52 protein-coding genes (1 of these 52 running past the window's edge) are annotated in these 56,291 nt (G+C 66.1%); 22 read left to right on the plus strand and 30 right to left on the minus strand.

Translation table 11 applies throughout. From position 1 onward, the window contains the following. Positions 1 to 382 (minus strand): hypothetical protein (locus ACODS4_RS12345; RefSeq protein ID WP_488863997.1); only part of this gene is annotated, 382 nt, incomplete at its 3' end. Between the two features lie 666 nt (positions 383 to 1,048). Further along, complete coding sequence (locus tag ACODS4_RS12350) at positions 1,049 to 1,603, minus strand: GNAT family N-acetyltransferase (RefSeq protein WP_488863999.1); 555 nt, start codon at positions 1,601 to 1,603, stop codon at positions 1,049 to 1,051. A 303-nt stretch (positions 1,604 to 1,906) separates the two neighbouring features. Here ACODS4_RS12350 and ACODS4_RS12355 point away from each other — a divergent pair, with 303 nt between their 5' ends. From ACODS4_RS12355 to glyS, 4 genes are all read left to right on the plus strand, one after another. Beyond that, entirely contained in the window at positions 1,907 to 2,350 is a 444-nt protein-coding gene (locus ACODS4_RS12355) for a hypothetical protein (RefSeq protein WP_488864001.1), read from the plus strand. A gap of 115 nt (positions 2,351 to 2,465) precedes the next feature. Then, the gene (locus tag ACODS4_RS12360; protein WP_488864003.1) at positions 2,466 to 2,735 is read left to right on the plus strand and encodes a hypothetical protein; all 270 of its coding nucleotides are present in this window, start codon (positions 2,466 to 2,468) and stop codon (positions 2,733 to 2,735) included. 98 nt (positions 2,736 to 2,833) lie between these two features. Continuing rightward, positions 2,834 to 3,715 carry a glycine--tRNA ligase subunit alpha gene (locus tag ACODS4_RS12365; RefSeq protein ID WP_488864005.1) on the plus strand — a complete coding sequence of 294 codons (882 nt, stop codon included), beginning with the start codon at positions 2,834 to 2,836 and terminating at the stop codon, positions 3,713 to 3,715. Continuing rightward, complete coding sequence (glyS, locus tag ACODS4_RS12370) at positions 3,716 to 5,803, plus strand: glycine--tRNA ligase subunit beta (protein WP_488864007.1); 2,088 nt, start codon at positions 3,716 to 3,718, stop codon at positions 5,801 to 5,803. Between the two features lie 71 nt (positions 5,804 to 5,874). Here glyS and ACODS4_RS12375 read toward each other — a convergent pair whose 3' ends face one another. Beyond that, positions 5,875 to 7,917 (minus strand): sulfatase-like hydrolase/transferase, encoded by a 2,043-nt coding sequence (locus ACODS4_RS12375; protein ID WP_488864009.1) that lies wholly within the window; start codon positions 7,915 to 7,917, stop codon positions 5,875 to 5,877. Between the two features lie 617 nt (positions 7,918 to 8,534). After that, positions 8,535 to 9,164 carry a uracil-DNA glycosylase gene (locus ACODS4_RS12380; RefSeq protein ID WP_488864011.1) on the minus strand — a complete coding sequence of 210 codons (630 nt, stop codon included), beginning with the start codon at positions 9,162 to 9,164 and terminating at the stop codon, positions 8,535 to 8,537. Between the two features lie 126 nt (positions 9,165 to 9,290). Between ACODS4_RS12380 and ACODS4_RS12385 the strand changes: the two genes are divergently transcribed. Continuing rightward, the gene (locus tag ACODS4_RS12385; RefSeq protein ID WP_488864013.1) at positions 9,291 to 9,653 is read left to right on the plus strand and encodes a 4a-hydroxytetrahydrobiopterin dehydratase; all 363 of its coding nucleotides are present in this window, start codon (positions 9,291 to 9,293) and stop codon (positions 9,651 to 9,653) included. Between the two features lie 164 nt (positions 9,654 to 9,817). Here ACODS4_RS12385 and dgcA read toward each other — a convergent pair whose 3' ends face one another. From dgcA to minC, 8 genes are all read right to left on the minus strand, one after another. Continuing rightward, positions 9,818 to 10,825, minus strand: coding sequence for an N-acetyl-D-Glu racemase DgcA (dgcA, locus tag ACODS4_RS12390; RefSeq protein ID WP_488864015.1), 1,008 nt, complete (start codon positions 10,823 to 10,825; stop codon positions 9,818 to 9,820). 91 nt (positions 10,826 to 10,916) lie between these two features. Continuing rightward, positions 10,917 to 11,960, minus strand: a complete 1,044-nt coding sequence (locus ACODS4_RS12395) for a cache domain-containing protein (RefSeq protein ID WP_488864017.1) — start codon at positions 11,958 to 11,960, stop codon at positions 10,917 to 10,919. Positions 11,961 to 12,306: 346 nt separating this feature from the next. Beyond that, positions 12,307 to 13,617, minus strand: coding sequence for a methyl-accepting chemotaxis protein (locus ACODS4_RS12400; RefSeq protein WP_488864019.1), 1,311 nt, complete (start codon positions 13,615 to 13,617; stop codon positions 12,307 to 12,309). Next, positions 13,592 to 14,116: a PAS domain-containing protein gene (locus ACODS4_RS12405; protein ID WP_298364450.1), complete on the minus strand. Its 525-nt coding sequence runs from the start codon at positions 14,114 to 14,116 to the stop codon at positions 13,592 to 13,594. The genes ACODS4_RS12400 and ACODS4_RS12405 overlap by 26 nt, the downstream gene beginning before the upstream one ends. Positions 14,117 to 14,360: 244 nt before the next feature. After that, complete coding sequence (locus tag ACODS4_RS12410) at positions 14,361 to 15,728, minus strand: CRTAC1 family protein (protein WP_488864020.1); 1,368 nt, start codon at positions 15,726 to 15,728, stop codon at positions 14,361 to 14,363. 260 nt (positions 15,729 to 15,988) lie between these two features. Beyond that, a complete protein-coding gene (gene minE, locus ACODS4_RS12415) occupies positions 15,989 to 16,375 on the minus strand; it encodes a cell division topological specificity factor MinE (RefSeq protein ID WP_488864022.1) in 387 nt (128 codons plus the stop codon). Further along, positions 16,372 to 17,187: a septum site-determining protein MinD gene (gene minD, locus ACODS4_RS12420; RefSeq protein WP_119830847.1), complete on the minus strand. Its 816-nt coding sequence runs from the start codon at positions 17,185 to 17,187 to the stop codon at positions 16,372 to 16,374. The genes minE and minD overlap by 4 nt, the downstream gene beginning before the upstream one ends. Before the next feature lie 84 nt (positions 17,188 to 17,271). Continuing rightward, positions 17,272 to 18,021 carry a septum site-determining protein MinC gene (gene minC, locus ACODS4_RS12425; RefSeq protein ID WP_488864024.1) on the minus strand — a complete coding sequence of 250 codons (750 nt, stop codon included), beginning with the start codon at positions 18,019 to 18,021 and terminating at the stop codon, positions 17,272 to 17,274. 649 nt (positions 18,022 to 18,670) lie between these two features. Here minC and ACODS4_RS12430 point away from each other — a divergent pair. Together ACODS4_RS12430 and ACODS4_RS12435 are read left to right on the plus strand one after the other, a co-directional pair. Further along, positions 18,671 to 19,423 (plus strand): PhoH family protein, encoded by a 753-nt coding sequence (locus tag ACODS4_RS12430; protein WP_488864026.1) that lies wholly within the window; start codon positions 18,671 to 18,673, stop codon positions 19,421 to 19,423. Positions 19,424 to 19,624: 201 nt separating this feature from the next. Next, complete coding sequence (locus ACODS4_RS12435) at positions 19,625 to 21,766, plus strand: bacteriohemerythrin (RefSeq protein ID WP_488864028.1); 2,142 nt, start codon at positions 19,625 to 19,627, stop codon at positions 21,764 to 21,766. A gap of 33 nt (positions 21,767 to 21,799) precedes the next feature. On the opposite strand, the gene ACODS4_RS12440 is transcribed toward ACODS4_RS12435, so the two are convergent. After that, on the minus strand, positions 21,800 to 22,846 hold the full coding sequence (locus ACODS4_RS12440; protein ID WP_488864030.1) for an alpha/beta hydrolase family protein: 1,047 nt from the start codon (positions 22,844 to 22,846) through the stop codon (positions 21,800 to 21,802). Between the two features lie 170 nt (positions 22,847 to 23,016). Between ACODS4_RS12440 and ACODS4_RS12445 the strand changes: the two genes are divergently transcribed. The 8 genes from ACODS4_RS12445 to ACODS4_RS12480 all read left to right on the plus strand — a co-directional run bounded on the left by ACODS4_RS12445 (position 23,017) and on the right by ACODS4_RS12480 (position 29,602). Then, positions 23,017 to 23,634: an SCO family protein gene (locus ACODS4_RS12445; protein WP_488864032.1), complete on the plus strand. Its 618-nt coding sequence runs from the start codon at positions 23,017 to 23,019 to the stop codon at positions 23,632 to 23,634. 251 nt (positions 23,635 to 23,885) lie between these two features. Further along, complete coding sequence (locus ACODS4_RS12450) at positions 23,886 to 24,254, plus strand: AtpZ/AtpI family protein (RefSeq protein WP_488864034.1); 369 nt, start codon at positions 23,886 to 23,888, stop codon at positions 24,252 to 24,254. A gap of 12 nt (positions 24,255 to 24,266) precedes the next feature. Next, the gene (locus ACODS4_RS12455) at positions 24,267 to 25,010 is read left to right on the plus strand and encodes a F0F1 ATP synthase subunit A (protein WP_298364488.1); all 744 of its coding nucleotides are present in this window, start codon (positions 24,267 to 24,269) and stop codon (positions 25,008 to 25,010) included. A 69-nt stretch (positions 25,011 to 25,079) separates the two neighbouring features. Beyond that, positions 25,080 to 25,304, plus strand: a complete 225-nt coding sequence (locus ACODS4_RS12460) for an ATP synthase subunit C family protein (RefSeq protein WP_119830065.1) — start codon at positions 25,080 to 25,082, stop codon at positions 25,302 to 25,304. Positions 25,305 to 25,399: 95 nt separating this feature from the next. After that, positions 25,400 to 26,047, plus strand: coding sequence for a F0F1 ATP synthase subunit B family protein (locus ACODS4_RS12465; RefSeq protein ID WP_488864037.1), 648 nt, complete (start codon positions 25,400 to 25,402; stop codon positions 26,045 to 26,047). Next, entirely contained in the window at positions 26,047 to 26,529 is a 483-nt protein-coding gene (locus ACODS4_RS12470) for a F0F1 ATP synthase subunit B family protein (protein ID WP_488864039.1), read from the plus strand. The genes ACODS4_RS12465 and ACODS4_RS12470 overlap by 1 nt, the downstream gene beginning before the upstream one ends. 169 nt (positions 26,530 to 26,698) lie before the next feature. Then, positions 26,699 to 27,478, plus strand: a complete 780-nt coding sequence (locus tag ACODS4_RS12475; RefSeq protein WP_488864041.1) for a DODA-type extradiol aromatic ring-opening family dioxygenase — start codon at positions 26,699 to 26,701, stop codon at positions 27,476 to 27,478. Positions 27,479 to 27,640: 162 nt separating this feature from the next. Further along, complete coding sequence (locus ACODS4_RS12480; protein ID WP_488864043.1) at positions 27,641 to 29,602, plus strand: ATP-binding protein; 1,962 nt, start codon at positions 27,641 to 27,643, stop codon at positions 29,600 to 29,602. 6 nt (positions 29,603 to 29,608) lie between these two features. Here the strand turns inward: ACODS4_RS12480 and ACODS4_RS12485 are convergent, their stop codons facing one another. From ACODS4_RS12485 to fdhD, 11 genes are all read right to left on the minus strand, one after another. After that, positions 29,609 to 30,304 carry a class II aldolase/adducin family protein gene (locus tag ACODS4_RS12485; RefSeq protein WP_488864045.1) on the minus strand — a complete coding sequence of 232 codons (696 nt, stop codon included), beginning with the start codon at positions 30,302 to 30,304 and terminating at the stop codon, positions 29,609 to 29,611. 182 nt (positions 30,305 to 30,486) lie between these two features. Beyond that, entirely contained in the window at positions 30,487 to 31,497 is a 1,011-nt protein-coding gene (locus ACODS4_RS12490; protein ID WP_488864047.1) for a formate dehydrogenase subunit gamma, read from the minus strand. A gap of 14 nt (positions 31,498 to 31,511) precedes the next feature. Continuing rightward, positions 31,512 to 31,691, minus strand: a complete 180-nt coding sequence (locus tag ACODS4_RS12495; protein WP_488864049.1) for a hypothetical protein — start codon at positions 31,689 to 31,691, stop codon at positions 31,512 to 31,514. A 2-nt stretch (positions 31,692 to 31,693) separates the two neighbouring features. Next, positions 31,694 to 32,326, minus strand: a complete 633-nt coding sequence (gene fdh3B, locus ACODS4_RS12500; protein ID WP_488864051.1) for a formate dehydrogenase FDH3 subunit beta — start codon at positions 32,324 to 32,326, stop codon at positions 31,694 to 31,696. Positions 32,327 to 32,344: 18 nt separating this feature from the next. Continuing rightward, positions 32,345 to 35,248 (minus strand): formate dehydrogenase subunit alpha, encoded by a 2,904-nt coding sequence (locus ACODS4_RS12505; protein ID WP_488864053.1) that lies wholly within the window; start codon positions 35,246 to 35,248, stop codon positions 32,345 to 32,347. A gap of 13 nt (positions 35,249 to 35,261) precedes the next feature. Continuing rightward, positions 35,262 to 35,480, minus strand: coding sequence for a formate dehydrogenase (locus ACODS4_RS12510; protein ID WP_488864055.1), 219 nt, complete (start codon positions 35,478 to 35,480; stop codon positions 35,262 to 35,264). Positions 35,481 to 35,497: 17 nt separating this feature from the next. Continuing rightward, complete coding sequence (locus ACODS4_RS12515) at positions 35,498 to 36,118, minus strand: TorD/DmsD family molecular chaperone (RefSeq protein ID WP_488864057.1); 621 nt, start codon at positions 36,116 to 36,118, stop codon at positions 35,498 to 35,500. 297 nt (positions 36,119 to 36,415) lie between these two features. Beyond that, on the minus strand, positions 36,416 to 37,018 hold the full coding sequence (locus ACODS4_RS12520; protein WP_488864059.1) for a DUF3306 domain-containing protein: 603 nt from the start codon (positions 37,016 to 37,018) through the stop codon (positions 36,416 to 36,418). After that, positions 37,015 to 37,548, minus strand: a complete 534-nt coding sequence (locus ACODS4_RS12525) for a DUF3305 domain-containing protein (RefSeq protein WP_488864061.1) — start codon at positions 37,546 to 37,548, stop codon at positions 37,015 to 37,017. Before ACODS4_RS12525 ends, ACODS4_RS12520 begins: the two co-directional genes overlap by 4 nt. After that, positions 37,545 to 38,165 carry a molybdenum cofactor guanylyltransferase MobA gene (gene mobA / locus ACODS4_RS12530; RefSeq protein WP_488864063.1) on the minus strand — a complete coding sequence of 207 codons (621 nt, stop codon included), beginning with the start codon at positions 38,163 to 38,165 and terminating at the stop codon, positions 37,545 to 37,547. The genes ACODS4_RS12525 and mobA overlap by 4 nt, the downstream gene beginning before the upstream one ends. Next, on the minus strand, positions 38,158 to 39,039 hold the full coding sequence (gene fdhD, locus ACODS4_RS12535; protein WP_488864065.1) for a formate dehydrogenase accessory sulfurtransferase FdhD: 882 nt from the start codon (positions 39,037 to 39,039) through the stop codon (positions 38,158 to 38,160). Before fdhD ends, mobA begins: the two co-directional genes overlap by 8 nt. Before the next feature lie 97 nt (positions 39,040 to 39,136). Here fdhD and ACODS4_RS12540 point away from each other — a divergent pair, with 97 nt between their 5' ends. Together ACODS4_RS12540 and ACODS4_RS12545 are read left to right on the plus strand one after the other, a co-directional pair. Then, on the plus strand, positions 39,137 to 39,832 hold the full coding sequence (locus ACODS4_RS12540; RefSeq protein ID WP_488864067.1) for an ABC transporter permease: 696 nt from the start codon (positions 39,137 to 39,139) through the stop codon (positions 39,830 to 39,832). Between the two features lie 82 nt (positions 39,833 to 39,914). Continuing rightward, positions 39,915 to 40,769 carry an ABC transporter substrate-binding protein gene (locus tag ACODS4_RS12545; protein WP_488864069.1) on the plus strand — a complete coding sequence of 285 codons (855 nt, stop codon included), beginning with the start codon at positions 39,915 to 39,917 and terminating at the stop codon, positions 40,767 to 40,769. 10 nt (positions 40,770 to 40,779) lie between these two features. On the opposite strand, the gene ACODS4_RS12550 is transcribed toward ACODS4_RS12545, so the two are convergent. Further along, positions 40,780 to 42,318, minus strand: a complete 1,539-nt coding sequence (locus ACODS4_RS12550) for a hypothetical protein (protein ID WP_488864071.1) — start codon at positions 42,316 to 42,318, stop codon at positions 40,780 to 40,782. Positions 42,319 to 42,647: 329 nt separating this feature from the next. On the opposite strand from ACODS4_RS12550, the gene ACODS4_RS12555 reads away from it, so the two are divergent. Beyond that, positions 42,648 to 43,700, plus strand: coding sequence for a NotI family restriction endonuclease (locus ACODS4_RS12555; RefSeq protein WP_488864073.1), 1,053 nt, complete (start codon positions 42,648 to 42,650; stop codon positions 43,698 to 43,700). A gap of 52 nt (positions 43,701 to 43,752) precedes the next feature. Here ACODS4_RS12555 and ACODS4_RS12560 read toward each other — a convergent pair whose 3' ends face one another. Continuing rightward, positions 43,753 to 44,898: a DNA cytosine methyltransferase gene (locus tag ACODS4_RS12560; protein WP_488864075.1), complete on the minus strand. Its 1,146-nt coding sequence runs from the start codon at positions 44,896 to 44,898 to the stop codon at positions 43,753 to 43,755. Positions 44,899 to 45,151: 253 nt separating this feature from the next. On the opposite strand from ACODS4_RS12560, the gene ACODS4_RS12565 reads away from it, so the two are divergent. The 3 genes from ACODS4_RS12565 to ACODS4_RS12575 all read left to right on the plus strand — a co-directional run bounded on the left by ACODS4_RS12565 (position 45,152) and on the right by ACODS4_RS12575 (position 49,671). Further along, entirely contained in the window at positions 45,152 to 47,212 is a 2,061-nt protein-coding gene (locus ACODS4_RS12565) for a 4Fe-4S dicluster domain-containing protein (RefSeq protein WP_488864077.1), read from the plus strand. Between the two features lie 136 nt (positions 47,213 to 47,348). Further along, positions 47,349 to 48,365, plus strand: a complete 1,017-nt coding sequence (gene moaA / locus ACODS4_RS12570; RefSeq protein ID WP_488864079.1) for a GTP 3',8-cyclase MoaA — start codon at positions 47,349 to 47,351, stop codon at positions 48,363 to 48,365. Between the two features lie 181 nt (positions 48,366 to 48,546). Continuing rightward, the gene (locus ACODS4_RS12575; protein ID WP_488864081.1) at positions 48,547 to 49,671 is read left to right on the plus strand and encodes a CaiB/BaiF CoA transferase family protein; all 1,125 of its coding nucleotides are present in this window, start codon (positions 48,547 to 48,549) and stop codon (positions 49,669 to 49,671) included. Here ACODS4_RS12575 and ACODS4_RS12580 read toward each other — a convergent pair. From ACODS4_RS12580 to ACODS4_RS12590, 3 genes are all read right to left on the minus strand, one after another. After that, positions 49,668 to 50,969 carry a pentapeptide repeat-containing protein gene (locus tag ACODS4_RS12580; protein ID WP_488864083.1) on the minus strand — a complete coding sequence of 434 codons (1,302 nt, stop codon included), beginning with the start codon at positions 50,967 to 50,969 and terminating at the stop codon, positions 49,668 to 49,670. The two genes, ACODS4_RS12575 and ACODS4_RS12580, sit on opposite strands and share 4 nt — an antisense overlap. Positions 50,970 to 51,114: 145 nt before the next feature. Then, positions 51,115 to 52,272, minus strand: a complete 1,158-nt coding sequence (locus ACODS4_RS12585; protein WP_488864085.1) for a GNAT family N-acetyltransferase — start codon at positions 52,270 to 52,272, stop codon at positions 51,115 to 51,117. A gap of 78 nt (positions 52,273 to 52,350) precedes the next feature. Next, complete coding sequence (locus ACODS4_RS12590) at positions 52,351 to 52,818, minus strand: RidA family protein (protein WP_488864087.1); 468 nt, start codon at positions 52,816 to 52,818, stop codon at positions 52,351 to 52,353. A 348-nt stretch (positions 52,819 to 53,166) separates the two neighbouring features. Between ACODS4_RS12590 and ACODS4_RS12595 the strand changes: the two genes are divergently transcribed. Then, positions 53,167 to 55,029: a flagellin N-terminal helical domain-containing protein gene (locus ACODS4_RS12595; protein ID WP_488864089.1), complete on the plus strand. Its 1,863-nt coding sequence runs from the start codon at positions 53,167 to 53,169 to the stop codon at positions 55,027 to 55,029. 82 nt (positions 55,030 to 55,111) lie between these two features. On the opposite strand, the gene ACODS4_RS12600 is transcribed toward ACODS4_RS12595, so the two are convergent. Then, positions 55,112 to 56,291, minus strand: partial view of a S10 family peptidase gene (locus ACODS4_RS12600; protein ID WP_488864091.1) — the 3' portion only. Its footprint extends 383 nt past the window's final position; only the last 1,180 of its 1,563 coding nucleotides appear in the window; its start codon lies beyond the right edge, outside the window; the stop codon is at positions 55,112 to 55,114.

Here is a 56,291-nt window from a genome sequence, read left to right on the forward strand (position 1 = left end):
CTGCGATCTGGCCTGCCGCAATCGTGCCGCCTGCGATCTGGCCTGCCGCAATCGTGCCGCCTGCGATCTGGCCTGCCGCAATCGTACCGCCAGCGATCTGACCCGCCGCAATCGTGCCGCCTGCGATCTGGCCTGCCGCAATCGAAGCCGCCGTGGCGATCGATTCCGCCGCGACGCCGACGTCAACCCCACCGCTTCCATCCGTCAGGCTGCGGAACGCGTCAGCCGCCGCCGAGCGCACATCCTCCGCCCCGACCCCCTCAAAGCCGCTCTGCTCAAGCAGCGCACGCTTGCCATTGGCGTCCTGAGCGTTCAACCGATCACGAAAATCGCTGTCGGTCGCGAGTCGCTTGATAAGATCGAGTGCCCGTTCGTTCGCCATTCCTGCCCTCTTATTTTGCTTTGCCGGTGGGATAGCGGCAATCAGCGACACTATATAAATTAAAAGCAACCCATCCTAGAAAATTTTCATCTCTAACGCGTATATTCGCCGCCCAATATCCATGGCGATAATCTAGAATCGTCGCCGCAACTTGCTCCGCCCCATCGCTGTTGCAGCATTATTACAAAACACCACAGGAAGGACTGGTCAAATTCGATATGGTTAATTTAATATTGAAAGCATCTTCATCCCGTCCATGAGGAAATTAATGGCGAACCAGAAGGCAAATTTGATCTCTTTGCAACACAAACACGCCAGAAAAAAACAGGAATCCCTCAATTGATTGCAAAAACTGGAGCCGCGCGCGACCTCATCGCGACCACCACAACCAAACCTGACCTTGCTCGACAAATTTTTAATTTAAAGCTGGCGAGTTCATGCTGCTTGACCGCCCCCAGAAACGCTCACCCTGTTCGCCGCCCAAGGGAAGAGCCAAAGCAACGCGCCGACGCGAAACCACCTTGCGAGAACCCGCCGCAACCAAAACAACCGAATCGGCGGCGGCGGCGCCACATGACTGTTTGCGTCAAACGCAGGTTGACCAGGCGAGATCGCCCCAGACGCGGCAGCCTCCGGCGCCGCCGCCGCCCCACCATGCCGATGGGACTATCCCGCCCCTCGGCGCGCGCGCCACTGCTCACGGGTCTGCGACCAGATGTCGATTTCAATCATCTCCATCGGAGCCGGCAGTTGCCCAACTCCCCGCAAACGGGAACCCAACCGGGTGGCGACGGCTTGCGAGGCGGTGTTGTTGGGAGCGATGGAATGGATGACCTCATCCCATCCCAACACGTCGAACACCCAATCAATGGCGGCGGTCGCGGCTTCGACGGCGTAACCACGCCCCCATCGGTCGCGCCGGATGGCCCATCCAACCTCGCTGCCGGGCCACCCCTCGGGCATCCAGGGACCAACGCGCCCAATCCAGTCGCCGGTCTCCTTCTCGATCACCGAAAACATGCCGAAACCCTGAATGGTCCAGGCCCCCGCCATGGTGAGAAAGCCGCGCCACGCCACCGGGCGCTCTTGCAAACCGCCAATGAATTCCGTGTTTTTATCGTCAGCCATCATCGCGGCCCACCCCTCGAAATCCGCCGCCGCCGTCGGGCGCAGAATCAATCGGGACGTTTTCAGCACCACGTCGCGCAAAGCCTTCACCATCCACCCTTCCGGCGCATCATGGCCGACATTCCAAAACCGCGACCGGCGGCCAAAACCGCGACACGCGGTCCACCAACCCGGCGCGCAGCCCGAAAACGGCGCAACCGCTTGGCCCTCACCACTTTCCACAAGCAGCCGATGCCCGTCCAGAGCGAAGAATCCGCAAAAATCGCAACCCTCCACACCGCGCGGCAGCCTTAACCCAGCCACATTCCCTCGATAATATGGGAACAAAACCCCCACTGCCCCCTTTACAGTGGAGGAACGATGGCGCACCGACGCCCTCAACATGGAGAAACCACGATGATCCGTCTTTGCACGTCCGCTCTGACCCTGGCCGCCATTGGCGGCGCGGCGCTGGCGCTGAGCGGGGGCGCCCCGGCTTTCGCGCAGACCATGGCGGCGGCGGCACAACCGGAATGGACCGAACAGGCCAACCAGCGCCCGACCAAGCCGGGGGACGAGGCTTTGACGGCGGGCACGCTGTCCATCCGCACGGCGACCACCATGCCGGGCACCGTCAGCGTCTATGTCCGCAACGGCTACCCCTTCGCCATCGTGCTGACGCGGGTGGACGCGATGGAGTGCGTGAACATCGTCGCCACCGATTGCGGTTTGATCGGTCAGGATCTTCCCGTCGCCTCGGGCGCGGAAATGCTGGTCCGCACGCTGCGGCAGGCCGACCCGACCAAGACCTACGGCGTGACCCCGACCTTCACATGGCGGCCCGCCGTCGCCTCGAAGTGACCATGGCGCTTGACTTCGCCCGTCCGCCGGGCTGAATGCCAGAACACCGACGCCGCGCCGTTCCGGGATCTCCCGTTTCAACGGGCGGCGTCGGCCCACACCGGCGGTTCCCGCGATGCTGTCCTTGCCCAAACTTCTTCTTCTCGTGATCGTCGTCGCGCTGGTCTGGTTCGGCTGGCGCTGGGTCGCCCGCGTCCAGACCATTGGCCGCGCCCGCACGCAGGCGCGCCGCACCGGCGGCGCCCCGACCGGCGCCCCCTTCGCCCCTCGCGCCGCCAGCCCGACCGACGCGGAGGATATGGAAAAATGCCCGGAATGCGGCGCTTACGTCGCCCCGCGCTCCGCCGTGTCCTGCGGACGATCCGCCTGCCCCTACGGTCGTTGACCGCCGCGCCGCGTCCTGCGGATTCGGGTCCGGCTTGATTCCCCCGTCGCGCCCGCCTATCTTGCGGCGCTTTCAACCCTTTTTTTTGTGGACCGTCCATGGCCTCCCAGAGCGGGACTTCCGCCGACAGTCGCGGCCTGTCGTTTCAGGCTCTGATCCTCACGCTTCACCAGTTCTGGTCGGAGCGGGGCTGCGTCATCCTCCAGCCCTACGACATGGAGGTGGGGGCCGGCACCTTCCACCCGGCGACGACGCTGCGCGCGCTCGGCCCCGATCCGTGGAAGGCGGCCTATGTCCAGCCGTCGCGTCGGCCCAAGGATGGCCGCTATGGCGAGAATCCCAACCGGCTTCAGCATTATTACCAGTATCAGGTGATTATGAAGCCGTCGCCCGCCGACCCGCAGGCGCTGTATCTGGACAGCCTGCGCGCCATCGGCATCAACCCGTCGCTGCACGACATCCGTTTCGTCGAGGATGACTGGGAAAGCCCGACGCTCGGCGCCTGGGGCCTGGGCTGGGAAGTCTGGTGCGACGGGATGGAGGTCACGCAATACACCTATTTCCAGCAGGTCGGCGGCATCGAATGCGACCCCGTCGCGGTCGAGCTGACCTATGGGCTGGAGCGTCTGGCCATGTATGTCCAGGGCGTGGAAAACGTCTATGACCTGGATTTCAACGGCCAGGGCGTGAAATACGGCGACGTCTTCAAGCGCGCCGAAATCGAATACTCGAAGCACAATTTCGAGCACGCCAACACCGACATGCTGCTCCAGCATTTCAAGGACGCCGAGGCCGAGTGTCAGGCGCTGGTCGGCCAGAATCTGGCCCTGCCCGCCTATGACCAATGCATCAAGGCGTCCCATCTGTTCAACCTGCTGGACGCGCGCGGCGTCATCAGCGTGGTGGAGCGCGCCGCCTACATCGGCCGCGTCCGCACGCTGGCCAAGGCCTGCTGCGAAGTCTGGACGGGGGCCAAGTAAATGACCGAATTTCTGCTCGAATTCTTCTCCGAAGAAATCCCCGCCCGCATGCAGGCGCGGGCCGCCGACGATCTGAAGCGCCTCGTCATCGACGCGCTGACCGCCAACGGCCTGAGCTTCACCGCCGCCGCCGCCCATTCCACCCCGCGCCGTCTGGCGCTGGTGGTCGATGGCCTGCCCGAGCGCACCGCCGACGTGCGCGAGGAAAAGAAGGGGCCGCGCGTCGGTTCGCCCGAACAGGCGGTCGTCGGCTTCCTGAAATCCGCCGGGTTGACCAGCCTCGACCAGTGCGAGCAGCGCGACACCGGCAAGGGCGTGTTCTATTTCGCCGTCACCGAAAAGGCCGGTCGCGCCACCGCCGAGGTGTTGGCCGAAATCATCCCGACCGTGATGGCCGCCCTGCCCTGGCCGAAATCCATGCGCTGGGGCACCGGCACGGTGCGCTGGGTCCGCCCGCTGCATTCGATCATCGCCCTGTTCGGCGGCAAAATCCTGGACGGCGGTTTCGAGATTGGCGGGGCGCAGCCGCGCGTCGTCTTCGGAAACAGCACGCGCGGCCACCGTTTCCTCGCCCCCGACGCCTTCACGGTCGAGAATTTCGCCGATTATCAGGCGAAGCTGCTGGCCGCCAAGGTCGTGTTGGACCGCGACGCCCGCAAGGCCAAGATCAAGGCCGACGCCGAGGCGCTGGCCGCCCGCGAAGGGCTGACCCTGTCGCCGGACGAGGCGCTGTTGGACGAGGTCGCCGGGCTGGTCGAATGGCCGGTCGCGCTGATCGGCTCCATCGACGAAAGCTTCATGGACGTGCCGTCGGAGGTGCTCATCACCTCGATGCGGACGCACCAGAAATACTTCGCGGCGCTGGATGCGGCGGGCAAGATGGCCCCGCGCTTCATCGTCGTCGCCAACACCGAAACCGTCGATGGCGGCAAGGCCGTCGTCGCCGGGAACGAGCGGGTGCTGCGCGCCCGCCTGTCCGACGCCAAATTCTTCTGGGACCAGGACCGCAAGACCAAGCTGGAGGCCCGCGTCCCGGCGTTGGAAAAAATCACCTTCCACGCCAAGCTGGGCACGGTGGCCGAGAAGGTCACGCGCGTCCAATTGCTGGCCGCCGAGATCGCGCGGGCCATCGGCGCCGACGTGGACGCCGCCAGCCGCGCCGCCCTGCTCTGCAAGGCCGATCTGGTGACGGAAGTCGTCGGCGAATTCCCCGAGGTTCAGGGAATCATGGGCCGCTATTACGCGCTGGGCCAAGGCGAAAGCGCCGAGGTGGCCGACGCCATCGCCGCCCATTACAAGCCGGTCGGCCCGTCGGATTCCTGCCCGACCGCTCCCGTCTCCGTCGCCGTGGCGCTGGCCGACAAGATCGACACGCTGGTCGGCTTCTTCGCCATCGACGAAAAGCCGACGGGATCGAAAGACCCCTACGCGCTGCGCCGGGCGGCGTTGGGCGTGATCCGGCTGGTGCTGGAGAATGGGCTGCGGTTGCCGCTGTCGGCGGTGTTCACCGCCGCGCACGGCGCTTACACCGTCGGCGGTTTCGCCGCGTCGGACAGCGTCAGCGGCGACCTCATCGCCTTCTTCGCCGACCGCCTGAAGGTGGTGTTGCGCGAGCAGGGCGTGCGGCATGATCTGGTGGACGCCGTGTTCGCTCTGGGCGGCGGCGACGATCTGGTCCGGCTGCTGGCGCGGGTCAAGGCGTTGCAGGCCTTCGTCGGCTCCGACGCCGGGGCGAATTTGTTGGCCGCCTACAAGCGCGCGTCGAACATCGTCCGCATCGAAGAGAAGAAGGACGGCGCGTCGTTCGACCAGCCGGTCGAGGCCGCCCGCCTTGATCTGGCCGAAGAACAGGCGCTGTTCGCCGCCCTGAACGCCGCGTCGGCGACCGCCGCCCCGCTGTTGGCGGCGGAGGATTTCACCGGCGCCATGGCGGCGCTCGCCAACCTGCGCGGCCCGGTGGATGATTTCTTCACCAAGGTGACGGTCAACGCCGACGATTCGGCTTTGCGCGCCAACCGCCTGCGCCTGCTGACCCAAATCCGCGCGACGTTGAACGCGGTCGCCGATTTCTCGAAGATCGAAGGCTGACGTCCCGCACCGACCTAGGGGCGACAACCCCTAGGTCGACGCGATCACGCCGCTTTCTTCCGGTCAGACTCTTAAGCCGACACGGACGGTTGCGCGTCCAGCCCAGCCCGCCGCTCCACATCCGCCAGCAGGGCGGCGAGACGGTCGGCTTCGGCCTGGACCGCCGCCGCGTCGTACCAGTCGGGCAGATTCTCCGGGTCGGTCCGCGCCGTCGGGGCCTGCCCCGTCACCTGCACGAGGTTGGTTTCCTCGTTCGGATCCCGGTTCAGATCATACATCTCCCATTCCAGCAGAAGCGGGTTTGACGGGTCGAAATAGCGGGCCAGCTTGGCGTTCTCGGTGCGCACGCACCGGATGTGGTTGGGCTGGCGCACCGGGCCGGAGGACAATTCCGGCACCGGCTTGACGTTGAAGGCGCCGGTGCGGACGGCCTCGACGGTCTGGCAATACACCTCATACGCGCCATAATAGTCGGGCTGGGTGATCCGGCCGTTGTCGGTCGGCTGCGTCACCTCGTCGTCGGTCATGAACAGCACGCCTTCGCGCGGCTGACCGTTGGGGTACGTCACCGGCGTGCCGGGGGTCTTCAGCACCGGGGTCAGATCGACGCCGGGCAACGGCGCCATAGTGTGGCGCTTGGCCAGTTCGGCCTCCGCCTTGTCCAGGGCCTTCCGACCGACGCCGGTCAGGCCCAGAACGGTGGGCACCAGGTCGGCGTGGCTGGTCACGGCGTCCACATGGCGCAGCGTGGTCCCGTCGCCGCCCATCGAGGCCGGGAATCGGACCACCATCGGCACATGCACGGCCTCCTCATAGGCGACGTGCCACTTCTCCAGCATCATGTTGTGGGACGCCCCCAGCTCGCCATGGTCGGCCACGAAGAGCACGATGGTGTTCTCGGCCTGCCCGGAATCCTCCAGGGCCTGGAGCACGCGGTTGATCTGGGGATCGACCTGGGAATGCAGCCAGGCATAGAACTGAAGAAGTTGGACGCTGTACCCCTCCGGGTCTTCGGAGAGCTGGAACGGAATGGTGAATTTCAGGGCCAACGCCACAGCGGCTTCCCAGTCGGCGGACCCGGCCAGGTTCCCGGCGGCGCTGACGGCGCCGTGGCTCGCCTTGGCGGACAGGGCCAGCCCGATCTTGTAGGCGGCGTCGAACTGGCAGGACGGCTTGGTCGACAGATCCTCGTTCCAGGTGGGAATCCGGCCAGCGCAATCCTGCGGGAAGCCCTGCGGGTTGAGCGGCATCGCCATGGTGCCCTCGGTCGGCGGGTGCGACGACTGCCCCTGGAGGGGCACGTCGAGCGGGCCGAACACCGGCTGGGTCTTTGCCGTGCTTCCGTCGGTCGGCGGCAGGGCCTGGGAAATCACCGTGGGGTATGTGGCGATGTCGTGGGGGTTGGTGAAGGACACCACCGCGAACCACGGGCGTTGGGCGGCGTCGGTCGCGGGGGTGTTGGGGCCGGGCCGCGCCTCGTCCGCCGAAACCCCGTAATTGTAGGGCAGCGCCAGACCACGGCGGTGCAGGAACAGGCAAGCGTTGTCGGCGAAACCGGAGTCGCGGTAGATGCCCAGATTGTTGATGGCCGCCCCATGGGGTTCGGGATAGGACAGCTCCCAATCGGAGAAGCCGTAACGGATCAGCGAATGGCCGGCCGGGTTGCTGACATGCCATTTGCCGAAATAATGGGATGAATAGCCGATGGCCTGCATCCAATGACCCAGGGTGGGATGGCCGTCGGCCTCCAGCCATGGGAATTGGACCGCGTTCCCATCCTTGAACATGCCGTCGGTCTGGGTCACGCCGGTGCGGTTGCCGTACTGTCCGGTGAACATCACCGCGCGGCTGGGGGTGCAGGCGCTGGACGCGATGGTGTGGTTGTGCAGCGCCACCGCGTTCCGGCGCAGCCGGGTCAGGCCGGGAAAGAAGCGGGCGTATTCATTCTCGCCCACATCCGCCTCGCCCCGGAATCCCAGGATCCGCTTCAGCGGCTCCGCCAGTCCGCCATTGGGACCATAGGAAAAGCGCGGATAGCGGTATTGATCGACGGAGATCAGCAGAATGTTGGGCTGCGCGCCGTTGGGCTGCGGTCGGTTGGTGTTTTCAGACATGACAATATTATCCTTCGCGATCCATATCGGGGAAGAGCGACGTCAATGGGTGATCGGCCTTCGGAAAAGGAATGAATTTCCGTTGCAGAAGGTGGATTTTGACTGTTTTTCTCTGATTTCCATTGAAAGGTAATTTGATAATATTCAGTATGTCAAATGATATTGGCGTTAAATCTCAATCAATCATCAAAAATAAATATCATTACTATGTATGTATTTTGATTTTTAGAATTTTATGATCGCCTGAACTCACTGTTTCAGCGCCGAAATTGTTTTTCCCCTATCGCTCCGCTTCCAAATCCTTGGGAGAGTCTTCCCCAGCGTCCGGGATGGCGGTTCCCGTCGTCGAAATCGCCGCGCCATGGACACCGGAGCGGCAACCTCCCCGACGGCGAATGGCGAGCAAGCGACCGCGCTGTCAGGCAATGGAAGCCGCTGATGTTCGCTTTTTGTTTCTTTTTAAACCAATCGCTCTCGCCACTCATGACCCGCTGGGCTTTTCGCCGCCCCGGAGGCGCGCGGAGGCGAACAGCGCCGCCCCTGGACAGAGAGCGATGGAATCTATGCGGAGTTCGCAGGGGCCAAGGGAAATGTTTCTCTACAAAGTCCGCAATGACTCACTCAAACGATTGTCCCGCCCGCGACCGCGCCAACCGCAAATCATCGTGGAACAGCGGGACCTCGTGCCAGTTGCCGCGCATCAGATAGCTGGGGTGGAAGGTCGGGACCACCTCCACCCCATCGAGAACGCCGTCCAGAAGGCGGCAGGGCAGCGGCGTTCCGCGCAGGCTGAGAATGCCGTTTTGCCCGGTCAAGGCCCAGGTCGGCGTGCGCCCGACGGCGATGACGACCCGTGGCGCGAAAGCGGCCAGCGCGTCGCGCAACGCCTCGATCTCGCCCGAAAAATCGGCCAGCAGCCGGTCCGAGGTTCCGAACGCCCCCCACCGCTCGTCCAACGCCCGCCCCTCCCGCTTGGCGCGGGCGCGCGACGCGAAGAAATGGCCGACCTTGTTGCCGGGCGGCTGGCGACGGAAGACGTTGGCGACCAGGCACTCCTCCCGCGCGATCCCAGCCGCCGCCAACCCCTCGTCCAACATCCGCCCGCTGCGCCCGACGAAGGGCATGCCCAGCCGCGCCTCTTCCGCGCCGGGGGCCTCGCCGACGATGGCGACGCGGGGGCCGTCGCCCTGTCGCGTCGGAAACTGGTAATCGGCGAACGGCAGGTCGCGCAGAGCGGGGTTGGTCATCGGTGGTCCGGCGGGAAAGTACGGAACGGATTGGGCGGGCTTGCCGACGCGGCGCGGCGTCCCCACTCTTCAGGACCGTCTGTCTACCCCACTCCGCCCCGAGCCGCCACCACAGGAGCGCTCCCCATGACCACGCAAGACTCCCCCCCGAACGCCGATTTGGCCGCCCAACGCTGCGAACCCTGCCGGGGCGGCGTTCCGGCCCTGGACCGCGCCGAAGCCGAAGCCCTGTTGCCGCGCGTGCCGGGCTGGAGCCTGAAGGACGGCCCCAACCGCGTCGAACGGGAGTTCCGCTTCCCCGACTTCGCCCAGGCGCAGAGCTTCGCCGTCCAGGTCGGCGACCTCTGCGAGGCGGAGGGCCATCACGCCGACATCCGCTACGGCTGGGGCTATTGCGGCGTGTCCTTTTGGACGCACAAGATCAACGGCCTGCACGAGAACGACTTCATCATGGCGGCGAAGGTCAACGCGCTGGCGGGAGAGGGATAAGGCGGAAGAGCGTCGCCCCCTCCCTAACCCTCCCCCGCTGTCGCGGGAGAGGGGACTGCCGCTGAACGCTGGCAAAGGAACGCTGACAAAGGTCCGGCTCCCTCTCCCGCGCAGCGGGGGAGGGATGGGGAGGGGGCAAAACCCCGACGCGTCAACGCGTCTCCCTACCCCCACAACTCCGGCGCCGGAGGTTGAACCCGCGCCCCGTCGTAGGTTAGGCCCGGCGCCCGGTCTTCGGCCAGCAGCAGCGGGCCGTCGAGATCGACGTAGCGGGCGCCCTGCCCCACCAGCATCGCCGGGGCCATGGCGAGCGAGGTGGCGACCATGCAGCCGACCATCACGTCAAAGCCCAGCGCGTCCGCCGCACGGCGCATCGCCAGCGCCTCGGTCAGCCCGCCGGTCTTGTCCAGCTTGATGTTGACCACCTGATACAGCCCGCGCAGCCCTTCCAGCGACTCGACGCCGTGGCAGGATTCATCCGCGCCCAACGGGACCGGACAGCGCGCGCCGCGCAACGCCTCATCCTGCCCGGCGGGAAGCGGCTGTTCGATCATCTCCACCCCCAGCGCGGCCAGCGCCGGGCCGAACGCGTGGAGCTGCTCCAGCGTCCAGCCTTCGTTGGCGTCCACCACCAGCCGCGCCGCCGGGGCCGCCGCCCGCACCGCCGCCACCCGTTCCAGATCGCCCGCGCCGGTCAGCTTCATTTTGAACAGGGGATGGCGCGCCGCCCGTTCGCGCGCCGCCGCCGCCATCGCCGCCGGTTCATCGACGCTCAGCGTGTAGCAGGTGGTCAGCGGGCCGGGCCCGGCGGCCAACCCCGCCGCGCGCCAGACCGGCGCGCCCGATTGTTTGGCCTCCAAATCCCACAGGGCGCAATCCAGCGCGTTGCGCGCCGCCCCCGGCGGCAAGGCGGCGGCCAGCCCGGCGCGGTCCAGCCCCGAGGCCACGGCGCCGGCCAACCCCTCCAGCGCCGCGATCACCCCCTCGACGCTCTCGCCGTAGCGGGCGTAGGGGACGCACTCGCCCCAGCCGCGATGGGGGCCGTCCGTCACCTCGGCCACCACCACGGCGGCCTCGGTCTTGGCCCCGCGTGAAATCCGAAAGGCGCCGCGAATCGGAAAGCGCTCGCAACGGACGGTCAGACGGCGCAGGGCGGGAACAGGGGTGGGCATGAGACGACGCTCCAGACCAAAACGCGACAGGGGCCGGGAGTGTATCCCGGCCCCTGTCGGTGATCGACCCATCCGTGAGCCGGAAAGCGCGTCACCGCTCCTGAACGATGACCCCGTACCAACCCAAGCCCTTGTAGGTCTCGTAACCCGGCGTCAGGGCGTAGCCAAGAACCCGGTCGCCATCCACATAATGGCCCATCACCCCGCCGCCCCGGCGCAGGGGCAGGCTTTCCGTCAGGATGCCGCGCCCGTCCGAGGAGGCGATCACCCGATGGCGGGCGTCGAGCAGCAGGCAGCGCGAGCGTTCCCGCTCATGCTCCTCCAGCCGCACGCCCTGGACCACGGCGGCGGCCTGCGGCTCCCAATCGAAGAAGATGCCGAGCACGCCGAGAACCTCGCCGTTCGCCTCGCCGTCGCGGCGGATGGCGGTGGCGTAGGTGGCGACGACGCGGTCGTCCAGCGAGCCGTTGCGGGCGACGTCGCCGACGATGAACTCCCCGCCGTTGCTGGTCGCCATCGCTTGGCGGAACCACGCCTCGTTGGCGACGTTGGCGCCGCGCGCCTGCCGGTAACGGTCGGGGCGGCCGTTGGCGATGACCTCGCCGTTCCGGTCGGCGATCCACAGATCCAGATACACCGTGTAGGATTCCAGGATCACACCCAGCCGATGGGAGGCATGGCGGCGCGCGTCCTCCGTCGGGTCGGCGGCGCAATCGACCACGGCGCTGTCGGTCGCCCACCAACGAACGTCGCAGGAGCGTTCGTACAGATTGCGGTCGATGATCTCGATCATGTTCAAGGACAGGTCGGCCAGCCGCTTGCCGTGCATCTCCTGCACCATGGCGCTGCCGGTGGTGGTCAGATGATCGACGCGGGCGACGATTTCCGACCGCAATTCCTTGGTGATGCTGTTGACCTGGGTCGAGATCTCCGAAACCTCGTTCGCCACCACGGCGAAGCCGCGCCCGGCGTCGCCCGCCCGCGCCGCCTCGATCAGCGCGTTCATCGCCAGCATTTTGGTGCGGCGGGTGATGTCCTCGATCAGCGTCACTTTCTTCGACGCCACATCCAGCACGCCGCGCGACAGCTCGAACAAATCGGTGCCCGCCATGCTCATTTTTTCGTCCCCCGCCATGACCGTCTCGTTCGTTCCTTGTCCAATCAAAAGCCGTGCCAAGCGTCACGGCGCCGCCACGCTGACCCAGAATCCGGCCCTTCCTGCGGAGTCGCCCCCTCCGCACAGTCTCGGGCCGTTCGTTCACAAAGGTTCTCTCCGGCGATGACTTGCCCTGATTTCGGGCATTCCGGCATCACAAAAGACAACAGCCTGTGAACACGGTCAGTATGTTGCGGCGATGTAACATGTTTTTGGGATCGACACGAAACAAAAAACCCGTGCCGCCCGTCAATTCGTTGCTTTCATATCGCAACGCACCGACACGCAACACGGGCATGCTCAATCCATGGGCAAACGCCGCCAATCAGGCGGCGCGGCCCATCTCATCCAGGAAGGTTTGAACATCGCGGGTCAGGCCATCGGCCTCGACCGCCATCCGTTCGGACGCGGCGAACACCGCGTGCGCCGCGCCGCTGGTGCGGCTGGCCGCGTCGGTGACGTCGCGGATGTCGTCGGACACCGCGCGGGTGCCCGCCGCCGCCTGCTCCATGTTGGCGACGATCTCATGGACCGCCGCGCCCTGCTGCTCGATCCCGGCGCTGATGCCGCCCGCGATGCCGTTGATCGTGTGAATGGTGCGGCCAATGCCAAGGATGGAGCCGACCGCCTGATCGGTGGAGCTTTGAATCCCGGCGATCTGGTTGGCGATGTCGCCGGTCGCCTTGGCCGTCTGGTCGGCCAGCCGCTTGACCTCGTTCGCCACGACGGCGAAGCCCTTGCCCGCGTCGCCCGCGCGCGCGGCCTCGATGGTCGCGTTCAACGCCAACAAATTGGTCTGGCTGGCGATGTCGTTGATGAGGGTGACGACCTCCCCCACCGTGCGGGCGGCGCCGGACAGTTGCGCCACCAACGCGTTGGACCGCTCCGCCTCTTCCGCCGCGCCTTCCGCCACCTTGGCGATCTCCTCGACCTGCCGGGCGATTTCCCCGATGGAGGCCGACAATTGTTCCGTCGCCGCCGCGACGCTGCCGACGTTGGAGCCGGTCTGCGCCGCTGACGACGCGACCGAAGAGGCCTTGGCGCAGGCCTGATCGGCGTCCTGCTCCATGGTCCGCGCCGACAGCTCCAACTGGTGGGCGGTGTCCGCCACCTCGGTGCAGACGCGCTTGATCTGCCCCTCGAAGCGGTTGGCGACCCCGGCGAAGCCCGCCACCTTTTTGGCGATGCTGTCGGTCGCCGCGTTGATGGTGCGGCTGGCGTGCAGGAAACCGCCCTGCATGCCGCGCTCGACGATGCGACGGAAATACTTGTGCTCCGACACATAATGCATCGAGGCCGTCGCCTCGCGCACGAAGGCGTCGGTGCGGTCGATGGCGTCGTTGGTGGCGTGCATCAACTCGCCCAGCGGGCCGCCTTCGCGGATGCCGATGACGCGCGCCTCAAAATCGCCGCGCGACACCGCGCGGTTGACCTCGACCAACTGCGCCACCGCCGCGCCGCTGCGGTTCAGGAACAGCCCGGCCCCGGCCAACGCCGCCAGCGCGCCGACGCCAAAGCCCAGGCGCAGCGCGCCGCCGCCAAAACCGATGGCGTCGGCCAGAAGCGGAACAACCAGGAAAGCGGCGGCCAGAGCGGTGCAGACGGCGGCCTTAAAGAGAGAAGACGAATTCGTCATACCCGATCCCCTTCTCGGTCAGCAACCCGACCACCGTGGCGAAGCCCGCCGCCATGCCCTGTTTGCGGTCGGCATGGCTGTTTTCAATGTCCAGCAGCGTACGGTACAGCGGCACGACCTTGTCCACCGCCGAACGCTCCGGAACCCGGCGGGAGGAGTGGTAGCCGATCACCCGCCCGCCCGCGTCGAAACTGGGCGTCACATGGGCGAACACCCAGTAATGATCGCCGTTGCGCGCCCGGTTGACGACGTAGGCGAAGATTTCCTGTTTGGCTTCCAGCGTGTCCCACAACAGCTTGAACACGCAGCGCGGCATGGCCGGGTGGCGCACGATGGAGTGCGGCGCGCCCATCAACTCCGCCTCGTTGTACCCGGCGACGCGCTGAAACACCCGGTTGGCGTAGGTGATCCGCCCTTTCAAATCGGTTTTGGAAACGATGACCTCATCGGCGTCGAAAAACCGCTCCACCCCCGTCAAGGGAACATCCTGTCGTGCCATCGTCCCTGCCGATTCCTACGCCCCCCGAAGGGGTCCGTCTGGTGAAATCCGTCCGGCAGCCTGCAAAAACCGAACGAAAGGTTGTACAAAGAGTGCAGTTCTTCGAGCGTCCAATCGCGTGAACACCGAAACAAACGCCAATCTAAAGAGACGGGAGGTTTCAGAAAAGACGAAATTTGTTGCCGCGCTGAAATATCGGGGGCGCGAATCTGTCGCGGATTTTACACAAGAACCTTTTGTAAGGTCATTCCGGTGGGTATGGCACCGTCAGAACCCGGCCAACCGGGGGATTGTCAACCTCAACCACGCTGCCGTCGGGCCAGCGCACTTCGATCCGCTCAACCTCGTGGCAATGGCCCAAACCGAAATGGGCGACCGGCTCGCCCTGGCACGAATAGCCTGACCCGGCGCAGACAACCCGACGCTGCCGCCGCCCCTGAGCGACGCAACTCACCACAGCGCCCCGCGCCGGGGCGCCATAGGGGGTCAGCGGCATGACGCGCAGCCAGCCATGATGATTCGCTTCCGGTCGGAAAATGGACAGCGGTTGCGCCGTTCCGTCGCCATGGGCCAGAACCAGTTCCAGACGGCCATCGCCGTCAATGTCCACCGCCACCGCGCCGGTTCCCGACCCCTTCGGTTCGGCGGCGTCGCCCAGCGGCAATTCCTGCCACGAATCCTCGCGCCAGCCGAACAGGCGGTTCGGCTCGCCCTGGGTGTGGAAGAACAGCTCCTCATAGCCGTCATTGTCGAAATCAGCGACCACCACCGTCGCCACCCGGCCCGGCATCGACAGATCGCCTTCGGCCAAATCGACGAAACCGCCGCCCGAGCGCTGCTGAAACAAGCGCTGCGCCCCGTCCCAACCGCCGATCAACAGACCGAACAGCCCGTCGCCGTCCGCGTCGATGGCCGCCACCGCCCGGTTGGGCGCGCGGGAATCGGCGATCCCCCGCTCCTCGGCGATTTCCTCGAAATTGCCGTCGCCCAGATTGCGGAACAGTTGATTGGGGCCGCCGTCGTTCAGGACCACCAAATCCATGCGGTCGGAGACGATGGACAGCCCCGCCACCCCGCGCGCGGCGACGATGACGTCCAACCCAGCCTCTTCCGCCCCATCCTCCAAACGGCCCCGACGGCTCAACTCCAGCAGACGCAGCGGCCCGCCGTCGGTCGCCACGACGAAGCCGTAACGGCCATGACCAAAACGGTCGAGCGCCGCCACCGCGCGCGCCGCCGTCCGATTGCCCGCCGCCGCGTTTTCCGGTTGTCCCAACAGGTCGAGCCAATGTTTGCCAAAGCAGGCGAACAGCCGATCCGCCATGTCCTTTGGCCCGCTGGCCTGGTCGGAATTGACGACGTACAGCTCTTCCCGGCCATCCCCGTCGATGTCGGCGGCGGCCAGCCCAACGGCGCAGCCGGTCGGATCCGCCAGCAGCGGCCCGGCGACGTCCACCAGACGGTCGCCGTCCCATTTCAGAACCAGATTGTTGGTGCGGTATCCGGCCACCACAAGCTCGAAAGCGCCATCCCCGTCAAGATCGACCACCGCGACGCCGTTCGACAGACGCGGCGGATTGACGGGCAGCAGCGACGAGCAGTCGATGAACATCGGAACCCTCTTTGTCCGACGACGCCGTCGGCGACGGCATCATCCCGTTGACGGCGCGCCGTGATGCAGAGCCTTGTCCCGATTGGCCTTTCACGGCGCGTCCCTTGTAAATACCGCGTCCGGCGTCCCCCGTAAACCCGGACGGAGGGCGTGGTTCGCCTCCGTCCCGCCCTATGGTCATCCGGGCATAAAAAACCCTGCGTCCGACCGGCGCGACGCGCGGCGAAACGCAGGGTCATAAACACCCGAGAACATACGACTCAGTGGCGCTTCTTGACGCCGCCGTTGGTCAAGGGGCCGTTGGCGGCCAGCTTGCCATCCTCGTCATCCGGGTCCGCGCTTGCCGACGGCTTCAGGTCGGGTTTCTTGACGGCGGCCATCGCCGACTTCAGTTGCTCGCGCGCCGGAAGCTCGATGTTGAGTTCCAGGGTGGAGCAATCGCCGCCACGGTCCAGCTTCACCTCGACCTTGTTCTGGTCGATGTCGATGTATTTGGCGATCACCGCCAACAGCTCCTGCTGGAGCATCGGCAGGTAATCCGGCCCGGTCCGCCCGGCGCGCTCATGCGCCATGACGATCTGCAAGCGCTCCTTGGCCTGCACCGCCGACGGCCGGGGGGCCGAGCGGAAAAAGCTGAAGATGCTCATGCGCTCCTCCGGAGGAGACGGCTGAACAGGCCCTTCTTCTGGGGGCTGACGAAGCGATGTTCGATCTCGTCGCCCAGGAAACGGCCAACCGCGTCGGTGTAAGCCTGACCGGCGTTCGACGCCTCGTCCAAAATCACCGGCATGCCGACGTTCGACGCGCGCAGCACCGCCTGGCTTTCCGGGATCACGCCAAGAAGCGGGATGGCCAGAATTTCCAGCACGTCGTCAACCTTCAGCATTTCGCCGCGCTCCACCCGTTCCGGGTCGTAGCGGGTCAGCAAAAGCTGCTGCGTCACCGGCTCCAGCCCTTGCTCCGCCCGGCGCGAGCGCGAGGCCAGCACGCCGAGGATGCGGTCGCTGTCGCGCACCGACGACACTTCCGGGTTGGTGACGATGATGGCGTGATCGGCGAAATAGAGCGACATCAGCGCCCCGCGCTCGATGCCCGCCGGGCTGTCGCACAGGATGTAGTCAAACTCCTTCGACAGATCGTTCAGGACGCGCTCCACGCCGGCGGGGGTCAGCGCGTCCTTGTCGCGAGTCTGCGAGGTCGGCAGTATGTACAGATTGTCGATCCGCTTGTCCTTAATCAACGCCTGGCTCAGCTTGGCTTCGCCGTTGATGACGTTGATGAAGTCGAAAACGACCCGACGTTCGCAGCCCATGACGAGATCAAGGTTGCGCAGACCAACGTCGAAATCGATGACGACCGTCTTGAAACCGCGCAGAGCCAACCCGGTTGCGAACGCGGCGGACGAGGTCGTCTTGCCGACACCGCCCTTGCCGGAGGTCATGACGATGATCTTGCTCAACGGAGCCTCTCCCATAATCCCAAAGTTGCCGACATCAAAACCCAATCACCCCTGCACCGCATCCGGTGAACAGACCCCGAACTCTTAAGCTGTCTTGAGGGGTTCCATGCGCAAAACCCCTTCGCGCAGGAAAACCTGCACCGGCTTCTTGAAAAAGTCACTGCCGATGTCTTCGCTGACGCGGTAAATCCCTGCGACCGAAACGACCTCGGCCTCCAGGCTGTGGCAGAACACGCGGGCGTTGGTGTCGCCCGACACCCCCGCCAGCGCCCGGCCACGCAGCGCGCCATACACATGAATGTTGCCGTCGGCCAGCAGCTCCGCCCCCGGCGACACCGACGCCGTGATGATGAGGTCGGTCTTTTCGGCGTAAACCTGCATGCCGGAACGCACCGGCTCCGTCACCACAAGCGCCGGACGGTGCACCACCTCGATCGTGACCGTCGCCGCCGGGTTGGCGTCGCGCGGATCCGGTCCCTTGGCGACCTCCAGCTTGGCGGCGCGCCCGGTCGGCATCGGCGTCAGACCGGCGGCGAGCGCCGCCTCCTGCACCGGACGAGGACCGCCTTGGAAGCCGACCGGCAGCAGATGATGCGCCCGCACCTGCGCCACAAAGGCGGCGAGATCGAAGACCACCGTGTCCGGCAGCTCATCGAAATCCAGCACGACCGGGGCGTTGCGGAAAAAATTCGGCGCCTGCCGGACCTTCACGTTCAATTGCGGGAAAAAATCATGGGAATTCGGGGTGTTGACCTTCAACACCATCATGGTGAAGGAATTGCCCCGCAACTGGAACGGCGCGTCCCGTTCGGCAACCTGATTGGCGCTGCTCACCGCTGCCTTCCCGTTTGTTCCTGCCGACCCGACCCGCTCATGCCACCCCGCCCGACCCGTCGCCCAAACCGGCGACCCAGGGTCTTCAATTTTTTCCACATCGTTGGTGACGGCGACGACCCGTCGGCGTTCCGATTTCTAGCCGTCCGCCCGACCCTGGTTCAAGCGAATCCCTCCGCAAAGACGGCCTCGCCCCAAAACCAACGCCGAGAATCCCCATTGCGCCGGATACTAGCCAATGCCGCCGCTCGCGGCAAAGCCTTTCGCCCGCCGCCGCCATGTCCGAAGGTCCGGCCTGTGGCGTGTCCGCCACACCACATATGGTGTGAATATTTCGAGTCAGCCGCAATTCCATCTGGCGCCCCGCCCGCTCCGCGCTCATCCTTCGCGTCAGTGGGTCGCCACGACGACGAGGGTCATTTGCGCCTGTGTCCGTTCAACAGAGACCGCCGGTCTCTTCCGCCCGCAGGGGCCAGCGCAACGACGGCCCTTCGCCGTCACCGCGCGACGGCGGCGTTCCTTCGCACCTCAACGTTCCTTCGTCCCGCAGCGCCCGCCAACCAGCAGCGTCGATCAACGAACCTCCCGCCGTCGGGAGGTTTTTTTGTGCCCGGAATCAGCGCCACCCCCACAGTCGAGGAGACGCGTCATGGCCAAACGTTCGAGCAAAGCGATCGCCAGCACACCGACGACCACACGGGATGAGTCCACCGTCCTTCCCCTGTTCCCCAGCCGGTCGGGCTGGGATCCCCTGGCGGGGGAGGAGCGGCGCGACCAAAGCTATCTGCGCACCGTCAAGCCGCAGAACCCAAACCAAAAGGCGCTGATGGACGCCATCGCCACCCACAATCTGGTGGTCGCCCTGGGTCCGGCGGGAACCGGCAAGACCTATCTGGCGATCTCGGCGGCGGTCGAAGCGTTGGAGGAGGGCAGCGTGGACCGCATCGTCCTCTCCCGCCCGGCGCTGGAAGCCGGGGAAAGCATCGGTTATCTGCCAGGCGACATGCACGAAAAGATGGCGCCCTTCCTGCGCCCGCTGACCGACGCGCTGTCCGACCGCATGGGGGCCAAACGGCTGCGCGCGCTGATGGCCGAGGGAACCATCGAGGTCGCCCCGATCGGCTACATGCGCGGGCGGACGCTGAACAACGCCTTCGTCGTGATCGACGAGGCGCAGAACTGCACCTATTCCCAGATCAAGATGCTGCTGACCCGCCTGGGTTGGCATTCCACCATGGTGCTGACCGGCGACCCCGACCAGACCGACCTGCTCGACAATTTGTCCGGCTTGGCCGACATCGCCCGGCGGCTGGAGGCGGTGGAGGGAATCGCGGTGGCCCGCCTGACGGAAAAGGACATCGTTCGCCATCCGCTGGTCGCCAGCATGCTGACCGTTTTGTAACAATCCAGCGAATCGACGCGTGGCGATGGATTGAATCCGTCGCCACGCGCCGAACGCCTCCCCGCTCACCGCGCTTTTGATCGGCGACGTCGGAAAAAATCCGCGCTGCAAACAATACGTCTTGACGAACATAGCGACGTCGGCAAAAGGTCACAAAAATTTTAGGTAAATAGGCGTTTTGTGATCGGAGGACCGTCGGTCGTGTTTGAGCGCATCAGCATCAAGGGCAAGATCGGGGTGATTCTGGCCGCCGCCGGCGTCGGCCTTCTCCTCGTCGCCATCGTCAGCCTGCTTGGGCTGCGCGCTGAAATGATGGCGGATCGGCAGGACAAGACCCGAAACGTCGTGGAGGTCGCCCACACGCTGATCGCCCATTACGAAGCGCAAGAACGCGCCGGAAGCCTGAGCCGCGACGCGGCGCAAGCGGCGGCCAAAGCGGCCTTGCGCGCGTTGCGCCATGACGGAACGGAGTATTTCTTTCTCACCGATCTGTCGCCCCGGATGATTATGCACCCGATCAAACCGGAGCTGGACGGCAAGGATCTGTCGCAAGAGGCGGACCCGACCGGCAAAAAGCTGTTTGTCGAGTTCGTCCGCGTGGTCAAGGCCAGCGGGGCCGGATTCGTTGATTACCAATGGCCCAAGCCCGGTTTCGTCAAACCGGCGCCCAAATTGTCCTATGTGAAGGGCTTCACCCCGTGGGGCTGGCTGGTCGGGTCGGGCATCTACATCGACGATGTCGACGCCGCCTTCCGCGACGCCGCTCTGCGCTTGGGCGCCATTGGCCTGCTGATCGGTCTGGCGGCGACCCTCGTCGCCCTTCTGGTCAGCCGCGCCATCATCCGTCCGCTGGACGGCATGGGCCGGGTGATGCAGGCGCTGGCCGACGGCGACAGCGCGGTGACGGTCCCCGACACCGACCGCCGCGACGAAATCGGCGCGATGGCGCGCACGGTCGAGGTGTTCCGCGTCCAGCAGATCGACCTTGCCCGCCATTGGGACCGGCAACAGATCGACCTGCGCGTCACCGAACAGCGCGCCCGCGCGCTCAAGCGGTTGACGGACCGATTCGACGCCACCGTGGCCGACACCATCCGCTCGGTCGACGGCGCCGTCGGCACGCTGGAGGCCACCGCCCGCAACCTGTCGTCCACCGCCGACCGCAACCGACAGGACGCCGCGTCGGTCGCCACCGCGTCGCAACAGGCCTCCAACAGCGTGCAGACCGTCGCGGCGGCGGCGGAGGAATTGACCGGCGCCATCGCCGTGATCGGCGAGCAGGTCGTCACCTCCTCCACCATCTCCAGCCAAGCCGTCGCCGCGTCGCGACGGGCGGGCGCGCAGATTGACGGATTGGGCAGCGCGGCCCAGAAGATCGGCGAGGTCGCCGACCTGATCGCCGGAATCGCCAGCCAAACCAACCTGTTGGCGCTCAACGCCACCATCGAGGCGGCCCGCGCCGGGGAGATGGGCAAGGGCTTCGCCGTCGTCGCCGGCGAGGTCAAGAATCTCGCCGGACAGACCGCCAAAGCCACCGAGGAGATCGGCCTCCACATCGCCCAGGTTCAGGACGCGACCCGCGCCGCCGTGGACGCCATCCGCGACATCGGCGGCATCGTCGCCCGCAACGACGAAATCGGCGCCTCCATCGCCTCCGCCGTCCAGCAGCAGGGCGCGGCCACCGACGAGATCGCCCGCAGCGCGTCGGACGCCGCCCATGGCGCCCGTCAAGTGTCCGACAGCATCGAAGCGGTGTCCGCCGCCGCGCTGGACACCGAACGGTCGGCGGACGACTTGCTGAACGCGGCGGGCGGGTTGTCGCAGCAGGCGAACGCCCTGCGCGGCATGGTCGACGCCTTCCTGGTCAACGTCGAGGCGATCAACGCCGCCCCGCTGGCGGCGCTGCATGACGGGACATCCGCCGACGGCGCGGCGTTCATGGCCTGGAGCGACGAGCTGACGGTTGGCGACGAGGGCATCGACGCCGACCACATGATTTTGATCGCCCTGCTGAACGAAGCGGCCTCCCGCGTCGCCGAACGGGCCGAGCGCGCCGTTCTGACCGCCGCCATCGGGCGTCTGCTGGCCTACACCGTCTTGCATTTCGAGCAGGAGGAGCGGGTCATGGAGCGCAGCGGCTACCCCGACCGGATCGCCCACAAGGCCCAGCACGACGCGCTGCGCCAACGCGCCGCCGCGCTCAAACAGCGGTTGGAAGCCGGGGAAACCTCGGTCGGCGACGATCTGCTGGCCCTGGTTCGTGAATGGCTGTTCGAGCACATCCAGCGCTCCGACAAGCGGATCGGCGCGCATCTGGCGCGGCAATCCCGCGCGGCGGCCTGAAGCCGACGCCTCCCGCGCCTCGACGCCGTCCGGTCAGGGAAGCGCCGAGAAACCGCGCAGCAGCGCCGCCGCGATCATCGCGGCGAGCTGCGCGTGCCGGTCTTCCCGCGAAACGCCGCCGCTGTCCTGGCACAGCGCCTCATCCTCGCCCTCGGCCCGCAGGATGGCCGCTCCACGCGGCGTGCAAACGCCGAACAGGCTGAACGCGTTCGCGCCCGGCAAGCGGACGTAACGCGCGGTCGGCGCCGCCGCCCCCAACTCCGCCGCCTCCAGCCAAGGGGGCGTTTCCCCCCGCGCGCCCAGATTGATGATGGTGATCGGCGCCGTGATCTCGGCCAGACCATCCCAGGAGAAGCTCCCGCTCAATTCCGGGTCGATGACCACAGCCGTGCGAAAGCGGGAATCGCGGTGGGACCGGATCAACGGCGCGACATCGACCTGACGCAGATCGACCCCCGCCTTGGCGAACCACGCGCAATCCGGCCCCCCGGGGCCGTCGCAGAGGCGCCGGTAACGTTCCGGATCGAGCCGCGCGCCCGCCAAGGCCAGAGAGGAGGCGCCCCCCAGGAAAAACCCCAACGCTCCCACCTTCTCCATATCGGCGTGCGGCTGGATCGAAGGATCGTTTCCCACCACCGACAAGGCCGCCGACAGATCGGCCGGGCGCAAGCCAATCTCGGCGACCGCCCGCGCCGCCTCTCCGGACGTCAACACCGGCGGCTGAACCGCCGCGACGATGTAGCCGCGTTCGGCCAAACGGGCGCTGATCCAGCCGCTTTGATTCGGCGCGGCGCGCAAACCGCCATGGGCGACCACGACAACCGGAAACACGCCGTCGGCGATCGCCGCGTCGCGCAAGGCGGAGACCCCGACAAACACGCTGTTCGCCCCGACGCGCTCAGGCTTCCCGCCGCTTCCGGCGGGATACCACACGGTGAGTGAGAGCGTCGCCCCACGCTCGGGCGCCGAGGCGCTCATCATCCGCACCCCGACCGCGTCGGACGCGCGCGCCGACGGACTCCCCCCGGCGACGCAAAGCGTCAGGAGAGCCAACGCGCAAAGAGACGACAGCGAACGCATGAGACCTCAAGACCAAAGGGAACGAACGTGGCCGCGCGCCAAACTAAGACAGCGCGCCCGCGCTCGACAAGTCCAGCTTCAACCCGATTCTGGGGCGCGCGCAACTTTTGCAACCCAACGCCCGTTTTCACCCCCTTGACCTTCACGGCGGACAGGCCCATTCCTGGCGCATGATGAAGGCCCGCCTCCTCCGCATCGCCGCCGCCTCAGCCCTGGCCCTTGCCGTGTCCGCCGGCATCGCCTGGTGGCAGGTCAACAACGCCACCTCGATGGTGCAAAGCGCGACCAAGAGCGCCGTGCCCATCGGCGGCCCCTTCGCCATGACCGACCACACGGGCAAAGCCGTCACCGACGCCGATTATCGCGGGAAATACCTGCTGATCTATTTCGGCTACACCTATTGCCCGGACGTCTGCCCCACCGAACTGGGCGTCATGGCCAAGGCGCTTGATCTGCTGGGGCGGCAGTCGGACAAGGTCCAGCCCCTGTTCATCTCGGTGGATCCCGAACGCGACACTGTGGCGCATCTGAAGGATTACGTCGCCCTGTTCCACCCCAGCCTGGTGGGCCTCACCGGCACGGCGGAGCAGGTCCGCGACACCGCCCGCGCCTACCGCGTCTATTACGCCAAGGCCCCGCAGAAGGATGGAAAGCCGGAGGATTACCTGATGGATCACTCCAGCTTCATCTATCTGATGGGGCCGGACGGCGGATTCGTCGGAGTCTACCCGGCGGGAACCACGGCCGACCGCATCGCCCAGGACCTTGGCACGCGAATCGCGGGTTGACCGATGAATCCCCCCGTCAAGATGGCCCGGAACAGCGAAAAAGCCCGGTTTTCCGGTCATACCACTTGGTTTTTTGACGCCGCGAAGCGAGACAACACGCCGCAGTGCGGCAAAAACCACGCCGTTTCTGATTTTTCCTTTATATTTCAACGCTTTGCGCAAAGGGTTTTGCGACTTGACAGGGTTGCGCCCCAACCGTATGGTCTCGCCGCTTTCGTATGGCTGCGGGCCAACGGGAATGGTGGGGCGCTGTGACCAACAACACCCCTCCGAATCCGTTGGAAGACCTCGACGCCCGTTTGCGCAAAGCGCGTGAAGGACAACGCGGCTGGTCGGGCGGACCTGGTAGCAAATACCACCGCCCTCCCCAGGGAGCGATGGCCACCGCGTGGCGCATAGGGACGGAGTTGGTGGCGGCCATGATCGTCGGCGTCGGCGGCGGACTCTTGTTCGACCGTTGGCTCGGCACCGCGCCCTGGGGACTGATCGTCATGTTCTTCTTCGGGTCGGCGGCGGGAGTGCTGAATGTCTACCGGGCCGTCACTGGTCTCGGCATCGCCGCCGGCTATGGCCGGCCCATTGGGGACGACAACGAGCGCCAAGACGGCGACGCACACTGAGCGAGGACGACCTTGGATCCGCTTCACCAGTTCCAAATCAACCCGTTGTTCCAGATCGTGCTCGGCGGTTACGACGTGTCGTTCACGAACTCCGCCCTGTTCATGGTCGTGGCCGTGGCGCTGATCTACGCGCTGCTGGTCGTCGGCATGGCGAACAAGTCGATGGTTCCCGGCCGTTTGCAGTCGCTGGCCGAGGTGTCCTACGAATTTGTCGCCGGTCTGGTCCGCGACAACGCCGGGCACGACGCCAAGCCCTACTTCCCCTTCGTGTTCTCGATCTTCATGTTCGTGTTGATCGGCAACATGATCGGCATGATCCCCTACACCTTCACCTTCACCAGCCACATCATCGTGACGTTCGCGCTGGCGGCGACGGTGTTCGTGTTCGTCACGATCCTGGCCCTCATCAAGCACGGCCTGCATTTCTTCTCCTTCTTCATGCCGCACGGCGCTCCGGTGGCGCTCGCCCCGATCCTCATCCCGATCGAGGTGATCTCCTACGTGATGCGCCCCGTCAGCCTCTCGATCCGACTGTTCGCCAACATGATGGCCGGTCACACGATGCTGAAGGTGTTCGCCGGCTTTACGGTTCTGATGATCAGCGGCCTTGGCGCGCTGGGCTTCGTCACCGGCCTCGTCCCGCTGGCCATCAACGTCGCGTTGACCGGCTTCGAGTTCCTGGTCGCGTTCCTGCAAGCCTACGTCTTCTCGATCCTGACCTGCCTGTACATCCGCGACGCGCTGGAACTGCACTAACCAAACCGCGATCCAGCCTGTCTTCTCCCTGTTCCATTGAGTTCACACTTACCTAGAGGAATGAGTACCATGGAAGCTGAAGCCGCCAAGTTCATCGGTGCCGGTCTGGCCGTTATCGCCCTCGCCGGCGTCGGCCTGGGTATCGGCAACATCTTCTCGACGCTCATCAGCTCGATCGCCCGCAACCCGGCCGTCCAGCCGAAGGTTTTCCCGATCGGCATTCTGGGCTTCGCTCTGACGGAAGCCGTCGCGCTGTTCGCCCTGCTGATCGCCTTCCTGATCCTGTTCGCCTAAGGCCAGAGCGGCTCTTTACAAAACAACGCTCTGACGCGGCGCCGAGCTTCCTTCGGGACGTTGCGGCGCCGCTCCTTTGCCTAGGGGGACCGATCATGCCGAACCTGTTGGCCAAAGGCCGGCTGGCCCGCTGGTCGGGTGTGGCGGGCGTTTCGCTCGTCACCCTCACCACGATGGCTGGCACTGTCCTGGCGGCTGCGGCGGAGCACGCTCCGGACGCGGCGCACGGCGGCGAGCACGCTTCCGGCGGCCTGCCGCAGCTCAATCCCGCCAATTTCCCGACCCAGATCTTCTGGTTGGCGCTGACCTTCGGCGTTCTCTACTACCTCATGTCCAAAAAAGCGCTCCCGCGCGTGGCTGAGGTTCTGGAGGCGCGGCAAGAGCGCATTTCGCGCGACCTCGCCAAGGCCGCCCAGTTGAAGGAAGAGGCCGAGGCCGTTCTGGCCCAGGTCGAGAAGTCCCTCGCCGGCGCCCGCGCCGAGGCGTTGACCCTCATCGGTCAGGCCAGCGCGGAGATCGAGGCGAACAATCAGACCCGTCAGGCCGCGCTCAACGCCGACCTCGCCGCCCGTCTGACCGCCGCCGAAGCCTCCATCGCCTCGGCCAAGGAACAGGCCGTCGCCAACGTCCGCATCGCATCGGCCGACATCGCCCGCGACATCGCCAGCCGCTTGGCTGGAATCGACGTCGACTCGGCGCAGGCCGAAGCCGCTGTGGCCGCCGTGATTGAGGAGCGCCGGTGATGATCCAAAAGCCTGAATTCTGGGTCGCCGTCTCCTTCGTCATTTTCATGGCTCTGGTGTGGAAAAAGGCGTCGGCGGCGATCTCCGCCCTGCTCGACGCCCGCGCCGCCAAGATCCGCGCCGAACTGGACGAGGCCGAGCGTCTGCACAAGGACGCTCTCGCCCTGCTCAGCGGCTATCAGCGCCGTCAGGCCGACGCGCTGAAAGAAGCGGAAGCCATCCTCTCCCACGCCCGCGAAGAAGCGGCCCGTCTGCGCGCGCAGGCCGGCGCCGATCTTGAGGCGGCGTTGAAGCGTCGCGAGACGCAGGCCATGACGCGCATCGCCCAGGCGGAAGCCGCTGCGGTGTCCGAAGTGCGCAACCTGACCGTCGATGTCGCCATTGGCGCCAGCCGTCGCATTCTGGCCAGCGGCCTCCAGGCCGCCCAGGCGGATCAACTGATCGAGCAATCGATCACCGAACTGCCGAAGCACCTGCATTGATCGCACACGCATAACTGTCTTCGGATCCGCCGCCCTGTTTGTTGCGGGATCGAGAACAGAGTTTCGGAAAACCCCAGCCTAGCCGCTGGGGTTTTTCTTTGGTCCAATGGTCCCCAGCCCCACATCATGCTGGCTGCGCCCCATGGCCCGGCTGGAGTCCGCCCCGATCATGACCGCTTTTCCCTCCGTGTTCGTTTCCCACGGCGCCCCCACCCTGATCCTGGAAAACAGCCCTGGCCGCGACTTCCTGGCCGGGCTGGGCGCCCGACTCGGACGCCCCAGCGCCGTTCTCGCCGTCTCGGCTCATTGGACCACCCGGCGACCGGCGGTCAGCCGCGCCGCCGCGCCGGAAACCGTCCATGACTTCTACGGCTTCCCCGACGCGCTCTACCGGCTGCGCTACCCGGCCCCCGGCGCGCCCGCGCTGGCCGAGCGGGTCGCCGGTCTGACCGGCGCCGTCCTGGATCCCGCTCAAGGGCTGGATCACGGCGCTTGGGTCCCGATGATGCTGATGTACCCCGAGGCCGACATTCCGGTGGCGCAGGTCGCGGTTCAACCGGGGCGCAGCGCCGCCGACCACATCGCCATGGGGCGGCAATTGGCCGCGCTGCGCCGTGAAGGCGTGTTGATTTTGGGCAGCGGCGGCGCGGTCCACAATCTGCGGGAGTTCCAGTTCGGCGGCGTCGGCGTGGCGCGCTGGGCCAGCGATTTCGCCAACTGGCTCGACGCGACGTTGGCCGCTGGCGATTCCCAGGCGCTCGCCGAGTGGCAAACCCGCAGCCCCGACGCCCGCCGCGCCCACCCCAGCGACGAGCATTTCCTGCCTCTGCCGGTCGCCTTCGGCGCCGCTGGCGAGGGCGCAAGGGCCGAACGGCTGCACGCCGGGTTCGAGCATGGCAGCATCGGCATGCAGGCCTACGCCTTTTCCAACCCGATGGACGGAGATTAACCACCACTTGCCTGTTTGCGGGACGGACGCGTCAAGCTACAATCCCGCCCGCGCGGCGGCCCATCGCCCCGCGCTTTTTTGGATTGGACATCGCGTGCGGGAGTTGGCGTGAAGCGGAGCGGCATTCTGTCCCGGAGCGGCGGCCTGCCCCGATTCCGCGCGATGACCGTGGCCTCCCGAATTTCGGTCGGCTTCGGCGTGGCGCTGGCTTTGGTGCTGGCGCTGACCATCGTCGGCCTCGGTTGGTTCTACGCGGTGAGCCGCGACGTCGGCGTTTTTTCCAACAGCGCCAACATGTCGCAGACGGCGGCCGACGCCGACATCGCCTTGCGCGATCTTGAGGTGTCGGTTCGCGACCATCTGACCTATGGCGACGACCAGAGTCGGCTTGACGCCACCTTGCGCCACGACAGCATCAACGAGCGGCTCGCGGCGTTGACCAAGGCGGCGACCGATCCCGCCGATCAAAAGGCGCTGGCCAAGGCCGCCGCCTCGGTCACGGAATATTGGACGGCCGTCCAGCGCGTCATCGCCCTGCGGGACGACCGCAACACCCGAATCATCACCGCCTTGGAACCTCTGGTCAGCCAGACCCGCGAGAAGCTTGGGCAGTTGAAGAACGCCGGTGGAGTCGATTCGACGGCCCTGGCCAGCGACGCCGCCATCGCCGTGCTGCTGATGCAAGAGCATCTGTCCCGCTACATCGAGCGCCGCGACCCGCTGGACGCTGAAAAGATGCGGACGGAATTGGCCGCCGCCCGCAACAAGCTGGCGGAAATGAACCGCTATCTCTGGGTTCCCGGCACCCGCCAGATCATCGGCGAGGTCAGCGATCTGCTGGTCAAGGTCGAAGACAACCTGACCCAGATCGAAGCCACGCTGGTTGAAGAAGATGGGCTGCGCGCCGACGCCATGGCCCCGAACGCCGCCGGAATCGCGGCCAACATCGGCGAGGTGCGCCTCCGCGCCGATGGTGGAGCCGACGGGCTGCGCAGCGCGCTCACCGCCAGCATGGGCGGCTACACCAAGATCGCCCTGTCCATCGGCGGCGTCATTCTGCTGATCGGGCTGCTGGCGGTGTGGCTGATCCAGCGCAGCGTTGGGCGCCCCGTCCACAGCATGGCCGACGCGGTGACGGCGTTGGCCGCTGGACAGACCAATTTTCCCCTGCCCGCCATCCGGGGCGACGACGAAATCGCCGCCATGGCGCGCGCCGTTCACCGCCTGCGCGCCACCGCCGAGGCTGCCGAACGCGAGCGGCAGGAAACCGAGATTCAGACGAGCGCCTTGTTGCGCGACAAAGCCCGCGCCGAGAACGCCAACGAGGCCAAGACCAATTTCATGGTCAACATGGGCCAACAACTGCACAGCCCGTTGACCGACATCATCCAATCCAGCCAAACGTTGATGAGCGAGTTGCACCGGCTGGGCGTGACCGAGTTGGCGACCGACGTCGAGCACATCCAGTGGACCGGCGAGCAGTTGGTCGGGCTGGTCGATTCGCTGCTCGATTACGCCAAGATCGAGGCCGGGACGATGGACGTCTGCCTTCAGGATTTCGACGTCAACCGCCTGCTGGTCGAGGTCCGCGAACGCAGCCTGCCCAACGCCGATTTGCACGACAACAGCCTGGACATCGCCGCCGACGCCGGGCTGGGCGCCATGCACTCCGACTTCACCAAGGTGCGGCAAGCGCTGCTGAACCTGCTGGACAACGCCTGCAAATTCACCCAGAGCGGCGCGATCACCCTGGGGGCCGAAAAGACCGAGCGCGACGGCGCGCCCTGGTTCCGTTTCACCGTGACCGACAGCGGGCGCGGTTTCGCCAGCGCGCAAACCGGGCGCCTGTTCCAACCCTTCGTCCAAGGCGGCGCGGCGCCGACCAACGGCAAGCGGCGCGGCGCCGGTCTGGGCCTCACCCTAGTCGGCCATTACACCGCCATGCTGGGCGGCGACATCGAAGTGGCGAGCGAACCGGGGCAAGGCACCCGCATCACCTTGACCCTGCCCGCCGTTTACCAGCCCCCGGCGGAGGAACGCCCCCTGCGACTCGACGCCATCGACGGCGCTCCCCCGTTGCTGCGCGTCGCGTCCTACAAACCGATGGCGCAACTGACGCCGTAAGAACGGTCACGCGCGCGGGCGCGCGGTGTCTTCCGGGGCGTCGCTGTCGTCGATGGGTTGGCCGTACTTCATCCGACGCATCTTGTCGGCCACCCGCGCGATTTCGGCGGGCGGCAGGATCACCGGCTCGCCAAGCTGTTGGGCGTGGAGATATTGGCGGGCCAGCGTTTCAACCTCCACCGCCAAGGCCAACGCCGCTTTCACGCTTTTGCCCAACACGATCATGCCGTGGTTCGCCAGCAGGCAGGCCAACCGCCCGTCCAACGCGGCGAGCGCGTGGTCGGACAGTTCTTGCGTCCCGAAGGTGGCGTAGGGCGCGCAGCGGATCGAATCGCCGCCAGCCAGCGCCACCATGTAATGAAAGCTGGGAATGCCGTGGCCATGCACGGCCAGCGCCGTGGCGAAAGTCGGGTGCGCGTGCAGCACGACGTCCACGTCGGCGCGGGCGCGCAGAATGTCGCGGTGGAACCGCCATTCCGACGACGGGCGACGCGCGCCGACATAGGTTCCGTCGAAGCCCATCGCGACGATGTCCTCCGGCGTCATCTCGTCATAGGGCAGGCTGGTCGGGGTGACGAGAAAGCCGTCGGCGACCCGAATCGACAGATTGCCCGACGAACCTTGATTGACGCCCAGCCGGTTCATGGCGAGGCAGGCGTCGATGATCGCCCGGCGTTCAGTCCGATTGGCAAGCTCAGTCATCAGGGAGTGTCTCCGTCAGGATCGCAGCGGCAGCGAGCCAGATCGGCGGGGCGGCGTCAAGAGCGTCGGGCCGGTTCGGTTTTTTCCCCCTCCCCGACCCTCCCCCGCTTCGCGGGAGAGGGAGATGCCGCGCAAAGCTCCCTCCCCCCCGCAAAAGGGAGGAGGGGGCGCGCAATCAAAAATCACTCCGCCGGGGTTCCGTGGCCGTGGTGGTGGCCGGGCTTCTCGCCGGTGACTTCCTCCACCCACAGGGAATGATGCTCGCGCGCCCATTGCAGTTCGACCTGCCCATCGCCCATGGCGGCGAAGGCCCCCTCCATGCCGACCGAACCGATGTAGATGTGGGCGACGATGATGGCGATCATGATGATGGCGATGGCCGCGTGCCCCAACTGGAACAGTTGCAACTCGGCCAGGGTGGCGAAGCTGAAGGGGAAGATCAGTTGCACGCCAGTGAAGGCCAGCATTCCGCCGCCGACCACGGTGGACCAGAAAATCACCTTCTGGCCGCCGTTGAACTTGCGGGCCGGGGGGTGAACGCCCTTGGAAAACAGGCCGCCCGCCTTCAGGAACCACACCAGATCATGGCGTTCGGGAATGTTGTGGCGCACCCACAAGAGGAAGATCAACAGCAGCCCTAGGATGAAGGCGAAGCCAAGGAAATTGTGGGCGAGCTTGCCGTAATGGGTCAACGTCGCGAAGGGTTGCGGCCCCAACAGCGGCAACAGGGTGTGACGCCCGTACAGCAGATTGAGTCCCGACACCGCCAACACGACGAAGCTGCCCGCCGTCAACCAATGGGCGCCGCGTTCAAAGGCGTTGAAGCGCTGGATGGTTTTGCCGGTCTTGGCCCCGTCGATGCGAATCCGCCCGCGCAGCAGGAAAAACAGCGCCAGAACCGCGAAAACCCCGCCCAACACCCAGGACCCATACTGGCTGAGCGGCCCATTCCGCAGGGCGCGCCACGCCTCCCCCTCCGACTGGATCAGCACGGCGGCTTTTTTGTCGGGAATCGAGACGACGCCCACCGTCTGGCCGGTCCGCACCGCCTGCCAGACGTCGCCCCGATTCACCCCTTCGATCTGGGTCGGCACCGGCGGCGCGTCGCTGGGAGCGGCCAGCGCCGGAGCGGCGACCGCCAACCCGCCGACAAGAGCCAGAGCCGTCATGAAAAGGGGCAGGCGCCGCGTCATCGTGTCTCTCCCGCTCAGAATCGTTGAGTCGCGGCGCGCTGCTGGAGCGCCCGCAACTCGTCTTCGGTGCGCGGCGTGTCGGGGGCGCCCTGGTAGACGCCCTTCTCAATGTGGATCGGTCGCGGCGCCGACTCCTCCTGGCACCCGGCCAGCAGGGCGATGGACGCCGCCGCGATCAGGGAAAGACCACGCATGGTCATTGCCCCTGCTTGCGCTCGCGAAGCTGGTCGCGCTCCTGGCCGTTCTTAGTCTGGTACGCCGTGCCCCAACCCCAGGCGCCGGAGCCAAAACCACGGGCGACGACGCGCTCGCGGTAGATGTCCGACACCTTGTCGGCGTCACCGGCCAACAGCGCCTTGGTGGAGCACATTTCGGCGCACAGCGGCAGCTTGCCTTCGGCCAGACGGTTGCGCCCGTATTTCTTGAACTCGGCGTCGGACATGTCCTCTTCCGGGCCGCCGGAGCAGAAGGTGCATTTGTCCATCTTGCCGCGCGTGCCGAAATTTCCCGCCTGCGGGTATTGCGGCGCGCCGAACGGGCAAGCGTAGAAGCAATAGCCGCAGCCGATGCACAGATCCTTGTTGTGCAGCACCACGCCCTGGTCGGTCTGATAGAAGCAATCGACCGGACAGACCGCCTTGCACGGCGCGTCGGAGCAATGCATGCAGGCGACGGAGATCGTCCGTTCGCCCGGCTTGCCGTCATTGATGGTCACGACCCGGCGGCGGTTGACGCCCCAGGGAACCTCATGCTCGTTTTTGCAGGCGGTGACGCAGGCGTTGCATTCGATGCAGCGTTCCGCGTCGCACAGGAATTTCATGCGGGCCATGGTTCAGCGCTCCCGTGCTCAAACCGCCGCGATGCGGCAAAGGGTGGTTTTGGTTTCCTGCATCTGCGTCACTGAATCATAGCCATAGGTCGTGGCGGTGTTCGCCGCCTCGCCCAGCACGATCGGGTCGGCCCCCTTGGGGTATTTCGACCGCAGATCCTGCCCCTGATACCAGCCGCCGAAATGGAAGGGCATGAAGGCGACGCCGCGCCCCACCCGTTCCGTCACCATCGCCTTGACCTTGACGCGGCCCTTCTCGGCTCCTTCGACCCACACCATCTGGCCGTCCTTGATCCCGGCGTTGTTGGCGTCGAACGGGTTCAGTTCCACGAACATGTCCTGCTGCAACTCGGCCAGCCAGGGGTTGGACCGGGTCTCGTCGCCGCCGCCCTCATACTCGACCAAACGGCCCGAGGTGAGGATGATCGGGTATTCCTTGGACACGTCGCGGTCCTGAATCGACTTGTAGAGCGTCGGCAGGCGCCAGGATTTGGTGTCTTTGTAGGTCGGGTAGCTGGCGACCAGATCGCGGCGCGGGGTGTAGAGCGGTTCGCGATGGATCGGCACCGGATCGGGGAAGTTCCAGGCGACGCAGCGCGCCTTGGCGTTGCCCGGCGGGTTCAGGCCGTTCTTGACCGCCACGCGCTGGATGCCGCCCGACAGGTCGGTGGTCCAGGACACCGCGCCGATCTTCTCGCCGCCGATCTTCTGGATGACCGCCAGCTCTTCCGCCGTCAGATCCTTGTCGAATCCCAGCTTTTGCAGCATCGCCATGGTGACTTCCGGGTAGCCGTCCTTGATCGGCGAGCCTTCCGGGTAGGAGCCTTCGGCCAGCAGGGTCACGCCGTTGCGCTCCACCCCGAAACGGGCGCGGAAGGCGCCGCCGCCCTCGGCCACCGGCAACGAGGTGTCGTACAGGTTGGCGCTGCCCGGATGCTTCATCTCCGGCGTTCCCCAGCAGGGCCAGGGCAGGCCGAAGAACTCGCCGTCGCACGGGCCGCCGACGGCGCGCAGCGTCGTCTTGTCGAAGGTCGCCTGATGCTGCATGTGCAGTTTCATGCGCTCCGGCGACTGGCCGGTGTAGCCGACCGACCACATGCCGCGATTCCACTCGCGCGTGATGTCCTCGATCAGCGGCTCATTGCCGTTGACCTTGATGTTCTTGAACAGATCCTTGTCGTAACCGAATTTCTTGGCGAAGAGACACATGATCTCGTGATCGGTCTTCGCCTCGAACAACGGTTCGATGATCTTTTCGCGCCATTGCACCGAGCGGTTCGACGCGGTCGCCGAGCCGTAGGTCTCGAACTGGGTGGCGGCGGGCAGCAGATAGAAATTGTCCTTCCGATCCGACAGCACCGCCGTCATCGTCGGGTAGGGATCGACGACGACGAGAAGCTCCAGCTTCTCCATCGCCTTCTTCATTTCCGGCAAACGCACCTGGCTGTTCGGCGCGTGGCCCCAGAAGACCATCGCCTTCAGGGATTCCGGCTGGTCCATGTTCTCCTTGGCTTCCAGGACGCCGTCGTACCAGCGCGACACCGGAATGCCGGTTCTCTCCATCAATTCTTTGGACGCGAAGCGGGCGAGGAGGCTGTCATAGGGCAGATCCCACACGCGCGCCCAATGTTTCCACGCGCCGTCGGCCAAACCGTAATAGCCGGGCAAGCTGTCCGACGTGACGCCGAAGTCGGTCGCGCCCTGGACGTTGTCGTGGCCACGGAAAATGTTGGTGCCGCCGCCCGACACGCCGATGTTGCCCAGCGCCAATTGCAGGACGCAATAGGCGCGCGTGTTGTTGTTGCCGATGTGGTGCTGGGTGCCGCCCATGCACCAGACCAACGTGCCGGGCCGGTTGGACGCCAGCGTGCGGGCGACGCGCTTGAGCTGCGATCCGGGAACGCCGGTCACGCGCTCCACCTCCGCCGGGGTCCATTTGGCGACCTCGGCGCGGATGTCGTCAAAGCCGTAGACGCGCTTGGCGATGTACTCCTTGTCCTCCCAGCCATTCTCCAGAATGTGCCAGAGGATGCCCCAGATCAGGCCGACGTCGGTGCCGGGACGGAAACGGATGTACTCGTCGGCCTTGGCGGCGGTGCGGGTGAAGCGCGGATCGGCGACGATCAGCGGCGCGTTGTTCTGCTCCTTGGCCTTCAGGATGTGGAGCATCGACACCGGGTGCGCCTCGGCGGCGTTGGAGCCGATGAAGAACAGCGCCTTCGACTTCTGGATGTCGTTGTAGCTGTTCGTCATGGCGCCATAGCCCCAGACGTTGGCCACGCCCGCCACCGTCGTCGAATGGCAGATGCGCGCCTGATGATCGACGTTGTTGGTGCCCCAAAGAGCGGCGAATTTGCGGAACAGATAGGCCTGTTCGTTGCTGTGCTTGGCCGACCCCAGCCAGAACACCGCATCGGGGCCGGATTTCTGCCGGATCTCCAGCAGCTTGTCGCCGACCTCCTGAATCGCCTGATCCCAGGAGACGCGGGTCCAGACGCCGTTGACCATCTTCATGGGATAGCGCAGGCGGCGTTCGCCATGCGCGTGTTCGCGCACCGACGCGCCCTTGGCGCAATGGGCGCCCAGATTGATCGGGCTGTCGAAACCGGGTTCCTGGCCGATCCACACGCCGTTCTGAACCTCGGCCACCACGGTGCAGCCGACCGAACAATGGGTGCAGATGGTCTTGAGCTGTTTGATCGGCGCGCCAGCGGCGGCGGTCGCCGGACCGGCGGCGTCCGCCTTCTTCACCATGCCGAAGGGCATCGTCGCGGCGAGCGCCGCGCCGCCAGCGGCCAGACCGGAACCGCGCAGGAAGGCGCGGCGGTCCACCGTGGCCCCAGTGACGGCGCCGACGGTCTGCGACAGGCTGCGGGACAGATGACGGCCACCGGCGGCGGCCGCGCTTTTCTTGATGAGCATCGGGGCGATCCTCTTAGAAGCGGCTCAGCTCATAGACCTTCCGAACATGGTCGGTCTCGCGGTAGCCCGTGGTGGTGGTGGAATCGGCTGGCGCGGCTTCGGCGGGTCCGGTGACGGCGACCGCCCCGACGGCGACGGCGCCCAGCGCGCCGACGCCAAGACCGGCGACGCGGAACAGGTCGCGCCGCGCCACCGCGCTGTTGGGCTTATCCGTCTTGTCCCGGTCCATCATGGTCTCGCTCCCGTCCATCACGCCGCAAGGTCGAAGGCCCGGCCCTCGACCGCCAAAAACTGTTCGCCGACCGCCCCGACCGCCCGATAAAAGCGCGCCGAGGGCGAGGTCTGGAGATCCGCGAAAAACCGCCCGGCCCACGAGCCGATGTGACGGTCGTAAAAGCGCCGCTGTTCACGCAGATCCGCCGCGTCGCCAAACGCGCCGCCGATCAGCCCGGCCATCATCTCGAACAGCGCGGCCAGATGGTCTTCCGGCTCGCACACCCCGTCGGCGCGCGCGACGCCCAACCGGGCCATGTCGTCGCGCAGTTCGGCCAGCGGCTTTTCGTTCATGAAGCCGGTCAAATAATACGAGGCGTAGGGTAGCCGTTCGCTGCCGCCGACGCCGATGAAGAGGATGGTGTGTTCCGCCGCCACCGCCGCCGCGCCGTCATCGCGCGCCGCGCTGGCCAAGCGATCAAGCGCGTCGCCGAAGGGGCCGCCGTCGCCACGAATTTCCGACAAACCGGCCAGCAGATCGGCGTCGGGCGGCGCGCGCAGCAGGCGGGCGAGCAGGCCGTAGAGGCGCGCGCGCAGCAACTCCTCCTCCGCCAAGGGGACGGAGTCCGTGTCGTCAACCGCGTGATCGGCGCTCATGGCCACAGGCCGAAATCCTCCCCAACCCACATGGCACAGGCTTTGCGGCGCGGCGCGCGGGGCCTCGCCAAATGGTCCAACCGGACCCTCGCCCGTTTTGGTGCATCTGCGAAAAGCCTTTGCTGGACAGAGGCTTAACACGGCAGATATCGTTAATAAGAAAGCCCGGTTGGACGCTTTGTCAACAAAGGACAGGGCGGAAAAATGGCCCAAACCACTCTTTCTGAAAGCGCTATGCTCGCGCTGTCAGAGCGCCCCTTGCGTTGTAAGGGGCGCGATGGGATGCGGCGTTTTGCCTCAGACGCGCGGGGGCGGCGCGTCCTCCCTCTCCCCCAAATTTTCTCCAGGGCTGAGAGGGGCGGGGTGAGGGGGATCGGCGGCGAGGACAGAGTCGGCGAGCGGAGTCTCGACCGGCGGGGGCAACGTGTCAGTCGGGTTGGCAAGGTCCGGCAACGCCTCACTCTCACCCCGGCCCTCTCCCCGAGAGGGAGATTCCGGGTCATCGGTCAGAAAGCCGCGCCCGACGCGGTAGAGCGTTTTCACCGGCTCGCTCAGGTCGAACAGGCCGGTGTAGTCGTCGGCGTAGTCCTTCAACCCGTCGTCGTTGGCGTAAACCGGGTCGGAGGTCCACAGCTTGCGCAGCGCCTGACGGTGAAGATCCTCCGGCACGTCGGCGCGCAGGAAGGGCGTGAAGTCGGACTCGGCGGTCAGATCCTCAAGCGCGGGCAGATTGGCCAGAGGATCGGCGGCCTCGTCCACCGAAGGCGGCGGCGCGTCCCCCTCCGTCTCCACCAACGCCGCCGCGACCGGCGGATCAGTGGTTGGCGGCGCGGGATCCGGCGGCGTCGCCGAGGCGCGCTTCAACCGCGACCAGCGCGACAGGAACGCTTCGTCGCTCATCGCGGCCCACCGCCCCGTTTGCCGTCCTTGTCGAAATGGCGTTTGCGCTCGCGCTTCTCGAACGGGACGTCGACATGGTGCTGATCGACGAAATCCCGGACCAAAGCGGCGATGTCCGGCGGCATCGGCACGGTTTCCACCACGTCCATGCCGACCTGATAGCCCTCCCCCTCATGGGCGGACGCGGTGACGACGACGGGGACCATCCGCTCGCCATCCGCGTCCCCATCCATGTCGGGGCGCAGCACCACCCACAGGCGGGGCGGTTCCTGCGACAGATTCAGGCGGTAGCCTTCGGTGTCGGTGCGGAACAGCTCCAGTTCCAGCGTCGCCGCGTGGGTGTGGGTCCAGCCCTCGCCCGCGCGCAGAACGCGGCCCGGCGGATCGACCGGCCCCGCGCCGGGAATCACCGCCGCCACCCGCCAGCACCATTCGGCCCACGGGCTGGTCGAGGCGCGACGCTCCACCACGATGCCCAACGGCAGGGTTTCGATGCGCTTCAGCGGTTCCGGGGCCGGATCGTCGATCACCGCGAAGCCCCCCACACCAAGAGCCGTTCGGCCTCTTCGATGTCCTCGGGCCGGTTGGCGTTGAAGAAGGGATCGACCGGATCAATGGAGAAATCGGCCACCGCCAGCCGGTAGCGCCCGGTCCAGGAATCCACCTTGCGCACCCCCTCCTCCTCCACGGCGCGGCGCAGATCGGCGGCCAGCGCCACCGGCCACAGCCCGAAGACCGGATGCGTCTGCCCATCGGAGCGGGCGCAGGCGAGATCGGCCCCCTCGCGCTCCACCGCCGCCGTCAAGCGGGCCACCAGATCGCCCGGCAGAAAGGGCGCGTCGGTGGCGAAGGTGACGACCCAACGGGCGCCCGGCGCGTGGTCGCGCGCCCATTCCAGCCCGGTCAACACCCCGGCCAACGGCCCCGGATAGCCGCCGACCACGTCCGCCGCCACCGGCAGGCCGAATGGAGCGAAACGCGCCGGGTCGCCGTTGGCGTTCAGCACCAGCGCGCCGACCTGCGGACGGGCGGCGTCGATGACGCGCTCCAGAATCGTCCGCCCGGCCAACCGCTGCAAATTCTTGTCGCCGCCCCCCATCCGGCGCGACAGCCCGCCAGCCAGCAGCAACCCCACCACCTCACTCATCCGCGCGGCCCCCCTTGCGCCCGTGCCTTTGGTCTTCCTCACCCGCTGCGGCGGGGTCGGCGTCGAAGATCAAGCGGTCGGTTCCGGCCAGCGCCAGAAAACGCCGCCCCTTGGCCCGTCCGACCAGGGTCACGTTGGCCTGACGCGCCAACTGCACCCCCCAAGCGGTGAAGCCGGAGCGGGAAATCAGGATCGGAATCCCCATCTGCACCGTCTTGATGACCATTTCGGAGGTCAAACGACCCGTCGTGTAAAAGATTTTGTCGGCGACCGAAACATGATTCAGATGCATCCACCCGGCCACCTTGTCCACCGCGTTGTGCCGCCCGACATCCTCCATATAGACCAGCGGGCGGTCCTCCTGGCACAACACGCAGCCATGGATCGCCCCGGCCTCCAGATACAGACTCGGCGTCAGATTGATCGCCTTGGAGAGCGCGTAGATCCAGGAGGTGCGCAGGCGGGCGTCGGGCGGCAGCCGCACCGTCTCGAACACCTCCATCACGTCGCCAAAGGCGGTGCCCTGGGCGCAGCCCGAGGTCAGGGTCTTTTTCTTCAGCTTGGCTTCGTAATCGGTGGCGCGTTCGGTGCGGACGACCACCGTGTCGGTCTCCTCGTCCACATCGATGGCGGTGATGCGGTCGTCGCGTCGCAGCATGTTCTGGTTCAGCAGATAGCCGACCGCCAGACACTCCGGGTAATCGCCGATCGTCATCATGGTGACGATCTCCTGCCCGTTCAGATAGAGCGTCAGCGGGCGCTCGACGGTGACGGAGGTTTCGACCGGGCGTCCGTCCTGGTCCAGGCCGGACACGCGTTCGGTCAGCTTGGGGTTCGCCGGATCCGGCTGTATGGTGAGGGGCGTGTCGCTCATGCGGCCAAGCATGGGCGACCGCCGTCGCGGCGGCAAGCCCAACCATCGCCCCGCGCCCTAGGGCTGCCCCCAACCAGCCCCGATGCAGGCGGACTTGATGCAGGATTTCACCCAGGCTCTGACCACCGCCCTTCGGATGATCGCGACGCTGGACGACGGGCTGATGGGCATCGTCGGCCTGTCGCTGCGGGTCAGCCTGACCGCCGTTCTGGCCGCCACCGTGATCGGCTTGCCGTTGGGGGCCGCCGTCGCCGCGCTGCGCTTTCCCGGACGGCGCGGGCTGACGGTGTTGCTGAACACCATGATGGGCTTGCCGCCGGTGGTGGTCGGGCTGGTGGTGTTCTTGCTGCTGTCGCGCTCCGGCCCCTTTGGCGTTCTGGGGCTGCTGTTCACCCCCACCGCGATGATCGTGGCGCAAACGGTCTTGATCGTTCCCATCGTCGCCTCGCTGGCCCGCCAGACGGTGGAGGATCTGCTGGTCGAGTATGACGATCTGTTGCGCGTCACCGGGGCCGGGCCGCTCGACACGCTGACGACGCTGCTGTCGGAAGCGCGCTGGAGCCTGCTGACCACCGTTCTGGCCGGATTCGGGCGCGCCTCGGCGGAGGTTGGCGCGGTGATGATCGTCGGCGGCAACATCGAACACGCCACCCGCGTGATGACCACCGCCATCGCGCTGGAAACCAGCAAGGGCGATCTGCCGACCGCGCTGGGGCTGGGGGTGGTGCTGATGACCCTGTCGCTGCTGGTCAATTTTGCCGCATCCCTGCTGCGCGAGGCCACTCAGCGCTGAGGCCTTCACGGGCGGGACTGGCCGAAGGGCGCATGATGCGTTACGTCTTGTCGATCACAACGCGTCAAGGGAGGATCACGGAATGCTGCGCCGTTCATTCATCAGCCGCGCCGCGCTGGGTTGCGCCGCCGCCGTCGCCCTGTTTGGGCTGGGTTTGGGCGCGACCGCGCGGGCCGAGGACCGCTTCATCACCGTGGCCTCCACCACCTCGACCGAGGATTCCGGGCTGTTCAAGTCGCTGCTGCCGACCTTCACGGCGAAGACGGGAATCGCCGTGCGAGTCGTCGCCAAGGGCACCGGGCAGGCCATTGATCTGGCCAAGCGCGGCGACGCCGACGTGCTGTTCGTCCACCACAAGCCGTCCGAAGACAAATTTGTCGCCGACGGCTTCGCCGCCGAACGCAAGCCGGTGATGTACAACGATTTCGTCATTGTCGGTCCGGCCAAGGATCCGGCGGGCGTCAAGGGATCGACGGACGTCGCCGACGCGCTGGCCAAGATCGCCGCGAGCAAATCCCCCTTCGTGTCGCGCGGCGACGACAGCGGCACCCACAAGGCCGAACTGTCCCTGTGGAAAACCGCCAACCTCGACCCGGCCAAGGCGGAAGGCGGCTGGTACAAGGCGATTGGCCAAGGCATGGGGCCGACGCTGAACACCGCCGCCGCGCTGGAAGGCTACGCGCTCGCCGACCGTGGCACCTGGCTGAACTTCAAAAATCGCGGCGGCTTGGCGGTTCTGGTCGAAGGCGACAAGCGGCTGTTCAACCAATATGGCGTGATGCTGGTCAGCCCGGCCAAATTCCCCCATGTGAAGGCCAAGGACGGCCAAGCCTTCGTCGATTGGCTGGTCTCGGCGGACGGGCAAAAGGCCATCGCCGATTACCAGATCGACGGCCAATCCCTGTTCTTCCCCAACGCCAACGAACCGGGGGTGTGACGGTGGCTGGTCAGACCCGCAAGTCCACCGGCAGGGTCAGATAGCCTTTCACGCTGGGAACGCCCTGACGAAACAGGGGCATGGCGGCCAAATCCTTGACAAAGCCTTTGCCCGCCATGTCCTCGAACGACTGGCCTTTCTTGGCCGCCATCGCTTCCTTAATCATGCGGACGACCGGGCTTTGGCTGTCGGCGACCAGCGACGGCTTGTTCTCGGCGCGCACGGTGTTTTCATAGGCCAATTGCGACGCCGCCCGCTGCACCGACCAGTTGGCCGACGCCTTTTCCTCCGCGCTGACGCCGTCGAGGAAGGCGATGCCCGCCTTCAACCGGGCGGACGGATCGGCGCCGGTCGGATCGGCGCGTTTGGCCGCCTCGTCCTGCTGTTTGGTCATCAGGGATTGCGCGGCCTTCTGTTCGGTGTCCGAGAACAGGCCGCCGCCGTTGCTGGCGACGGCGAACAGCGACCGCCGGTCCAGCCCGCTGAACACGGTGTTGATGACCGTCTCGTCGCCCTTGCCGAAATCCGCCGCCTTGCCGTTGGCCGACAGCTTGCGATAGCCGTCGTCCAGCGCGTCGCGCGCGTCCTTCGTCACCTTGCCCATGCCGGCCATGCCCTTGGACGCCGATTCCTTCGACGCCGCCTTGGCCGCCTCATCGAGCATCAGCGTGGCGTCGGTGATGACCGCCGCCTCCGGTTCGGGATCGGGCGCGGCGGGCTCATATTCGGCGTTTTCGGTGTAGGTTCCCTTGCCGACTTCGGGGATGTCGACGTTGGCGACGAATTTGTTCAGCCCGTTTTTGAACAGTTCGGGCTTGAAGCCCAGATCGTTGAAGCGCTTCAGCGCGTCTTGGCCCTTCTTGTCGTCCAGGGCGAGATAGCCGTCCGCCGTGTCGCCGAAATCGGCCCGCTTGAACGCCTCCTCCTCCTTTTTCAGGCGCGCGCCGAACAGAGCGCCCATCTTTTTCGACGGATCGCCGCCGACGCTTTCCCATTCCTCTTTCTGAGCGGCGTCGATTTCCGCCTTCAGGGCGTCCACCTGCTCCGTTCGCGCCGCGTCCGCCGCCGGATCAAGCGGCCCGCCGCCCCGCGTCGGCGCGTTGAGGGCGAGGATCTTGTCCTGCGCCGCGCTGACCCGCGTTTCCCGACGCTGCGCCGCCGCGCTCAGGATTTTGCCCTGCTCGGCGAGGTCGGCGTCGTCGGCGTCCTGCGGTCGTTCCTTGCTGAAGCGCTGATACAGGCCGGAGGTCGCCAGCGCCCGCAGCCCCAGCGACACCTCCTCCGTGGTCATCTGGTTGGACTTGACCAGCCCCTCCAGCATGCCGCGCGCCTTGGTCCCCAGCGCGGCGAACACATCCCCCGCCACGCCCTTCAACGCCTTGCCCAGCGCGCTGACCTCCACCTTGTCGGTGACGCCCTTGGCCTTCTCCGCCGACACGGCTTTCCATCCGCCCTCGGCGGGCGCGGCGGCGGCGGGCGCCGTCGGCATTTTGACCGCAGCGGCGGCGGACGCGGTGGACCCGAACAAGCTTGCGGCGCTGACGCCCATGGTGAACGCTCCCCCATCAAAGCCGCCCATCCGCCCCAACGCCGGACGCGCCGCCACAATTGCTTCGATTCCGAATGTTTTCTTGAATGCTCTCAAGCAAGAGTGTGATCGGAGCGATTAACTGGAGGTTAAAAGCGTGATGTCTTTTGAAAGTTCCGGGGAAATATTATTTCTTTTCCATTGCTTTGCTTTCTAATGATTGGCCTCTTCTTTCAGACACCCCGAGCACGGTCCTCTGGCGAGCATCAAAGCGCGGTGTGGAAAAGGGTTGTGTCGGAAAGCCATGGGGGCCTTCCCAACACCGCCGCACATTGTGCTATGGTCCGGCCATGACGCTTGATCCGAACAGCACGCGCCGCTTTGGCATTGGGGAGTGGTATGGACGCTCCTTCACCGATCTCAGCGACGATGAGCGTTTGGTCCTGGCGCGCTTCAAACCCGACAAAAAGGCCCGCCTGAGCAAGGCGGAGCGCGACCGTTTGATTGCGCTGGAGGAAAAAGCCGCCAGCCCGTCGCCCCTGAAAACAGCGGAGGCGACGCGGTTGCACGATCTCCGCCGGAAAAAAGAACGGGAGCAGGCCAGCAATCAGATTTGCCCGTTCAAGGGGCTGTCGGTTGACGCGATCTGCACCAAAGACGGCGGCGTATGCTCTCTGCGGCTTTATGAAAAACGTGGCGACATCGCGATTCCAATCCAGGACGAACGGGGCGGCTTGCGCGCGCTCTGCCCGTCGCGGTTCCATGAGCGCAACGCGGTCTTTCAATGGGCAGGCGAAAGCATTCTCGGCGACTCCAACCCGCATCTGGTGGGCGAGGTCGGGTTTCTGGAGTCGAGCGGAACCATTGACGGCAGTGAAGGCGAGGATGTCGGGCGCATCGACATGGTTCTGGTGAAACGGAATCTTCCGGCGGATCACCCCATGCAATGGTGCGCCCTGGAGATTCAAGCGGTGTATTTTTCCGGCCCGGAGATGAAGGTCGAGTTCGACAGCATCGCGCAGGCTGGTGGGGCAAGGCTGTTTCCCACAAAACTCCGACGTCCCGATTACCGCAGCAGCGGTCCAAAGCGGCTGATGCCGCAACTTCAGATCAAAGTTCCCCCCTTGCGGCGTTGGGGAAAAAAGATGGTCGTCGTCGTGGACACCGCCTTTTTTGAATCCATGGGGCCGATGGAAAGCGTTCCAGAAATCTCAAACGCCGACATCGCTTGGCTTCTGGTCGATTTTGTGAAGAGCGCCGATGAAAACCGCTTTGAACTGACGGTTTCCAGAACGGTCTACACCACGCTTGAGCGCGCCATCGAGGGGCTGACCGGGGGCACGCCCGTTCCGCTTCAGACCTTTGAAGAGCGGATTGCGGAAAAACTCTCAAACCGCTCCTGACGCGCTCCGATCAGCGGAACGAGCAATCCCGCCCTCCGCCGACAAGGCCACGTCAGGCCGCCATCCCCTGTTGGCCACAGGCAAGCCCTTCGGCCACAACCTCGGCGATGCGTCGCCCCAGCAGGGGGGGAACGGCGTTGCCGACCTGGACATACTGCTCGGTGCGCGATCCCTGAAAGACGAAGCTGTCGGGAAAGGCCTGCAAGCGCGCCGCTTCACGCACCGAAATCGCCCGATCCTGGTGGGGGTGGATGTAAGCGCCCCAATGGACGTCGCATTTGGTCAGCACGGTGCAGGACAGCCCGTCGGGCCGCATCCGCCCATAACGCTTGGTGTGATCGCTGCGTTTGGCCCGCTTCATGCCATCCGGCAGCAACTCAAACGGAATGTCGCGCCACGAACCGCCGATTGGGATGTGGCGCATCCGCGCCTCGTTGACCGGGCTGAGCCGGGGGGCGTCATGGTTGCCGACCAGACCGGGCGCGCCGTCACGGGCATAGGCCCGGAACCAGTGACCCGCCTCGTCCACATAGGGTTGCGGTCCAGGCTTCTGGCCGTTGGTCAAGGGGGCCAAATCGCCGATGGCGTCCCAAATCGTGGTGAAGGGCGTCAAGCCGCCGCCCGCAGGTCCGTGGGTCGGGGTGGGAAAGTCAATCGGCGCGCCAAGCCGGTTGCCAATGAAAACGATGCGCCGCCGTTCCTGCGGCACGCCATACTCTTCGGCCTTCAGCACCCGGCAATCGACGGCGTAGCCAAGCCCGCGCAACTCATCCTTGATCGACTGAACAACCGCCCCTCCGGCGATGGAGGTGATTCCGGTGACGTTTTCCATCACCACCCATTTGGGGCGCAGGCCGTCAACGATCCGCAGATACTCACGAAACAAACCGGCGCGCGCGTCGTGCAAACCGCGCTGGTGGTTGTAAACGGAATAGGCTTGGCAGGGCGGGCCGCCCAGCAGCACGTCCAACGCCCCGCGCGTCACCCCGCCCGCCGCCATCAGCCGATCAACCGTGATCTCCTGAATTGGGCCAAGGATGAAGTCCGCCTCTGGATGGGTCGCGCGATAGGTCGCTCCGGCCGCCGCGTCGACGTCATTGCCGACAAGCACATGGTAGCCCGCTTGGCGAAACCCTTCGGAAAGCCCGCCAGCGCCACAAAACAGGTCCATCGCGGTCAGGCGCGGCTGCGCGGACATCGGCCACCTTTTGCTTTCACGATCCCGGAACCGATCCGTTCCTACAGTCGCAGTCTAAAAGTTCTGGTTATGTTCTGCAACGGCGTTTCCACGCGATGAGCCATCATCGCCCGGAAAACCCACTGGGAATCTTTTAATCCCGTTCCGAAACCCATGGCAAGACCGCAAACGCCCGCCATTCCCCAACTTTCCCATTCCCAAGCCCCCGCCCGCGCCCATATCACTGTCGGCGGAACCTGGGGGGAGCGGCGGCATGATGATCGGTGGCCGGACGGTGATGGTGTGCGATTGCGCGGGCGGCGTCGCGTTGGATGGGGCGGCGCTGGGGGCGGCTTGTGGGGCCGGGGGGGCGGTCGCCGTTCACAGCCATTTGTGCCGGTCGCAGCTTGATCGGTTCGAGGCGGCGCTCGCCGCCTCCGATGGCCCCCTGCTGGTCGCCTGCACGCAGGAGGCGCCGCTGTTCCGCGAAATCGCGGCGGACATGGCCCCCGACGTCGCGCTGGGCTTCGTCAACATCCGCGAAAAGGCGGGCTGGTCGGACGAGGGGGCGGACGCCCTGCCGAAGATCGCCGCGCTGCTGGCCGAAGCGGCCCTGCCGATTCCGCCGACCGGGGCCTTGTCGCTGACCTCCAACGGCGTCTGTCTGGTCTATGGGTCCGACGAGCGCGCGGTGGAGGCCGGGCGGCGACTCGCCAAGCATCTGGACGTCACCGTGCTGTTGACCGCGCCGCGCGACGTCGCGCCGCCGCCGGTGATGGACGTCGCCCTGTTCCGGGGCCGCATCCGCGCGGCGCGCGGCTGGGTCGGGGCGTTCGAGATCGTGGTGGATGATTACGCCGCCGCCCTGCCCGCCGCGCGCGGCGCGCTGGCGTTCGAGCCGCTGCGGCACGGCGCCTCGGCCCGCTGCGACTTGATCCTGGATTTGACCGGCGGCGCGCCGCTGTTCCCCGCCCATGGGCGGCGCGACGGCTATCTGCGCGCCGATCCCGGCAATCCGGCGCAGGTGGCCGACGCTCTGCTCGCCCTGATCGATCTGGTGGGAGAGTTTGAAAAGCCGCTGTTCGTCGATTACAAGCCCGACCTCTGCGCCCATTCCCGCAGCCGCAAAACCGGCTGTTCGCGCTGTCTGGACGTCTGCCCGACCGGGGCGATCACGCCGAACGGCGACGTCGTCGCCATCGACCCGCATGTCTGCGCCGGTTGCGGATCCTGCGCGTCGGTCTGCCCGACCGGGGCCGCCACCTACGCCCTGCCGCCCGCCGCCACGGTGTATGAGCGGCTGCGCACGCTGCTGACCACCCACGCCATGGCGGGGGGAACGGCCCCCGCTTTGTTGATCCACGACCCGCGCCATGGGGAGGAGATGATCGGCCTGATCGCCCGCCATGGCCGGGGGCTGCCCGCCCGAATCATCCCCTTCGCCCTGAACGAGGTGACGCAGGCCGGATTCGATCTGTTCGCGCTGGCGCTGGCCTATGGCTGCGCCCATGTCCGCGTGCTGACCGGGCCGGAGAATGCCGGGGAAACCGCCGGGCTGGCCAGCCAGATCGGCTTGGCGGAGGCGGCCCTCAGCGGTCTTGGTTATGGTTCCGGTCGGGTCGGGGTGATCGAGTCCCGCGACCCCGACGCCGTTGCGGCGGAGCTGTGGGGCCTGCCCGCCATCGCGCCGCACCGGGCCGGGATGTTCCTGCCGATGGGAAGCAAACGAAGCGTCACCATGCTGGCCCTGCGCCATCTGCACGGCGCCGCCCCTGCTCCGGTCGAAGTCTTGCCGCTTCCGCCGGGGGCGCCCTTCGGCCGGGTGGCGGTGGATGTGGCGGGCTGCACGCTGTGCCTGTCCTGCGTCGGGGCCTGCCCGACCGGGGCGTTGCTCGACAACGCCGACAAGCCGATGCTGTCCTTCGCGCAGGACGCCTGCGTCCAATGCGGGCTGTGCAAGACGACCTGCCCGGAGAAGGTCATCACCCTGGTCCCGGAAATCGACTTCCGCGACCGCGCGCGCGGCGCGTCGGTGGTGAAGGAGGAGGAACCCTATTGCTGCGTGTCCTGCGGCAAGCCCTTCGCCACCAAATCCTCGATCGAGAAGATCGTCGCGACGTTGACCGGAAAGCATTGGATGTTCGCCACGCCGGAGGCCGCCAACCGCATCCGCATGTGCGAGGATTGCCGGGTTCAGGACCAATTCGCCCAGGGCGGCGCGCCCTTTGCGCTGGGCCAGCCCCGGGTGACGCGCACCACCGACGACGATCTGCGCGAACGGGATGAGGCTGAACGGGATGAGGCCGAGCGCGCGGCGGCGGGCAAACCGCATTGACCCGATCCTCACCAAGACTTGATCGCCGTCAAGGCGACCCCGCCCTACCCTGTGGGACAAAAGGACACCATCTCTGTATGATGCGTGAGACCAACAAAAGGCGTTCCAACCGGACGCCGCGCAGCGGAGCCTGCCGATGACGAGCGTGTCCCCCGCCCCCCTCATCGACCCGTTCGGTCGGGCCGTGCAGTATCTGCGCGTGTCCGTCACCGACCGTTGCGACCTGCGTTGCGTCTATTGCATGGCCGAAGACATGAGCTTTCTGCCGAAGGCCGACGTGCTGACGCTGGAGGAGATCGACCGGCTGTGCAGCGCCTTCGTCAAGCTCGGCACGCGAAAACTGCGGCTGACCGGCGGCGAACCGCTGGTGCGGCGCGACGTGATGCAGTTGATCCGGGCCTTGGGCCGTCACATCGCGTCCGGCGATCTGGACGAGCTGACCCTGACCACCAACGGCACCATGCTGTTCAAGCACGCCGCCGGGCTGTATGAGGCCGGGGTGCGGCGGATCAACGTGTCGATGGACACGCTCGACCCCCACAAATTCCAGGCGATCACCCGCTGGGGCAAGCTCGACAAGATTCTGGGCGGAATCCAGGCGGCGAAGGACGCCGGGCTGAAGATCAAGATCAACTGCGTGGCGCTGAAGGGCGTCAACGACGACGAGATCCACCGCATGGTGGCGTGGTGCGGCGAGCAGGGCTTTGACCTGACCTTCATCGAGGTCATGCCGATGGGCGACATTGGCGAGGGCGCGCGGCTCGATCAATATTGGCCGCTGACCCAGTTGCGGGCCGAGTTGGAAACACGCTGGACGCTGGACGAGAGCGACCACCGCACCGGCGGCCCCGCCCGCTATGTCCGGGTGCGGGAAACCGGCCAGCGCGTCGGCTTCATCACGCCGCTGACGCACAATTTCTGCGAAAGCTGCAACCGGGTGCGGCTGACCTGCACCGGCACGCTCTACATGTGCCTGGGCCAGGAGGACGCCGCCGACCTGCGCACGCCCCTGCGGATGAGCGACGAGGACGGCCCGCTGATCGACGCGGTGCGCGACGCCATCACCCGCAAGCCCAAGGGCCATGATTTCCTCATCGACCGCCAGCACCAAGGCCCGGCGGTTCCCCGGCACATGAGCGTGACGGGGGGGTGAGAGCGCGCGAGTCAGCATGGCCCCCTCCCCAGCCCTCCCCCGCTTGCCAGCGGGAGAGGGGGCCTTTCGGACAAGCGCCGGTCATCCCCTCTCCCGCGTGAACGGGGGAGGGTTAGGGAGGGGGCAAAGCCATCCCCCAAAACCCCAAAACAAAAACCCCGACGAAACACGGAAACGCCCCATGCCCCTGCCCTTCCTGACCGGCCTGCGCGTCATCGACCTTGGCCAGTATCTGCCCGGCCCGCACGCCGCCCAGCTTCTCGGCGATTTGGGGGCGGAGGTGGTGAAGGTGGAGCCGCCGGACGGCGACCCGCTGCGCTTTCTCGGGCCGCAGGACAGCGACGGCGTCACCGCCGCGTATAAGATCTTCACGGCGGGCAAGACCGTCGTCACGCTGGATCTGAAGACGGCGGAAGGCCGCGCGGCGCTGGAATCGCTGATCGCACGAGCCGACGCGCTGGTCGAAAGCTACCGCCCCGGCGTGATGGACAAGCTGGGGCTGGGGCGCGAGCGGCTGCGGGCGCTGAACCCGCGCTTGGTTCACGCCAGCCTGTCGGGCTGGGGCTATGGCGGCCCCTACGCCACGCGGGCCGGGCATGATCTGAATTACATGGCGGTCGGCGGCGGGCTGGACGCCTCCGGCATGCCCGACCGTCCGGTGATTTCCTATCTGCCGGTCGCCGATTTCGCCTCCGCCCAGCAAACCGCCCTGGCGGTGGTCGCGGCGCTGTTCGGGCGGGAGCGCACGGGCGCGGGCTGCTTCCTCGATCTGTCGATCATGGAAACCGTGCTGGGCTGGCAGGGCATCAATTTGACCGCCGCCGCGCGCGGCCAGATGCCGAACCGGGGGGAGGCGCTGCTGTCGGGCGGCGTCGCCTGCTACCGCATTTACCAGACGGCGGACGGGCGTTTCATCACCCTGTCGGCGCTGGAGCCGAAATTCTGGCGCGGCTTCTGCGCGGCGGTGAACCGCCCCGACTGGCTCGCCCGACAGACGGACGCCCTGCCGCAAAGCGCGCTGACGGCGGAGCTGTCCGAGCTTTTCGCCAGCCGCGATTTGGCGGATTGGCAAGCCCTGCTCGACCCGGTGGATTGCTGTTTCGAGGCGCTGCCGGAAATCGGCGAGATCGCCGCGCACCCGCACATCGCCGCGCGCGGCCAGATTCAGGCGACGCCGGGAGCCGAACCGTTGGTGGAAACGCTGATGGGCCTGCGCGTCGATGGCGGCGCGCCGCCCGCCCGCGCGCCCTGGCGGGCCAGCGACGCGGCGGCGGTGCTGGCCGCCTGGAACGGCGCGGCGGCTTAAACCGCCAGCAGACCCAGCGTGTCCGCCTCCTCGCGAGCGGGGAGCGGGCCACGGCGCGCGCCGGACAGATAGGCGCGCGACAGGTCCGCCGTGGTCTCGTCGCAGCCGCGCAGATCGGCGGAGGCGAGGTTGGCGTTGTCGAAGATCGTTCCGGCGATGCGCGCGCCGCCCAGACGCGCGCCGCGCAGATCGGCGCCGCTCAGCGTCGCGCCGGACAGGTTGGCGGGCCACCAGCGCCCGGTCGGCGTCCCGTCGGGCTTGCGCAACTCAACCTGACCAAGATCGGCGTCGCCCGCGTGGGCGCCCGACAGATCGGCCCCCATCAAATTGGCCCCGGTCAGAATGGCTTGATCCAACTTGGCCTGACACAGCTTTGCCCCGCCGAAATCGGCCAGCGACAGTTGGGCGTTGGCGAGCGACGCCTCGCTCATCTGGGCGTTGCGGAACACCGCGCCCGACAGGTCGGCGGCGGTCAGATCGACGCCGCGCAGATCCATATCGGAAAAATCGGCCCGCGCCCCATGCCGCCCGCCGCTGTTGATCCACGCAATGTGCAGTTCAAGCATCTGGCGCACTTCGGGCCGCAGGCTGCCGCCGCCCTTCATGTAAATCGCGCCGTTGAGGTTGGCCCCAACCACGTCAGCCTTGGAAAAATCCACGTTGCGCAGCACGGCGTCGCGCAAATCGGCGTTGCGCAGGATGGTCTGGTTCAGCGTCGCCCCATTCAGAATCGCCTTTTTCAGCTTGGCCCCGGTGAAGTTGGCGTCGCTCAGATCGGCCCCGGCCAGATTGGCGGCGAACAGGTTGGCTCCGGCGAAATCGGTGCCCCGCAAGCCGCTGTTGGTCAAATCGGCGTGGCTGAGATCGGCGTTCTTGAAATTCACCCCATCCAACGAGGCGTCCTGAAGGTTCGTGCGCTGCCGCACTTCCTCCCGACCGGAGACGAAGGTCAGGATTTGGCCGGGACGCAGGTCGGCCTCCTCAAAATCGGTGCCGCGCAGGTTGGCTTTCAGGAAATTGGCCCCGCGCAGATCGGCGCGGACAAAGCGCGAGCCGACGAGAACGGCGCGGGTGAAATTGGCGCCGAACAGATCGGACATGTCAAAGCTGACCGCCTCCAACTCGGCGTCCGAGAAATTGACCTGCGTCAGAACCGCCGAATTGAGGGTGAAGCCTTTCAGCCGCAGCCCCGACAAATCAGCCGCCTTGGCCTGTAGCCGGACCCCGCCGGGGCGCAGCTTCAGATAAAACAGGTGATCCCTGACCTGTTTCAGGAACTCCATGCCACGGTCAGTCATGGAGGCGTCCCCATCAATGCCTCAGCGGATAAGGATCATAGGCCGCTTGGCAGATCTGCAAAAGTACCTATTACATATTGTTGGATTTCTAAACCATCGCTGGAAAGAGTCCGGCGACGGGTTTGAAAAGACGCCATGTCTGGTTTCAATCACCTTGACGGTAGGGCGACATCGTCGCCAAAGCCGCGATGTCGGCGGCGACGGCGGCGCGCTCTTCGGCCAAATGACGGTCCAACGCCCGACGGAATCCAGGATCGGCGACCCAATGGGCGCTGTAGGTTTCCACCGGCAGATAGCCGCGCTGGATCTTGTGCTCGCCCTGCGCCCCGGCCTCCACCCGCTTCAACCCGCGTTCGATGGCGAAATCCAGCGCCCGGTAATAGCAGGCTTCAAAATGGAGATAGCGGTAACGCCCGTCGGATCCCCAATTGCGGCCATACAGCGTGTCGGTCCCCAACAGGTTCAGCGCCCCCGCCACCCAGTCCCCATCATCCTCGCACATCACCAGAACGACCCGGTCGGCCATGGTCTGGCCCAACTGGTCGAAGAAGGCGCGGTTGAGATAGGCCCCGCCCCATTTGCGATCAGCCGTTTCCAGATAGAAGGTGTGAAAAGCGTCCCAATGCTCCGGCTTCAGGTCGTCGCCGGTCAGGGTGTGCAGGCGGACGCTGCTCTCGGCCACCTCGCGCCGCTCCTTGCGGATGGCCTTGCGTTTGCGGGAGTTCAGCGCGTCGAGAAAATCATCGAACGAGCCATAACCGCGATTCTCCCAATGATATTGCACGCCGATCCGTTGCAGCCACCCAGCCGCGCCCAACCGCGCCCAATCGGCGGCGTGGGGAAAGGTGACGTGGGCGGACGAGACGCCGTAACGCGTGGCGACCCGCTCCAACGCGGTGATGAGCGCGGCGGCGACCTCCTCCCCCGCGCCGGGGGCCAGCAGCAGGCGTGATCCGGGAACCGGAGAGAAGGGCGCCGCCACCTGAAGCTTTGGGTAATAGCGCCCGCCCGCCCGCTCGTAAGCGTTGGCCCAGGCGTGGTCGAACACATATTCGCCGTAGGAGTGACTCTTCAGATAGGCGGGAACCGCGCCCACCATCCGCCCGGCCCCGTCAAAGGCGACCAGATGGCTGGGCTGCCAGCCGGTCTTGCCGGTCGCCGACCCCGATTCCTCCACCGCCGACAGGAAAGCGTGGCGCAGGAACGGGTTGTCGGGACCGGCGCAGGCGTCCCACGCGGGCGCGTCCGCCTGGCCGATCCCGGTCAAAATCGTCACGGTGATGGCGTCGTCGCCGTCCGTCATCAAACACTCTCCCTTGGTGCGAGGTGGGAGATGGGTTCTCCGCCGCGTCGCGGCAAGACGCGCGTCACCGTGGAACGATCAGGCGACTTCCAAAATGGCGTCCACCTCGACCGCGACGTTGCCCGGCAACGACGACACGCCGACGGCGGCGCGCGCGTGCTTGCCCGCTTCGCCGAACACCTCCTGCATCAGTTCCGACGCGCCGTTGATGACCAGCGGGTGATCGTGGAAGTCAGGGCCGGCGTTGACGAAGCCGCCCAGCTTCAACACACGGGTCACGCGGTCCAGGTCGCCGCCCAGCGCCGCCTTGGCCTGGGCCAGAATGTTCAGGGCGCAGAGCTTGGCGGCTTCCTTGCCCTGCTCCAGCGTGTAGTCCTGACCGACCTTGCCGACGAACTTGCGCTCGCCGTTCCAGATGGTGATCTGGCCGGAGATGTAAAGAGTGTTGCCTGAGCGGGTGTAACCGACATAGGCCGCCACCGGGGCCGCCGCCTGCGGCAACTCGATGTTCAGCTCCGCAAGGCGCGCGTCGATCCGACTGGTCATGATGCTTCTCCCGTTCCCGCCTTATAAGGCCGGTTTGGTTGGTTGGTGGGGCGACCATACCCGCGCGGGTCGGGGAATGGGAAGAATCCTCCGGCGGACTCATCGGCAGTTCCGTCCCCATCGGCAAAGTTTTCCCGGAATCTTTTTCGACTCTCTTTCGGCCCGTTTGACGGCGAAACCCGGCGGTTTTTGCCGATCATTTTTATTTCTCAATAAAAACAATGAGTTAAATTGGAAAATCAGAGTTGGCACGGCTCTTGAAAGGATGGTGTCACGCAAACGCACGTTGCCTCGCTCCGGTCAAAAGACCAGCCGCGAGGAGACAGCCTCAGAAGGAGACTTGGAGCCATGGCCAACGACGTCACTCTCACCGCCGCAATGCGCACCAACCTGCTGCAATTGCAGGGCACCCAGGAAAACATCAACAAGAAGCAGAACATCCTCTCGACCGGCAACAAGATCAATTCGGCTTTGGATGGTCCGACCGCCTTCTTCGCCGCGAAGGGCTTGACCCAGCGCGCGGGCGATCTGACCTCGCTGAAGGACGCGATGGGCCAGTCGATCAGCACCATCAAGGCCGCCGACAAGGGCCTGACCTCCATCGACAGCATGATCGATCAGGCCAAGGGCCTGACGACCGCCGCTTACGCCGCTCTGGGCACCGACGCCGCGTCGGTCGCCACCCGCAAGGCGCTGGCCACCCAGTTCAACAATCTGAAGGACCAGATTGACAAGCTGGCGGGCGACAGCGGGTATCAGGGCAAGAACCTGATCGGCGGCAACGGCCTGCGCATGGACAGCACCAGCGCCTCCCGCCAGGCGGTCAACACCATCCAGGGTGTGGAAAACGCCCGCGTCTCCAACGTGATCTCGGCCGACACCTATTCGATCCGCATCAAGGGCAAGGGCACGATCGAGGGCGCGGTCGGCGACATCGCCACCGCCGAAAACGCTCACGGCCTGACCGGCCTGAAGCTGTCCGGCAAAATGGCGACCACGCTGGGCAGCTTCTCCGACGTGCAGATCGAAGTGCGGGGCGCCAATGGCCGCGAACGCTCCTTCATCGTCACGGACGGCAAGGAAAGCCGGACGATCTCCTACTTCGACAACAACCAGACCATCGACACCAAGCTGACCCAGGCGGCGACCTCCACCACCGCCCAAGCGTCGCAAGTGACGATCGGCGGCACGATCGAAGCGGGCGACATCTTCTCGGTCACGGTCGAAGGTCAGACCTTCAGCTACACCGCGACCTCGTCGGACGTCGCCATCGGTCAGACCTCCAAGGCCAACATCGCCTCGCAGCTCCAGGCCTCGATCAACAGCGCTCTGGCCACCGGCGGTCGTCTGGCGGGCAAGGATCTGGCGTCCACCTCCGTCGGCACCCAGGGCACCATCACCCTGACCGGCGCGACCACGACGGGCGTCGCCCGTGAAGTGACGCTGGCCGCCACCACGACCAACGCGCTGACCAAGCACATCTCGGAAAGCTTCGCGTCGGGCACCGTGGTCTCCTTCACCGTGGACCGCACCCTGCTGGAAAACTCCAACAACTCGGGCAACGGCATCTCGGTCATCGAGAAGAAGGTCGATCTTCAGGTTCAAATCACCAACCTGAACGGCGCTCAGATGACACGCGACGGTATGAACAACCGTGGCGAAAGCAAGCTGGCCGACGGCGAACAGTCCTTCGCGTTCGACAGCGGCACCGTCCGCATGAAGATCGACCAACAGACCATCCAACAGGCGGCCTCGGCCAACTGCTCGGCGAACATCATCACCAAACAGGTGACGGACGCCAACACGTCGAACGATCTGACGGTGCAGTTGAACGAACGCAACACCAACACCATCAACGTGGCGGCGGTGAACCTGACCACCAGCGGTCAAGGCCTGCGGTTGGACGGGGCGCAGAACAACTGGACCGACCGTTCGGACATTGACAACGCGGTCGCCGGTCTGGACTTCGCCAAGGCCACGGTCCGCTCCGCCTCGCAACAATTGTCCACCAACCTGAACGTCATCACGACCCGTGAAACCTTCACCAAGGAGTTCAGCGACGTCCTGACCGAAGGCGCCAGCAAGCTGACGCTGGCCGACCAGAACGAAGAAGGCGCCAGCCTGCTGATGCTGCAAACCCGCCAGCAGCTTGGCACCATCGCCTTGACCCTGGCCAACCAGTCGCAGCAGTCGATCCTGCGTCTGTTCTAAGACGGGGGTCTCCCCCAGGCCAACGCGCCGCGTCGATGGGCGTCCCGAATGGGGCGCCCACTCGCGTTTGGGGACCGGGTTTTCAGCGTGGAGACGCGGCCTCGATCAGGGCGCGGGCGTCGGCGGCCAGAGCGGCCCGCCCCGTGGCCCGCGTGTACATCATGTGCCCGCCCTCATGCACGCTCACCCGCACGCGGTCGCGCTCCTGCGGCGGCAACTCCAGACGCGCGGCGATCCAACGCGACGCCATGTAGGGGGTAATCAGATCCGTCCGGCCATGGGCGATCAGCACCCGCAGCGACGGCTGCAAGGTCAAGGCGGTCTGCAACGAATCGGTCGCGCTTGGCGCGGACATGCGCGGCCACTCCCACCCCCGGTTCACCCGGTCGCTCAACAGCCGATAGGCCAGATCGCTCCGGACGCCCAAGGACTCCGCCGCGTAACCGGCGAAGGCGGTGGCGTAGGTGGACACCGTTCCTTTCAGGAAGGGATCAAAGGGAACGCGCGCGGCGCCAGGATCGGGATCCGCCGCCGTGAAGGTTCCATCATAGACGCTCAGCACCCGCCCATCGGCGCGCAGCAACTCGCGGGTGAACAGCGCCATCGGCGCCCGTCCGCGCTGGCGGACCACCAGATCGACCGGCAGCCCGACAACGCCCGCCACCTGGGTGAAGAAGCCCTGCGCCTGATCGAGCCGCCCGTAGTCCAACCCAGCCAGCCCGGTGAGATAGCCGCCCAAGGCGAACTCCTCGGCTTTCCGCGCCGCCTCTTCGGGCGTTCCCGGCGCCCGACCGAAGGCCGCCGCCGTCGCCGCCATGGCGGGCAGCTTGAAGGCGGTCGCCAACAGGCCATCCTCGTCGATGGACGCGAAATCGACCACCGGCGACACCAGGATCAAGCCGTTGACGGCGACCCCGATGTTTTGAATCAGCTCATCGGCCATTTTGACGATGCGGAAACCGCCATAACTCTCACCCGCCAGGAATTTCGGCGCGGACCAGCGGTCGTTCCGGGTCAACCACAGCCGCACCACCTCCGCCATCGCCTTGGCGTCGCCCTCGATCGACCAGAAACGCTTTTCCCCGTCGCCGTCGGTTTTCGTCGCGCGGCTGTAGCCGGTGCCGACCGGATCGACGAACACCAGATCGGTGAAGGCCAACCAGGAATCGGGGTTGTCGATCAACGGCGCGGGCGGACCCGCCAGCGCCCCGTTCGCCGCGAACGTCACCACCCGTGGCCCCGCCGCGCCCAAATGCATGTAG

This window comes from Azospirillum sp. FG154 (assembly GCF_057809575.1).

What these genes read in the sequence shown, in the direction of transcription:
- ACODS4_RS12350 (WP_488863999.1), bottom strand. Translation starts at nt 1,603, where the DNA reads ATGGTGAAGGCTTTGCGCGACGTGGTGCTGAAAACGTCCCGATTGATT.
- ACODS4_RS12355 (WP_488864001.1), top strand. Translation starts at nt 1,907, where the DNA reads ATGATCCGTCTTTGCACGTCCGCTCTGACCCTGGCCGCCATTGGCGGC.
- ACODS4_RS12360 (WP_488864003.1), top strand. Translation starts at nt 2,466, where the DNA reads ATGCTGTCCTTGCCCAAACTTCTTCTTCTCGTGATCGTCGTCGCGCTG.
- ACODS4_RS12365 (WP_488864005.1), top strand. Translation starts at nt 2,834, where the DNA reads ATGGCCTCCCAGAGCGGGACTTCCGCCGACAGTCGCGGCCTGTCGTTT.
- glyS (WP_488864007.1), top strand. Translation starts at nt 3,716, where the DNA reads ATGACCGAATTTCTGCTCGAATTCTTCTCCGAAGAAATCCCCGCCCGC.
- ACODS4_RS12375 (WP_488864009.1), bottom strand. Translation starts at nt 7,917, where the DNA reads ATGTCTGAAAACACCAACCGACCGCAGCCCAACGGCGCGCAGCCCAAC.
- ACODS4_RS12380 (WP_488864011.1), bottom strand. Translation starts at nt 9,164, where the DNA reads ATGACCAACCCCGCTCTGCGCGACCTGCCGTTCGCCGATTACCAGTTT.
- ACODS4_RS12385 (WP_488864013.1), top strand. Translation starts at nt 9,291, where the DNA reads ATGACCACGCAAGACTCCCCCCCGAACGCCGATTTGGCCGCCCAACGC.
- dgcA (WP_488864015.1), bottom strand. Translation starts at nt 10,825, where the DNA reads ATGCCCACCCCTGTTCCCGCCCTGCGCCGTCTGACCGTCCGTTGCGAG.
- ACODS4_RS12395 (WP_488864017.1), bottom strand. Translation starts at nt 11,960, where the DNA reads ATGGCGGGGGACGAAAAAATGAGCATGGCGGGCACCGATTTGTTCGAG.
- ACODS4_RS12400 (WP_488864019.1), bottom strand. Translation starts at nt 13,617, where the DNA reads ATGACGAATTCGTCTTCTCTCTTTAAGGCCGCCGTCTGCACCGCTCTG.
- ACODS4_RS12405 (WP_298364450.1), bottom strand. Translation starts at nt 14,116, where the DNA reads ATGGCACGACAGGATGTTCCCTTGACGGGGGTGGAGCGGTTTTTCGAC.
- ACODS4_RS12410 (WP_488864020.1), bottom strand. Translation starts at nt 15,728, where the DNA reads ATGTTCATCGACTGCTCGTCGCTGCTGCCCGTCAATCCGCCGCGTCTG.
- minE (WP_488864022.1), bottom strand. Translation starts at nt 16,375, where the DNA reads ATGAGCATCTTCAGCTTTTTCCGCTCGGCCCCCCGGCCGTCGGCGGTG.
- ACODS4_RS12430 (WP_488864026.1), top strand. Translation starts at nt 18,671, where the DNA reads ATGGCCAAACGTTCGAGCAAAGCGATCGCCAGCACACCGACGACCACA.
- ACODS4_RS12440 (WP_488864030.1), bottom strand. Translation starts at nt 22,846, where the DNA reads ATGCGTTCGCTGTCGTCTCTTTGCGCGTTGGCTCTCCTGACGCTTTGC.
- ACODS4_RS12445 (WP_488864032.1), top strand. Translation starts at nt 23,017, where the DNA reads ATGATGAAGGCCCGCCTCCTCCGCATCGCCGCCGCCTCAGCCCTGGCC.
- ACODS4_RS12460 (WP_119830065.1), top strand. Translation starts at nt 25,080, where the DNA reads ATGGAAGCTGAAGCCGCCAAGTTCATCGGTGCCGGTCTGGCCGTTATC.
- ACODS4_RS12465 (WP_488864037.1), top strand. Translation starts at nt 25,400, where the DNA reads ATGCCGAACCTGTTGGCCAAAGGCCGGCTGGCCCGCTGGTCGGGTGTG.
- ACODS4_RS12470 (WP_488864039.1), top strand. Translation starts at nt 26,047, where the DNA reads ATGATCCAAAAGCCTGAATTCTGGGTCGCCGTCTCCTTCGTCATTTTC.
- ACODS4_RS12475 (WP_488864041.1), top strand. Translation starts at nt 26,699, where the DNA reads ATGACCGCTTTTCCCTCCGTGTTCGTTTCCCACGGCGCCCCCACCCTG.
- ACODS4_RS12480 (WP_488864043.1), top strand. Translation starts at nt 27,641, where the DNA reads ATGACCGTGGCCTCCCGAATTTCGGTCGGCTTCGGCGTGGCGCTGGCT.
- ACODS4_RS12485 (WP_488864045.1), bottom strand. Translation starts at nt 30,304, where the DNA reads ATGACTGAGCTTGCCAATCGGACTGAACGCCGGGCGATCATCGACGCC.
- ACODS4_RS12490 (WP_488864047.1), bottom strand. Translation starts at nt 31,497, where the DNA reads ATGACGCGGCGCCTGCCCCTTTTCATGACGGCTCTGGCTCTTGTCGGC.
- ACODS4_RS12495 (WP_488864049.1), bottom strand. Translation starts at nt 31,691, where the DNA reads ATGCGTGGTCTTTCCCTGATCGCGGCGGCGTCCATCGCCCTGCTGGCC.
- fdh3B (WP_488864051.1), bottom strand. Translation starts at nt 32,326, where the DNA reads ATGGCCCGCATGAAATTCCTGTGCGACGCGGAACGCTGCATCGAATGC.
- ACODS4_RS12505 (WP_488864053.1), bottom strand. Translation starts at nt 35,248, where the DNA reads ATGCTCATCAAGAAAAGCGCGGCCGCCGCCGGTGGCCGTCATCTGTCC.
- ACODS4_RS12510 (WP_488864055.1), bottom strand. Translation starts at nt 35,480, where the DNA reads ATGATGGACCGGGACAAGACGGATAAGCCCAACAGCGCGGTGGCGCGG.
- ACODS4_RS12515 (WP_488864057.1), bottom strand. Translation starts at nt 36,118, where the DNA reads ATGAGCGCCGATCACGCGGTTGACGACACGGACTCCGTCCCCTTGGCG.
- ACODS4_RS12520 (WP_488864059.1), bottom strand. Translation starts at nt 37,018, where the DNA reads ATGAGCGACGAAGCGTTCCTGTCGCGCTGGTCGCGGTTGAAGCGCGCC.
- mobA (WP_488864063.1), bottom strand. Translation starts at nt 38,165, where the DNA reads ATGAGTGAGGTGGTGGGGTTGCTGCTGGCTGGCGGGCTGTCGCGCCGG.
- fdhD (WP_488864065.1), bottom strand. Translation starts at nt 39,039, where the DNA reads ATGAGCGACACGCCCCTCACCATACAGCCGGATCCGGCGAACCCCAAG.
- ACODS4_RS12540 (WP_488864067.1), top strand. Translation starts at nt 39,137, where the DNA reads ATGCAGGATTTCACCCAGGCTCTGACCACCGCCCTTCGGATGATCGCG.
- ACODS4_RS12545 (WP_488864069.1), top strand. Translation starts at nt 39,915, where the DNA reads ATGCTGCGCCGTTCATTCATCAGCCGCGCCGCGCTGGGTTGCGCCGCC.
- ACODS4_RS12550 (WP_488864071.1), bottom strand. Translation starts at nt 42,318, where the DNA reads ATGGGCGTCAGCGCCGCAAGCTTGTTCGGGTCCACCGCGTCCGCCGCC.
- ACODS4_RS12555 (WP_488864073.1), top strand. Translation starts at nt 42,648, where the DNA reads ATGACGCTTGATCCGAACAGCACGCGCCGCTTTGGCATTGGGGAGTGG.
- ACODS4_RS12560 (WP_488864075.1), bottom strand. Translation starts at nt 44,898, where the DNA reads ATGTCCGCGCAGCCGCGCCTGACCGCGATGGACCTGTTTTGTGGCGCT.
- ACODS4_RS12565 (WP_488864077.1), top strand. Translation starts at nt 45,152, where the DNA reads ATGATGATCGGTGGCCGGACGGTGATGGTGTGCGATTGCGCGGGCGGC.
- moaA (WP_488864079.1), top strand. Translation starts at nt 47,349, where the DNA reads ATGACGAGCGTGTCCCCCGCCCCCCTCATCGACCCGTTCGGTCGGGCC.
- ACODS4_RS12575 (WP_488864081.1), top strand. Translation starts at nt 48,547, where the DNA reads ATGCCCCTGCCCTTCCTGACCGGCCTGCGCGTCATCGACCTTGGCCAG.
- ACODS4_RS12580 (WP_488864083.1), bottom strand. Translation starts at nt 50,969, where the DNA reads ATGACTGACCGTGGCATGGAGTTCCTGAAACAGGTCAGGGATCACCTG.
- ACODS4_RS12585 (WP_488864085.1), bottom strand. Translation starts at nt 52,272, where the DNA reads ATGACGGACGGCGACGACGCCATCACCGTGACGATTTTGACCGGGATC.
- ACODS4_RS12590 (WP_488864087.1), bottom strand. Translation starts at nt 52,818, where the DNA reads ATGACCAGTCGGATCGACGCGCGCCTTGCGGAGCTGAACATCGAGTTG.
- ACODS4_RS12595 (WP_488864089.1), top strand. Translation starts at nt 53,167, where the DNA reads ATGGCCAACGACGTCACTCTCACCGCCGCAATGCGCACCAACCTGCTG.